General features: G+C 38.3%; 46 protein-coding genes and 2 pseudogenes. 28 read left to right on the top strand and 20 right to left on the bottom strand.

The window, feature by feature from the left end; genetic code table 11:
* Nucleotides 1-245: 245 nt before the first annotated feature.
* Together ACS604_RS18515 and ACS604_RS18510 are read right to left on the bottom strand one after the other, a co-directional pair.
* Nucleotides 246-797: a peptidylprolyl isomerase gene (locus tag ACS604_RS18515; RefSeq protein ID WP_174759402.1), complete on the bottom strand. Its 552-nt coding sequence runs from the start codon at nt 795-797 to the stop codon at nt 246-248.
* Between the two features lie 157 nt (nt 798-954).
* Complete coding sequence (locus ACS604_RS18510; RefSeq protein WP_174742188.1) at nt 955-2,025, bottom strand: alpha/beta hydrolase; 1,071 nt, start codon at nt 2,023-2,025, stop codon at nt 955-957.
* 212 nt (nt 2,026-2,237) lie between these two features.
* On the opposite strand from ACS604_RS18510, the gene ACS604_RS18505 reads away from it, so the two are divergent.
* A complete protein-coding gene (locus ACS604_RS18505; protein ID WP_474772557.1) occupies nt 2,238-2,606 on the top strand; it encodes a hypothetical protein in 369 nt (122 codons plus the stop codon).
* Between the two features lie 166 nt (nt 2,607-2,772).
* Here ACS604_RS18505 and ACS604_RS18500 read toward each other — a convergent pair whose 3' ends face one another.
* Together ACS604_RS18500 and ACS604_RS18495 are read right to left on the bottom strand one after the other, a co-directional pair.
* Complete coding sequence (locus tag ACS604_RS18500) at nt 2,773-3,003, bottom strand: hypothetical protein (protein WP_000733015.1); 231 nt, start codon at nt 3,001-3,003, stop codon at nt 2,773-2,775.
* A 391-nt stretch (nt 3,004-3,394) separates the two neighbouring features.
* The gene (locus ACS604_RS18495; protein WP_474772553.1) at nt 3,395-4,261 is read right to left on the bottom strand and encodes an MBL fold metallo-hydrolase; all 867 of its coding nucleotides are present in this window, start codon (nt 4,259-4,261) and stop codon (nt 3,395-3,397) included.
* Between the two features lie 107 nt (nt 4,262-4,368).
* Here ACS604_RS18495 and ACS604_RS18490 point away from each other — a divergent pair, with 107 nt between their 5' ends.
* From ACS604_RS18490 to ACS604_RS18465, 6 genes and pseudogenes are all read left to right on the top strand, one after another.
* On the top strand, nt 4,369-5,262 hold the full coding sequence (locus ACS604_RS18490; protein ID WP_049838397.1) for a LysR family transcriptional regulator: 894 nt from the start codon (nt 4,369-4,371) through the stop codon (nt 5,260-5,262).
* A 162-nt stretch (nt 5,263-5,424) separates the two neighbouring features.
* A complete protein-coding gene (gene grpE / locus ACS604_RS18485; protein ID WP_004795539.1) occupies nt 5,425-5,979 on the top strand; it encodes a nucleotide exchange factor GrpE in 555 nt (184 codons plus the stop codon).
* Nucleotides 5,980-6,097: 118 nt separating this feature from the next.
* The gene (gene dnaK, locus ACS604_RS18480) at nt 6,098-8,038 is read left to right on the top strand and encodes a molecular chaperone DnaK (RefSeq protein WP_474772551.1); all 1,941 of its coding nucleotides are present in this window, start codon (nt 6,098-6,100) and stop codon (nt 8,036-8,038) included.
* Between the two features lie 330 nt (nt 8,039-8,368).
* Nucleotides 8,369-9,286, top strand: a complete 918-nt coding sequence (locus ACS604_RS18475; RefSeq protein ID WP_474772549.1) for a matrixin family metalloprotease — start codon at nt 8,369-8,371, stop codon at nt 9,284-9,286.
* 111 nt (nt 9,287-9,397) lie between these two features.
* Nucleotides 9,398-10,379, top strand: a pseudogene (locus ACS604_RS18470) (M57 family metalloprotease).
* A gap of 101 nt (nt 10,380-10,480) precedes the next feature.
* Nucleotides 10,481-10,855, top strand: a complete 375-nt coding sequence (locus tag ACS604_RS18465) for a hypothetical protein (protein ID WP_003656007.1) — start codon at nt 10,481-10,483, stop codon at nt 10,853-10,855.
* A gap of 62 nt (nt 10,856-10,917) precedes the next feature.
* Here ACS604_RS18465 and ACS604_RS18460 read toward each other — a convergent pair whose 3' ends face one another.
* From ACS604_RS18460 to ACS604_RS18445, 4 genes are all read right to left on the bottom strand, one after another.
* A complete protein-coding gene (locus ACS604_RS18460; protein WP_474772548.1) occupies nt 10,918-12,210 on the bottom strand; it encodes a lytic murein transglycosylase in 1,293 nt (430 codons plus the stop codon).
* 703 nt (nt 12,211-12,913) lie between these two features.
* Complete coding sequence (locus tag ACS604_RS18455; protein ID WP_004795549.1) at nt 12,914-14,035, bottom strand: 5-(carboxyamino)imidazole ribonucleotide synthase; 1,122 nt, start codon at nt 14,033-14,035, stop codon at nt 12,914-12,916.
* Nucleotides 14,036-14,044: 9 nt separating this feature from the next.
* Nucleotides 14,045-14,560: a 5-(carboxyamino)imidazole ribonucleotide mutase gene (gene purE, locus ACS604_RS18450; RefSeq protein WP_002115451.1), complete on the bottom strand. Its 516-nt coding sequence runs from the start codon at nt 14,558-14,560 to the stop codon at nt 14,045-14,047.
* A gap of 281 nt (nt 14,561-14,841) precedes the next feature.
* Complete coding sequence (locus tag ACS604_RS18445; protein ID WP_081399724.1) at nt 14,842-15,204, bottom strand: DMT family protein; 363 nt, start codon at nt 15,202-15,204, stop codon at nt 14,842-14,844.
* 241 nt (nt 15,205-15,445) lie between these two features.
* Here ACS604_RS18445 and mpl point away from each other — a divergent pair, with 241 nt between their 5' ends.
* On the top strand, nt 15,446-16,819 hold the full coding sequence (gene mpl, locus ACS604_RS18440) for a UDP-N-acetylmuramate:L-alanyl-gamma-D-glutamyl-meso-diaminopimelate ligase (RefSeq protein ID WP_474772545.1): 1,374 nt from the start codon (nt 15,446-15,448) through the stop codon (nt 16,817-16,819).
* Between the two features lie 66 nt (nt 16,820-16,885).
* On the opposite strand, the gene ACS604_RS18435 is transcribed toward mpl, so the two are convergent.
* Nucleotides 16,886-18,136, bottom strand: a complete 1,251-nt coding sequence (locus tag ACS604_RS18435; RefSeq protein WP_474772544.1) for a low temperature requirement protein A — start codon at nt 18,134-18,136, stop codon at nt 16,886-16,888.
* Nucleotides 18,137-18,271: 135 nt separating this feature from the next.
* On the opposite strand from ACS604_RS18435, the gene ACS604_RS18430 reads away from it, so the two are divergent.
* The 8 genes from ACS604_RS18430 (at nt 18,272) to ACS604_RS18395 (ending at nt 25,772) form a co-directional block, all read left to right on the top strand.
* Nucleotides 18,272-18,868, top strand: a complete 597-nt coding sequence (locus ACS604_RS18430; protein ID WP_004795554.1) for a phosphatase PAP2 family protein — start codon at nt 18,272-18,274, stop codon at nt 18,866-18,868.
* A 317-nt stretch (nt 18,869-19,185) separates the two neighbouring features.
* Nucleotides 19,186-20,142: a TerC family protein gene (locus tag ACS604_RS18425; RefSeq protein ID WP_151964692.1), complete on the top strand. Its 957-nt coding sequence runs from the start codon at nt 19,186-19,188 to the stop codon at nt 20,140-20,142.
* Between the two features lie 188 nt (nt 20,143-20,330).
* Complete coding sequence (locus tag ACS604_RS18420; protein WP_174740883.1) at nt 20,331-20,696, top strand: hypothetical protein; 366 nt, start codon at nt 20,331-20,333, stop codon at nt 20,694-20,696.
* Between the two features lie 21 nt (nt 20,697-20,717).
* Complete coding sequence (locus ACS604_RS18415; protein ID WP_474772542.1) at nt 20,718-21,878, top strand: glutathionylspermidine synthase family protein; 1,161 nt, start codon at nt 20,718-20,720, stop codon at nt 21,876-21,878.
* A 290-nt stretch (nt 21,879-22,168) separates the two neighbouring features.
* Nucleotides 22,169-23,224 (top strand): Rieske 2Fe-2S domain-containing protein, encoded by a 1,056-nt coding sequence (locus ACS604_RS18410; RefSeq protein WP_474772541.1) that lies wholly within the window; start codon nt 22,169-22,171, stop codon nt 23,222-23,224.
* Between the two features lie 56 nt (nt 23,225-23,280).
* A complete protein-coding gene (guaD, locus tag ACS604_RS18405) occupies nt 23,281-24,603 on the top strand; it encodes a guanine deaminase (RefSeq protein ID WP_474772540.1) in 1,323 nt (440 codons plus the stop codon).
* A 216-nt stretch (nt 24,604-24,819) separates the two neighbouring features.
* Complete coding sequence (gene hpt, locus ACS604_RS18400) at nt 24,820-25,347, top strand: hypoxanthine phosphoribosyltransferase (protein ID WP_004795560.1); 528 nt, start codon at nt 24,820-24,822, stop codon at nt 25,345-25,347.
* A gap of 173 nt (nt 25,348-25,520) precedes the next feature.
* Nucleotides 25,521-25,772, top strand: coding sequence for a GlsB/YeaQ/YmgE family stress response membrane protein (locus tag ACS604_RS18395; RefSeq protein ID WP_000269732.1), 252 nt, complete (start codon nt 25,521-25,523; stop codon nt 25,770-25,772).
* A gap of 50 nt (nt 25,773-25,822) precedes the next feature.
* Here the strand turns inward: ACS604_RS18395 and ACS604_RS18390 are convergent, their stop codons facing one another.
* Both ACS604_RS18390 and dmeF read right to left on the bottom strand, forming a co-directional pair.
* Nucleotides 25,823-26,521, bottom strand: coding sequence for a DsbC family protein (locus ACS604_RS18390; RefSeq protein ID WP_474772538.1), 699 nt, complete (start codon nt 26,519-26,521; stop codon nt 25,823-25,825).
* Nucleotides 26,522-26,616: 95 nt separating this feature from the next.
* Nucleotides 26,617-27,585, bottom strand: coding sequence for a CDF family Co(II)/Ni(II) efflux transporter DmeF (gene dmeF / locus ACS604_RS18385; protein ID WP_474772536.1), 969 nt, complete (start codon nt 27,583-27,585; stop codon nt 26,617-26,619).
* A gap of 57 nt (nt 27,586-27,642) precedes the next feature.
* Between dmeF and ACS604_RS18380 the strand changes: the two genes are divergently transcribed.
* The gene (locus tag ACS604_RS18380) at nt 27,643-27,906 is read left to right on the top strand and encodes a metal/formaldehyde-sensitive transcriptional repressor (protein ID WP_004795563.1); all 264 of its coding nucleotides are present in this window, start codon (nt 27,643-27,645) and stop codon (nt 27,904-27,906) included.
* Nucleotides 27,907-27,955: 49 nt separating this feature from the next.
* Here ACS604_RS18380 and mnmE read toward each other — a convergent pair whose 3' ends face one another.
* The 5 genes from mnmE to rpmH form a co-directional block, all read right to left on the bottom strand.
* On the bottom strand, nt 27,956-29,311 hold the full coding sequence (mnmE, locus tag ACS604_RS18375; protein WP_224973355.1) for a tRNA uridine-5-carboxymethylaminomethyl(34) synthesis GTPase MnmE: 1,356 nt from the start codon (nt 29,309-29,311) through the stop codon (nt 27,956-27,958).
* Nucleotides 29,312-29,401: 90 nt separating this feature from the next.
* Entirely contained in the window at nt 29,402-31,162 is a 1,761-nt protein-coding gene (gene yidC / locus ACS604_RS18370; RefSeq protein WP_004795565.1) for a membrane protein insertase YidC, read from the bottom strand.
* 5 nt (nt 31,163-31,167) lie between these two features.
* Nucleotides 31,168-31,488 carry a membrane protein insertion efficiency factor YidD gene (gene yidD / locus ACS604_RS18365; RefSeq protein WP_003656027.1) on the bottom strand — a complete coding sequence of 107 codons (321 nt, stop codon included), beginning with the start codon at nt 31,486-31,488 and terminating at the stop codon, nt 31,168-31,170.
* 10 nt (nt 31,489-31,498) lie between these two features.
* Nucleotides 31,499-31,891 carry a ribonuclease P protein component gene (gene rnpA, locus ACS604_RS18360; protein ID WP_004795567.1) on the bottom strand — a complete coding sequence of 131 codons (393 nt, stop codon included), beginning with the start codon at nt 31,889-31,891 and terminating at the stop codon, nt 31,499-31,501.
* A gap of 29 nt (nt 31,892-31,920) precedes the next feature.
* Nucleotides 31,921-32,055 (bottom strand): 50S ribosomal protein L34, encoded by a 135-nt coding sequence (gene rpmH / locus ACS604_RS18355; protein WP_000831329.1) that lies wholly within the window; start codon nt 32,053-32,055, stop codon nt 31,921-31,923.
* A 681-nt stretch (nt 32,056-32,736) separates the two neighbouring features.
* Between rpmH and dnaA the strand changes: the two genes are divergently transcribed.
* The 6 genes from dnaA to ACS604_RS18325 all read left to right on the top strand — a co-directional run bounded on the left by dnaA (nt 32,737) and on the right by ACS604_RS18325 (nt 40,488).
* Nucleotides 32,737-34,143 carry a chromosomal replication initiator protein DnaA gene (dnaA, locus tag ACS604_RS18350; protein ID WP_005308372.1) on the top strand — a complete coding sequence of 469 codons (1,407 nt, stop codon included), beginning with the start codon at nt 32,737-32,739 and terminating at the stop codon, nt 34,141-34,143.
* A gap of 97 nt (nt 34,144-34,240) precedes the next feature.
* A complete protein-coding gene (gene dnaN, locus ACS604_RS18345) occupies nt 34,241-35,389 on the top strand; it encodes a DNA polymerase III subunit beta (RefSeq protein ID WP_005308370.1) in 1,149 nt (382 codons plus the stop codon).
* Between the two features lie 14 nt (nt 35,390-35,403).
* Nucleotides 35,404-36,486, top strand: coding sequence for a DNA replication/repair protein RecF (recF, locus tag ACS604_RS18340; RefSeq protein ID WP_474772525.1), 1,083 nt, complete (start codon nt 35,404-35,406; stop codon nt 36,484-36,486).
* A 52-nt stretch (nt 36,487-36,538) separates the two neighbouring features.
* The gene (gyrB, locus tag ACS604_RS18335) at nt 36,539-39,007 is read left to right on the top strand and encodes a DNA topoisomerase (ATP-hydrolyzing) subunit B (RefSeq protein WP_004795574.1); all 2,469 of its coding nucleotides are present in this window, start codon (nt 36,539-36,541) and stop codon (nt 39,005-39,007) included.
* 37 nt (nt 39,008-39,044) lie between these two features.
* A complete protein-coding gene (gene cybC / locus ACS604_RS18330; RefSeq protein WP_474772523.1) occupies nt 39,045-39,437 on the top strand; it encodes a cytochrome b562 in 393 nt (130 codons plus the stop codon).
* A 124-nt stretch (nt 39,438-39,561) separates the two neighbouring features.
* On the top strand, nt 39,562-40,488 hold the full coding sequence (locus tag ACS604_RS18325; RefSeq protein ID WP_144735806.1) for a TolB-like translocation protein: 927 nt from the start codon (nt 39,562-39,564) through the stop codon (nt 40,486-40,488).
* A 50-nt stretch (nt 40,489-40,538) separates the two neighbouring features.
* Here ACS604_RS18325 and ACS604_RS18320 read toward each other — a convergent pair whose 3' ends face one another.
* Entirely contained in the window at nt 40,539-42,467 is a 1,929-nt protein-coding gene (locus ACS604_RS18320) for an ATP-binding cassette domain-containing protein (RefSeq protein WP_474772521.1), read from the bottom strand.
* Between the two features lie 253 nt (nt 42,468-42,720).
* On the opposite strand from ACS604_RS18320, the gene ACS604_RS18315 reads away from it, so the two are divergent.
* From ACS604_RS18315 to erpA, 4 genes are all read left to right on the top strand, one after another.
* Nucleotides 42,721-43,725: a putative solute-binding protein gene (locus tag ACS604_RS18315; protein WP_174730980.1), complete on the top strand. Its 1,005-nt coding sequence runs from the start codon at nt 42,721-42,723 to the stop codon at nt 43,723-43,725.
* Nucleotides 43,726-43,980: 255 nt separating this feature from the next.
* A complete protein-coding gene (locus ACS604_RS18310; RefSeq protein ID WP_003656045.1) occupies nt 43,981-44,988 on the top strand; it encodes a putative solute-binding protein in 1,008 nt (335 codons plus the stop codon).
* A gap of 352 nt (nt 44,989-45,340) precedes the next feature.
* Nucleotides 45,341-46,345: a putative solute-binding protein gene (locus tag ACS604_RS18305; RefSeq protein ID WP_474772519.1), complete on the top strand. Its 1,005-nt coding sequence runs from the start codon at nt 45,341-45,343 to the stop codon at nt 46,343-46,345.
* Nucleotides 46,346-46,469: 124 nt separating this feature from the next.
* On the top strand, nt 46,470-46,805 hold the full coding sequence (erpA, locus tag ACS604_RS18300) for an iron-sulfur cluster insertion protein ErpA (RefSeq protein ID WP_003656048.1): 336 nt from the start codon (nt 46,470-46,472) through the stop codon (nt 46,803-46,805).
* 60 nt (nt 46,806-46,865) lie between these two features.
* Here the strand turns inward: erpA and ACS604_RS18295 are convergent, their stop codons facing one another.
* Nucleotides 46,866-47,708 carry an alpha/beta fold hydrolase gene (locus tag ACS604_RS18295; RefSeq protein WP_474772517.1) on the bottom strand — a complete coding sequence of 281 codons (843 nt, stop codon included), beginning with the start codon at nt 47,706-47,708 and terminating at the stop codon, nt 46,866-46,868.
* 123 nt (nt 47,709-47,831) lie between these two features.
* Nucleotides 47,832-48,959, bottom strand: coding sequence for an anhydro-N-acetylmuramic acid kinase (locus ACS604_RS18290; RefSeq protein WP_004795587.1), 1,128 nt, complete (start codon nt 48,957-48,959; stop codon nt 47,832-47,834).
* Between the two features lie 61 nt (nt 48,960-49,020).
* Here ACS604_RS18290 and tyrS point away from each other — a divergent pair, with 61 nt between their 5' ends.
* Nucleotides 49,021-50,253 (top strand): tyrosine--tRNA ligase, encoded by a 1,233-nt coding sequence (gene tyrS, locus ACS604_RS18285; RefSeq protein WP_013196511.1) that lies wholly within the window; start codon nt 49,021-49,023, stop codon nt 50,251-50,253.
* 95 nt (nt 50,254-50,348) lie between these two features.
* Here the strand turns inward: tyrS and ACS604_RS18280 are convergent.
* A pseudogene (locus tag ACS604_RS18280) lies at nt 50,349-50,626 on the bottom strand (hypothetical protein); the annotation flags it as partial.

Raw genomic sequence — 50,626 nt, 5'->3', positions numbered from 1 at the left:
TTTTCTGCTCTTCGTCAGAGACAGAATTCAACGCAATACTAAGTTTCCATCTTAACCCTGTAAGCTAAGATATTCTCGTGTATCGCGTCGGGATGAGTGCATTATAGGGAAAAAAAACTGGTACGCAAGCACTTTTCTAAATATATGTGTTTGACCGACTCTTTTTTACCCAACTAAAAATCAAAAAAGCCAAAATAATTAACTAAGCAACTGATAACAAACAATAAATATTAAATTATTTATTTTCATTCTTTTTTGATTTTCACTTCTAGTATCTTAATAGGTTGTTTAGGAACGTTCTGATGCATGCCATCATTGGTTGTAGGTACCTTTACAATACGGTCAACCACATCCATTCCTTTAATTACTTTTCCGAAAACCGCATAACCTGCGTTACCAGCTGAGCGATTTAGAAAACTGTTATCTGCGACATTAATAAAGAATTGACTAGTAGCAGAGTCCGGATTTGCAGTACGAGCCATTGCTAAAGTTCCGCGGGTGTTAGCAATTCCATTTCCAGCTTCGTTTTTGATTGGTGCTCGGGTTGTCTTTTCCTGCATATTTGCAGTAAGTCCACCACCCTGCGCCATGAAGCCAGGTATTACGCGATGGAAGATCGTATCTTTATAAAAGTTCGACTTTATATAGGTTTTAAAATTCTTTACGCTGATTGGGGCTTTCTCGTCATAAAGTTGTATTTCTATATTGCCTAAATTTGTTTGCATTTCAACTAAAGTGTCAGCCCAAACTGAATGACTGCTTAGACCTAAGCAACATAGCATTAATAATTTTTTCATATTTTCCTACAATAAAATGCAAAATTTAGTAAAGGTTAAATTTAATCGTCTATATAAAAGAATTCTAGTGAGTATTTATTGTCTTTTATTTAAGGCCTAATATTTTGGATGTGTATATGTGTCCATGTTCCACGTGAAACATGGACCAAACTTTTATTTAGCTATTTTTATCCCAAAATTTTCTAAAGTTTTTACTGAACTCAATGGTGTAACGTTTGGCTTTTTTTGAAATAGGCGTCAAATTTATAAAACCATGAGTTTGATCTGAATATTCTTCATAATGCATTTTGACACCATTTTGACGTAGCTTATAACTATAGATTTTTGCCTCGTCATGTAATACATCATGCCCAGCAGTAATCACAAAAGCTGGTGGGTTCTTTTTCAAGTTGCCATAGGTTGGAGAAATAATAGGATCATCTAGTTCTACGTTATGCTGCGTTGCATAATATTGAGTGACATAATTAATATCGCTATCCGTCAAAACCAACCCTTCGTTATAAGCATAAAAAGAAGGATGTCGGCTCTTAAAATCAACTGTAGGGTAAATAAGAAGTTGTGCCTGAGGAGCATAAGGTTTATTTACTGATCTTTGAGCCACGACTGTACTGATGTTTCCACCTGCACTATCCCCCGCTACCGCAATTCGACCTTTTAATATTTTTAACTGTCTACGATTTTGATATACCCAAGCTAAAGCATCTTCACAAGATTGAATTAAATGCCGAGGAGAAACCTCAGGTGCGAGAGGGTAATCGATACTGAGTACTTGTACTTTTGCATACCTTGCCAATATACGACAAACCTCATCATGAGTATCTAAACCACCAACAACAAATCCTCCTCCATGATAGAAAACAATAAGAGGTAATTTTTTATTCGGTGCTGGATGATAGTGTCTTGCGAAAACAGTTCCGCTTTGGAGAGGTAAACGAATATCTTCCACTAAGTCAATCTCTGTTGACTTGTGGCGTATAGCCAGCATTTGCGTATCGAACTGCCTTCTAGATTCAATTGGATCTGAACCAATAAAACCAATACGACCCTGTTTAATTTGTACAGCCATCATACATTTAGTAAATGAGTCGAGATCTGGATATTGGTAAGAATATCCAAGAATTTTAGCAAGTGATTCTTGAGCTAATCGAGGTAACTTATCAAGAGCTCGAGCAGCAGGCCCTTGGCCCTTATCTAGCAATGTTTGAATTTTTTGATTAAATGCTGTCATGCCTATCTCCATGAATTCCTCTTATCCTTCATATTTTCTACAGAATTCTGTTGTTATTTGACTATATTCGCATACAACTCATGTAATCAAGATACAAAGGTAAAACCCAAATTACGCTAATCTGATTTCAAGCAAATGTCATTAACAAATCTGTCACTTAAAACAGGACTTTTTTGCCAATTATTGTTAACAGACAAAAAAGAGGTACGATTATGTCAACAAAACTAGTTGTTACTTTATTAGCAACCAGTCTTTTAACTGTAGGCTGCGTGGCTTATACGGATGACCCTTCTTATCGTGGTGGTTATGGTTACCATGATCATGATAGTAATCGCTATGATCGCAATGATGGACGTCGATATAACGATTGGGAACGAAGACGCTGGGAAGAACGTCAAAGAATATATGAACAACAACGAAGAGTTGCTCGCGAACAGGATCGAAATCGTCATGAATGGGATAAAAGACGCCATGACGAGGATAAGAAACGCTGGGATGACGATAAAAAACGCCACGAGTGGGATAAAAAACGGGTAGAAGATCGTGATCATAATCATCGGGATTATCGTCATGATGACTAAATTCATTACTATATAAAAAGCCCCAATAAGCTACGTCTTTTGGGGCTTTTTTGAGAATTCTAAATTCTCTTAATTATAGAGTAATGAGTAGCAGCTCACTTCATACATAAATCGGCATCTTAAATATATGACTCTATAATCTTTTAACTATTCTTATCACTAAGAATTACTGAGCTGTTGCAGAACCTGAAACAGAACCAGAAGCACCAGCATCAACTTGACCTGGTTGTGCTTGGCCAGAAACGCCCGCATCAACACCTACACCAGCTTGCACGCCAGATGGGCTAGCACTTGTTTGAGCAGAACCTGATGCGTTTAAACCCGCTTCAGATGCGCAACCAACAGCTGTAAAAGCAACACCAGCAAGTACTACAGAGATAAGACCTAATTTTTTCATAATCGCTTTCCTTTCATTACGACAAACACTTAAATGCGAAGATCATCTTCGCGCTGCCTATAATTCACAATTTTTTTTTCTGGCGTGCGTATCATTGGTTGTCTTTTGTAGTAATAGAAGTACAAATTGTGCAATTTTTTATTAAATTCACTTCCCTACTCTTAGCTCTATCTTTTATATAAAGGTAGCAACTTAAGCTTTTGTTTAATTTTATCAATTTTTAATTTTTATCTGAGCCTTTTGCTCTACTCAAAAAAATTCTCTTTATAGAAACACTATATAAGGTGCGTAGAATGTTACAGAGGTTTTTTGCTTAAAAATTCCCGTTTCTATTAAAAAAGCCGGGTTTGAACCACGGCTTCTCTAAAAATTTACGATATTTCGATTCAAATTACGGCCACTGCATCTCGCCTTTTACAACTTTTGCACCCAGCTCTAGGCTATCCACACTTTTTAATGTTGGATATTGTTTTTGCATGAGTTGACTCAGCTCACTCGCATTTTTACTTACTTTAACGGCTTTCTCATAGCTCTTGAGATAGTTGATCGAAAAGTTAACTGCATCCAAACCTTGTGGAGCTCCCTCAACCATATGGGCAGGAACAACTGTCTGAGGTTGGAGTGCTTTAATATTTTCTAGCGTTTGAATTACTTCATTGCGGTCTTTAACTTTTGGTGTATCTGCCATCCATAAATGAATGCCTGAAGAGACAGGAATACCACCTACTACTGCTTTTGAAGAAGGAATCCATAAATAAGTAAGTTCTTTCTTACCTTTAATCTCGATGGACTCATTCTCTAGCTTTAAATTTTTAGCAGTATAAGCTTGAGGCACAATAATTTGGCTAGGCGCATTTGCACCCATTTGTGGACCCCAATACTTCACTTTGAGCGCTTGAGTATCTTGAATATGTTTAACAGTTTCTGGCGTTGCGATGATTTGTACATTTGGGAAATATTGTTTAAATACATCTAAGCCAAAGTAATAATCTGGATCGCCATAGCTTACGAAAATTGTTTTTAGGGTTTTACCGCTATCGATAATGTCGGCAGCAATACGTAATGCTTCAGATTTTGAGAATTGGGCATTAACCAATAGAACTTCTTTATCGCCTTCAATTAAAGTAGACGTCACGCCAAAATGTTCAGGTTTAGCCAGAAAACTTTGGATTTTTAGATCTTGTGCAAAGGCGGAGGAAGCCATTGTCAAAGCTGTAGCAGTTGCTAGGGCTGAAGCAGTTAATTTAAAAAATTTCATTATGTATTCTCCAATTTCATGAGAAATACTTTAAATTGCAATTCCTGTAAGGTAAATGCACTAAATTAAGATAAACTGTTGCATATATTGTAATAATGATGATGCATATGGACACATTAAAAGCCATACAAGTCTTTGTTTCTATTGCTCAGCATGGCAATTTAACCAAAGCCGCAGAACACCTGAATTATTCCCGTGCGATGGTTTCTCGTTATCTTGAGCATCTTGAACACACCTTCTCAACTCGACTATTTCAAAGAAATACACGAAAAATATCACTTACGCCAGCAGGTGAAAAAGCCCTCCTCTACTGCGAAAATATTTTACAACAACAGCAACTTTTACAAGAGCTAGCCGCACCCGAACAACATAATGGTACGATTCGTTTTACCTGTGGTTTATTTTTATTTCAATTAGGGGTTGGGGAATGTATTCGCCAATTTAAACAGCAACATCCGCATATTCAATTTGATGTATATCTGACTGAAAATACAATGGACTTAATTGATGCACAGGTCGATTTAGCCTTACGTATAACGCAAAAAGTTGCAGATGGTTTAATTGCACGACCAGTTTGTCAAATCGAGTCTGTTTTCTGTGCTCATCCTGATTATTTAAAGCAGCACAGCCCCCTCTCCCATCCAAGGCAACTTATTCAACATGAATGTTTAGCTCACCACAGCCAACATCAATTTTGGACACTTTTTGATGAAGAGCAGCAACCGCAGAATTACCCTTTAAACGTGACCTTTAAAAGTAATGATGTAAATGCTGTTTATGATATGTGTTTACATGCCCAAGGTGTGGCAATGTTGCCTTCACTATTAGTTAAAAAAGATTTAAAAGAAAAAAGATTAGTCCCTTTATTTAAAAACTTTTCTGCTCCGGAATTAAGTCTGTCAGTGGTATATGCATCGAGACAACATTTACCCAAAATAACGCAGGAATTTATTGCTTTTATGATCGAAAATTTAGATTTTTACTTAAAACCGCAAAATTAAAAGTTTTAAATTGCCATGTACGCTTGAATTTTTAGGCAATGCCCATACTTCATCCCTATTAATGAATTACAGCATATGCATGGCAGTTCAGGTTTTACCCAGTAAATGCTGATGCCAAAAGGACTGTACATGTTTAAAAACCCATTTAAACGGAGATCATCAATGGCTAATGAGCAAAACGAGCAAGCTCAAGACATTCAACACGAGCAAGCAGAGCAATCTAATGAGCAAACTCAGGCTGAAGGTGTAGAGCAAGCAAACGACGTTACCGTTGAATCTTTACAAGCGCAAATCACCAAATTAGAAGAAAGCCTAAAACTTGAAAAAGCACGTACAGCAAATGCTGTTTACGAAGCACAAAAAAGTGTAGAGCGTATTCAACGTGAGTCTGATAAGCATAAAGAAACTGTGCTTGAAAAATTTGCCAAAGAATTACTTGATTCTGTAGACAATCTAGAGCGTGCAATTCAAGCAGCGGGTGATGAAGAAACACCAGTACTTGAAGGTATCAAATTAACCTTAAAGTCACTGTTAACTGCGCTTGAGAAATTTGGCGTTGTAGAAGCTGATACTAAAAATGGTTTCAATGCAGATTTACATCAAGCAGTAGGTATTGATCCTAACGCTAAAGCAAATGAAATCGGTACTGTTTTACAAAAAGGCTATACGTTAAATGGCCGCTTATTGCGCCCTGCTATGGTTATGGTTGGTCAATAAGTAAATTTTTGAGAGTTTTTAGATTTTTTTTAGCTAAAACGCTTGAAAAAAATAGATTCACTCTCATATCGGATAACAAGCAAAAACATTGCAAAAGAATTTTTGAGGAAAAAGTCACATGGCAAAAATTATTGGTATTGACTTAGGTACTACCAACTCATGCGTTGCTGTACTTGAAGGCGATAAAGTAAAAGTAATCGAAAACGCTGAAGGCGCACGTACAACTCCATCGATCATCGCTTATAAAGATGGCGAGATCTTAGTAGGTCAAAGTGCTAAGCGTCAGGCAGTAACTAACCCGAAAAATACATTATTCGCTATTAAGCGTTTAATTGGTCGTCGTTATGAAGATCAAGCGGTACAAAAAGATATCGGTCTTGTACCTTACAAAATCATCAAAGCTGACAATGGCGACGCTTGGGTTGAAGTAAACGACAAAAAATTAGCACCTCAACAGATCTCTGCTGAAATCTTGAAAAAGATGAAAAAAACTGCAGAAGACTATTTAGGTGAAACAGTTACAGAGGCGGTTATTACTGTTCCTGCTTACTTTAACGATGCTCAACGTCAAGCAACTAAAGATGCGGGTAAAATCGCTGGCTTAGACGTTAAACGTATCATTAACGAACCAACTGCTGCTGCACTTGCGTTCGGTATGGACAAAAAAGAAGGCGACCGTAAAGTTGCAGTTTACGACTTAGGTGGTGGTACTTTTGACGTATCAATCATTGAAATCGCAGACCTTGATGGCGACCAACAAATCGAAGTGTTATCAACAAACGGTGATACTTTCCTTGGTGGTGAAGACTTTGATAACGCGTTAATTGAATTCTTGGTTGAAGAATTTAAGAAAGAACAAAGTGTGAACTTGAAAAATGATCCACTTGCGTTACAACGTTTGAAAGAAGCTGCTGAAAAAGCAAAAATTGAGCTTTCTTCATCAAATGCAACTGAAATCAACCTTCCATATATCACTGCCGATGCAACTGGTCCTAAACACTTAGTGATCAACGTAACTCGTGCAAAACTTGAAGGTTTAGTTGCTGATTTAGTTGCTCGTACAATTGAGCCTTGCCGTATCGCGCTTAAAGATGCTGGTCTTTCGACTTCTGACATCTCTGACGTAATCTTGGTTGGTGGTCAGTCTCGTATGCCACTTGTACAACAAAAAGTACAAGAATTCTTTGGTAAAGAGCCACGTAAAGACGTGAACCCTGACGAAGCAGTTGCAATCGGTGCTGCGATTCAAGGTGCAGTATTGTCTGGTGACAAAACTGACGTTCTTTTATTAGACGTAACACCATTAACTTTAGGTATTGAAACAATGGGTGGTGTATTAACACCAATCATTGAGAAAAACACGACGATTCCTGCGAAGAAATCACAAGTGTTCTCTACTGCTGCTGACAACCAGCCTGCTGTAGACATTTCTGTTTACCAAGGTGAACGTAAGATGGCTCAACAAAACAAATTGTTGGGTAACTTCCAATTAGGTGACATTCCGCCTGCTCCACGCGGTGTGCCACAAATTGAAGTATCTTTCGACATCAATGCTGATGGTATCTTGAAAGTATCTGCTAAAGATAAGAGTACTGGTAAAGAGCAATCGATCCAGATTAAAGCAAACTCAGGTTTGTCTGATGCTGAAATCGAAGCAATGATTAAAGATGCTGAAGCAAATGCTGAAGAAGACCGTAAGTTTGAAGAACTTGCAAAAGCTCGTAACGAAGCAGATGCATTAATTTCAAGCTCGAACAAAGCAGTTAAAGATCTTGGTGACAAAGTTACTGAAGATGAAAAAACAGCTGTAAGCACTGCCGTTTCTGAACTTGAAGCAGCAACAAAAGAAAATGATGTTGAAGATATCAAAGCTAAAACTGAAGCTTTACAAAACATCTTGATGCCTATCACTCAACGTGCTTATGAACAAGCACAGCAAACTGGTGGTGCAGAAGGCTTTGATCCAAATGCATTCCAAGGTGGCGATGCAGGTCAACAAAAAGCTGATGATGGTGTTGTAGACGCAGAGTTTACTGAAGTTAAAGATGACAAAAAATAATTTGTTTCTTTAATAAAAAACCGCGCTTAGGCGCGGTTTTTTATTGGTTACAAAAAATAACAATAAGTTTTTTCATATATTTTTAAATTATTTAATGTCAAAAAAGTCAACTATAAAAACTAATGTATTCATTATAAAAAAGATTTTCTAAACTAAAATACATTGTTACTTATTACATTAATTATTCCATTATTGCCAAGTCTAAAAACATCTTATTAAATTTTTCTACCAAGATCACAAAGCTCTTCCACTCTCCTGTACTTTTTATCATTTTGACGAATTAAATTAAGTAGCTAACAATAAGATTTTATTTATATTTTTTATTTTGCCATGAAAAAAATTCTATGGTGGGGATTGAGCTTATGTGTAGGCATAGGCTTTCAAACGACGAGCTTTGCTCAAAATAATCTAGCAATGGGTTCCTCTAATCAACCTTTAAAGTATCGAATTGCTTTTATTGATCCACGGTTTCAATTAACTCGAGAAAAATTTATTGAGGTTAGCCAACAAGCTGCTGAAATCTGGCACAAAGAAACAGGAAAAACCTATTTTATCTATGATTCAGAAGCTCAGTTGGCAATTAACTTAATTTATGATGATCATCAACTGATGAAAAGCGAGCAACAGGAAAATTTGAATGCACTTTTGCAAAAGCAGGAAGTATGGCGTCTTAAAAATGAAGAAATTATTTTAAATAAACAAGAGATTGATCAGCTATCATCTGATTTAAACAAAAGAAAGATCAGCCTGAAAGCTGAGTTTGAGCAGTATCAACAAGACGTAATACGCTTTAACCAAGGAGAACATCGATACTATCGTGCCGATGAGCTAAAAAAGCAGCAAAACCAACTACAGCAAAAATCTGGAAATCTACAAAAAGAATCAAATATTTTAAATTATAAAATTCAATTACTTAATCTAAAAATTAGGGAACTCAATGAAGAGCAAAGTGATTTAAGCTCTTTAAAAACACAATTCAAACTAGAGCAAAAAGCCAGTATTCAACCCTTCCATAAAGGCTTATTCAGCCAAAACCAAATTCAAATTTACGGTTACGCTTCTTTAAATGATTTACGTTTAACCCTTGCTCATGAGTTTGGTCATGCATTAGGACTAAAACATACTACTGATCCTAAATCATTAATGTATCCACGGTTAAAAGAGCAAGATATTCATAATTTCAAATTAACAGATTCAGATTTAGAGCTATTAGGCTCAATTTATAGTTTAATTAAGGAAAATCATTAAAGTTAACTAATTAAAAAAACTACATAAAACCAATTTTACTGAATTTTTTCTACAAAATAGTTTGGCATTTGGTAAAAAACTATGAGACTAAAGTCTCATTTATTTATCTAAATCGTACGTTTTTTGATTGATTTTTCACTTTATATTCTTATAATACGTTTTTTTTAAAATCTCCCACCTTTTTATTATGCGTTTAACATCATTGTTATTAGGCGTAGCCTTTGCTTTTTCTAATTTTCAGGCTAATGCTAATCTTGCTACTCCAGCTCACACTCAAATTCAGCAAAAAGCAGGTCAACATTTGACTTACAAAATTGCTGATATTGATCCCCGTTTTGGTTTAAGCCAAGACCAATTAATTCAAATTAGCCAACAAGCTGCAGATATTTGGAAACAAGGCACTGGTCAGGATTATTTTACTTATGATCCAAATGCAAAGTTAGAAATTCGTTTAGTTTACGATAATAGTCAGAGTCGTTCTGAACAGCGTCAAAAAATTGCTGCTCAGTTTCAGCAAGAACAGCAACGTGTAATTGATGAGCAGCAACAAATTAAGCAATTGAAACAAACTCTTGGTCAAACTCAATCTGACCTTGAAAATAAGAAGCAGATTTTGAATGGCAAATTGAAAAATCTTGACGAGCAAATGATGCAGCTTAACCAAGGCAAATTAGCACCTGAATACAGTGCTAAATCTTTGGCTAAAACCCAGAAAGATTTGCAAAAACAAACTGTTGCTTTAAAGAAAGAAATTGCTGCTTATAATGAGCAAGCTAAAGATTTAAATGTCAAAGTCGCTCACTTTAATCAGATTAACAATGAGTTTAACAATTCATTAACCCAATTTAAGCAAAATGCCCAAGCTGATGTCTTTAAAAAAGGTATCTACAATGGCAAACAAATTGTGATTTATGAGTTTAAGTCTATTGATGATTTACGCTTAACGATTGCTCATGAGTTAGGACATGCGCTTGGTTTAAAACATAGCGATCAACCAGATGCATTAATGTACTCAGTACGTAAAGATGGTGACAGAAAAGTCACTGGTCTTACAGATGCTGATCGTGATCTATTAAGTGCTTTACCTCAATAATTAAGGACTTGATATAAAATGATGTATCTATTTCTAGGTAGATACATCGAAATTCATATCAAAGTCATGTTATTGTGGTCATAAGAGCTAACTAAAATAGAATGGAGATCAAGATGAGTTACTATCATATCCTGATTGAAGTAAATGATCATATCAGCACAATTGAACAAACCCGTGATATTGAACTGTTTGATATTATTGAAATTAAACCATACCTCCATTCTATTCTAATTCCCTTTTTCAATGAGCATGAAATCGAGCTTGAAGATGAAAATATCGAATATAAAGATATTCTACATCTTGAAGTGAAACAGACCCTGTTACCGATTGAACATTTAATTGAAGAAGAACAAAAGCAATTACCAAGTGATACAGATGTGACGATCACTGCGTATGAAATCTTTAATGATCGAGATTTAAGCCAAGATGTCACTTCAGTTATTTTTGATATTTTGGAAGCGGTCAAATTAGATTAGTAATATTATATAAGTACGTATAAAAAAGGTCTGCATGTGCAGACCTTTTTATTATTTTCAGTTTATTGCATCATTTTTTGGGCTTGTTCTTGGCGAAATGCGCGTAAGATTTGTTGCCCTGCCCGTCCTGTTGGATTTAAACCTAAACGAGTTTGCTCTTGACGAATAGCCACACGGGTTTTATCCCCAATAAGACCATCAACCGCACCAATATCGTAACCACGATTAATCAAAAACTGTTGGATTTCACGACGTTCCGCGCGTGAAGTTCCTGGATCATCAGTTGGCCAAGATGTTGCAAAAGGACGAGCACCTTTTAAACGATCAGATAGATGGGCAATTGCAAGACCATAACTTTCCGCAGCATTATAACTGTAGATAGCATCAAAATTCTTAAATACTAAAAATACTGGACCATTTACACCTGCCGGTGCCATTAAACCTGCCGAAGTACTGCCAGATAACGCTCCTTGGACAAGTGGAGAACCGTCAATTCGAGTTACTCCTCGTGCACTCCAGCTACTTAATGCTTTCTTTGAGCGTCGCCCTTCTCCATCAATTGACATACCTTGAGGAATTTTGACTTCAAAACCCCATGGCATTCCTGTTTGCCAACCAGCTTTATTTAAGAAATTAGCCGTTGATGCCAATGCATCTGCAGTACTTGATACTAAATCACGACGACCATCTCCATCAAAATCAACAGCTAAACGCTCATAGGTCGATGGCATAAATTGTGTATGACCAAATGCTCCAGCCCATGAACCTTTCAGTTGATCTTCGGTTAAGTCACCGCGCTGTAAAATACGCATGGTGGCAAAAAATTCAGTACGGAAATAACTTTGTCGACGACCTTCACAACTTAAAGTTCCAAGCGCTTGTAATAAAGGATATTTTCCAGAAATATCACCAAAATTACTTTCTACCCCCCACACTGCCACGATTGTTTCTGGTGGCACACCGTAAGTTTGAGAAGCACGATTTAAAACATCGCGATATTGCGCTAGTTTTTGTTTTCCAAGCTCCACACGCTCTTCATCAACTAAGCCAGAAAGATAATCCCAAATTGGTGTCGAAAATTCTGGTTGATAGTTTAATTTATCAATAACTGAATAATCTGGAGTTAAGTTTTGAGTATAACGGTCATAAGTTGTTCCCGAGACTCCCGCAGCAATTGCTTGAGAACGTAAATTTGCCAAACAACTTTGGAAATTATTATTAGGCGTATAATCTTCGCTAGTTACTACTGGAACAGTAGCATTGCTAGATATTGTAGAACCATTAATTACGAGCTCTGCTTGAGCCTGAGTCATTGCTAAAAATACAGAGCCAACAATACAAGAAAAACGTCGCATATTATCCCAGTTTCAATTTTTGAATTTAAATTTTTAAGTACCATACCATTATGAGTCTAAAATTTCAGAGAGAAAACGTAAATTTGAATTCATAATCTCTTCTTTAAATTCATTTCCAGTGTTTTAAATTCAAATTTCCCACTTTATTTTGAATTTAAAACTTCCCCTCATTTGCATCACCAGTTTTAAATTCAAAACAATAGCGCATAGTTTAAATTCAAAAGTCTTACTTTAAATTTAAACTATAACACAGGCGTTTCTGTGGATAAACTTATCCACAATCGAGCAAAAACAGCACTATTTATTGATTCCTTTCTATATTTCATTATTCTTGATGACACGAAAAATCCAATCAACCAAACAATCTATATTTTTAAATTCAAAAATCACGCAATAATTTAAATTCAAACTTACCGCGTTATTTTAAATTTAAAACACTTCAGCAAATACCACTAGTTTTGAATTCAAAAAACATGAGCTCTATCATCAGCTACAAATCAAACTCTCTTGTGGATAACTAACTTTAAATTCGAAACAATCAAGCTGCACTTTTTAAATTTAAAAAATACCATCAATATTTAAATTCAAAAATTCCTATAAAAAGTTATTCACAAACAAGAAATTACTCAGGATTTATTATTTTTTAAATTTAAAAGATAAAAAAAGCGATCCGAAGATCGCTTTTTTTAGAATTAGAAATGCTTTAGAGGGTCATATCTGCTGTTAAAGCGAGTGGTTCTGGCAAAATTTCTGCTAATTGACGGCATAAATTCGTCAATTCATTACTATCCACAGGCATTAAAGTGATATGGCCTAACTTACGGCCAGCACGTTCAGACTTATTATAAAGGTGCAAATGAGCGCCATTTAGTGCCAAAACATCTTCAGTTTTAGGATGTTGACCAATAATATTGATCATAACCGTTGGGCGAACAACGTCTGTTGAACCCAATGGTAGTCCTGCAACAGCTCGAATATGGTTTTCAAACTGAGAACAAACAGCGCCTTCAATTGACCAGTGACCTGAGTTATGCACACGCGGTGCCATCTCATTTGCACATAAGCCTTGTTCTGTCACAAATAGCTCTAGAGTTAACACACCTACATAGTTGAGATGATTCAACAAACGAGTAATGTAGTCTTGAGCCACAGGTTGCAAGGCTTCGCTATTCGGTGCTGGAACAATTGAATGCGATAAAATGCCATTATGATGGTGATTTTCAGCCAGTGGCCAAGTTTTTACTTCACCATTTTGGCCGCGCACCGCAATAATTGAAACTTCACGAGAGAATTTAACAAAGCTTTCGGCAACTAGACTTTTTGCAGGCCCAAGTTCAGCCCAAGCAGTATCAATCTGGTCTTCTGAACGAAGTACAAACTGACCTTTACCGTCATATCCGCCAGTTGCAGTCTTAAGTACAATCGGCAAACCAAGCTCAGCAACAGCCTTTTTCAAGCTTTCTAGACTATCTACAGCACGATACGGCGCAACAGGAATAGTAAGCTCATCAAACAACGCTTTTTCTGACAAACGATTTTGCGCAGTTGCTAAAGCAACACGAGGAGGGTGCAATGCTTTGGTTTGTGTTAAAACATCCACATCTTCAACAGGCGTATTTTCAAACTCAAGACTAAAAACATCAGCACTTTCAATAAACTGCTTTAAGCCTTGCTCATCTTGGCTAGAAAAGACTTGACCTAAAACACCTGCAGGACAATCTGTATTTGCTTCAAAAAAAGTACACTGAATATTTAATGGTAACGCTGCTTGAGCCATCATTCGGCCCAGTTGCCCACCACCAAAAATACCGATAGTTTTATCCATCTCAGCCTCTTACACCTGACCCGGAATATTTTTGCTTGCAACTTTATCAGTTTGCGCAGCGCGGAAATCAGCAACATTTTTTGCGATTTCAGGACGAGTTAAACCTAAGATTTGTGCCGCCATGATTGCAGCATTCGTCGCACCAGCTGGACCAATTGCTAAAGTACCCACTGCAATACCAGCTGGCATTTGTACGATTGAAAGCAAAGAATCTACGCCATTTAAAATTGATGATTTAACTGGCACACCCAAAACTGGTAAATCAGTTTTTGCGGCACACATTCCAGGTAAATGCGCTGCACCACCTGCACCAGCAATAATCACTTGAATACCACGATCACGCGCAGTTTCTGCATATTCAAATAAACGATCTGGAGTACGATGAGCAGATACCACTTCCGCTTCAAATGGGACACCAAGCTGTTTAAGCATATTGGCTGTGTTTTCGAGAGTTGCCCAATCAGATTGAGAACCCATAATAATTCCAACGAGAGGTTGAGCGTCTTGTGCTGCGGCCGCATTCATTGCTAATGTTCCAGAGACAAAAGTAAAAGAAGATAAATCTCGACGAGAGCCAAGTTTTAAATGGTTCGGAAGCCCATTATTATAGACTGATTTTTCATCTCACGAAAATTTAACTGACCAGCTCTGCGAATATTTTTATTCCCATAAAAAAATTGTCATGGTTTAACGGTGACACTTTCTCAAATTTTATTCATATTATTTAAACATCCTGTAAGATCATTAAAGATCTGGAAGAGTAAGAGCTTGTATTAAATAATTGATTCTCTACAAGCTACTACAACTTATTGGCTTCTAAATACGAAATAAACACAACCAAATAGACATAACATCGCCCATAAATAATCGAGTTTAAATGGCTGTTTAAATAAGAAAATCATAAATGGTACAAACACAACCAGCGTGACCACTTCCTGAGTGATCTTCATTTCGCCGAGTAACCAACCTTGTGCACTCAATATTCGAGTAGCGGGAATCATAAAACTGTATTCAAGTAAGGCAATAATCCAACCGAATAGGATTGCTTGCCAAATGGGAGCATGGTGTAAAAATTTGAGATGCCCGTACCATGCGAGCGTCATAAAGCAATTAGAGATAATTAAGAAAGCAAAAGCTAAAACCGTTGGGCTCAAAGGCACATCCTTCATCATCACGATGATTTAAGAATTAATATGGATCAAAAACATTATAAAAGATAAAACTGTAATTCAGCTTAAATCGAAAAAATAAAGATGTGCTTTTCTCAGGGCCTCAAACACATAGAACAACAACGATTTTTGACTATCTTTTCGAGTTTAGCCTTGCTATCGTTGCTGGCAAATTTATCAATAATGCACACACAGTCATTCATACGAATATTGTGTACAAAAGCAGTGGAGAAGGCGAGCAATGCATCTGCATATCTTGGGTATTTGTGGCACTTTTATGGGCTCTTTAGCACTTTTAGCTCGTGATTTAGGACATAAGGTAACCGGTTCCGATTCAAACGTTTACCCACCAATGTCTACCCAGTTAGAAAACGCAGGCATTACCCTCATGCAAGGCTACGATCGTAGTCATTTACAGCCTCACCCAGATTTAGTCATTGTCGGAAATGCAATGAAACGTGGTATTGATGCCGTGGAATATATGCTTAACGAAGGCTTGCCTTATATTTCCGGTCCACAGTTCCTTGCCGATCATGTTTTACAAGGTAAACATGTGCTTGGTGTGGCAGGAACTCATGGTAAAACCACGACTACTACCATGCTAGCTTGGGTACTTGATCAGGCTGGTTTAAATCCAGGCTTTTTAATTGGTGGTGTTCCACTTGGTTTTAGTGAAAGCGCTCGTTTAGGTGGCGGCAAATACTTCTGCGTTGAAGCCGATGAATATGACTCTGCTTTCTTTGATAAACGTTCTAAGTTTGTTCACTATCACCCAAAAACGGCGATTTTAAACAATCTTGAATTCGACCATGCTGATATTTTTGATGATTTAGCAGCAATTCAAAAGCAGTTCCATCATCTTGTTCGTACCATTCCAAGTGAAGGCCGCATTATTGCGCCAATTACTGAAACTCATATTGATGAAGTGCTGGAAATGGGTTGCTGGACACCAGTGATTCGTACAAGTTTAGAAGCGAATGAAAAAGCTGCTTTATCTGCCGAACTCATTTCAATTGATGGTAGTCATTTTAAAGTACTTGAAAATGGCAATGTGGTTGGCGAAGTGAAGTGGACCATGACAGGGCAACATAGCGTAGCGAATGCTTTGGCAACGATTGCAGCTGCTCAGCATGTAGGTGTTGCGCTTGAACAAGCTTGTGAAGCTTTATCTAACTTTGGCGGTGTAAAACGTCGTATGGAGTTACTCGGTACAGTCAATGGTATTGAGGTTTATGATGACTTTGCTCATCACCCAACTGCAATTGACACCACTTTAGATGGCGCACGTAAACGCTTAGGTGAACGCCGTTTATGGGCCATTATTGAACCACGTTCAAATACAATGCGTATGGGCAGTCATAAAGATGGCTTAGCACATTCAGCACGCTTAGCAGATGAAGTCATCTGGTATCAGCCAGAAGGTTTAGATTGGGATTTACAGCCCGTGATTGAAGCTGCTTCTAACCATGCTCAAGTGAGCCGCTCTCTTGATGAAATTATTGAGCGTATTGTCAATGAAGCAGGTGAGGGCGATGCTGTTGTGATTATGTCTAACGGTGGCTTTGGTGGCTTACATCAAAAACTCATGAGCGCATTAAAAGCGAAAGCTGCTTAACTTTCGCTTTAGATGATTCAATAAAAAACGGGTTTCAAATTGAAACCCGTTTTTTATTTTTCTGTTTTAAACCTTTTCTGGTTCTATATTATCCAAAAATTTATTAGAAACGATTAAACGTAAACTATAGACAACGCCCATCGCAAAAACGCTATATCCCACGTTATTACAAATAAACGGAATACATAAAATAATCAGGGCTGTGATCGGGTAAAACCATTTCGTGATTCCAGATAAACATTGGAACTCGTAAAGTATCCAAATACAGGTGGTATAGAGCACCACACTAAACGCAACGACTATTCCCATATATAAATCAGAAATATGCGCATGATGGGTTGTGACATCCACAGCGGCTGCAAGTGCTGCACCCACCGCAGCAATACTGACAAAAACAAAATAATGACCGTATCCCCAAACAAAAGGGCGTACACCTTTAACATGATGATGTTGTTCACTACGGTCAAAATAAGCCCACCACATTGCGAACATCAGCACTAATCCACCGATCATTAAGAAAACGGCTGGAATATTCATTGACTGAGCGGCTAAGGCATCACGTATGGCATTAAAACTACCGATAATCGACTCACCCAACACAATAATTGTGAGTAGGGCATAGCGCTCTACAATATGATGAGGGTGCCACGGCGTTGGAGAATATTTCTCTGCATAGATGGGAATAAATAGCTCCATCACTACTAAAAATAAAAAAACGGGGATAGAAAGTATGTGCGCGAAATTAGCAACTAACCAACCTACCTGAACTAATACAATGCCTATTGCATAGCGATAAGCCGTAATTCGTCGTTCAGGGTCATGTTTTGCGGCTCTCAGCCACTGGGTAACCAGCGCTAAGCGCATAATCACATAGCCGACAATAATGATGTCAAAGTCCTGACTATGGAATACATCAGGAATACCTGCGGCCATCACTAATGACCCCACAATCTGAACAAAGGTAAGGCATCGATACAATGCATCATCATTATCGTAAGCTGAGGCGAACCACGAAAAATTCATCCATGCCCACCACAACGCAAAAAATACCATCAGGTAGCTTGGTAATGCATGCCAGAGGTGATTTTCAATAATCGCGTGATGTAATTGCTGACCTGCTGTTGCAATCGCGACTACAAAAATTAAATCGAACAATAATTCGAGGGGAGTTGCTGCTCTATGCGGCTGTTTTGGATCTCTTGGAGATAGGGGCCTCAAACTTAATTTTTTCTGTTTTTCTTGAGTAGTCATAAAATAACGTTCTCGAATAAAGTGCCAACACGTTAACACTTTAATATTAACGCCCAGAACACGCATTAAAAAATATCTAGACTTGCTGTTTAATCTTTACTCACAAACAAACTATATTTCATTTTTGTGACAATTCTTTATCAAGACAATAGGCTTAATTCTTTATCATAGCCCACGTTTTTGTTCTTTTTTGGAATATGAATGTCTTTAGAAACACTCAACCTTAGCTTATTCCATGTTATTAATGGGGCTCAGGATGCGAGTCAATTTATCATTCGTCTTGCTATCTTTTTTGCTAATGATCTCCTCTATATTCTTTTATTCATCCTTACATTTTTATGGTTCTATGGTGATCAAGATTTAAAAAATAGAGTCATTAAGTCTGTCTTTTTAACCTGCATATCCCTTTTAGTAGGTTACGTTATCTCTCTGTTTTACCATCACTCCAGACCGTTTGTCATGGGTGTTGGCACCACGTTTATTGAGCATGCGCCAACTGCATCTTTTCCAAGTAATCATATGCTGATTTTCAGTACCATTGCTCTGTCTTATTTGTTTGCTCAGCGCAAAATGATTGGAATCATTCTTTTATTCTTATCATTTGTAGTAGCGTGGTCACGTGTTTATTTAGGTGTGCATTTCCCTTTAGACATGTTGGGTGCTTTTATTGTCGCACTACTGGTCAATGTAGCGGGTTATTACTTCTGGAATATTTATGGTACGCCTTTAACGGCATTCTTTATTCACCTATACCAAATTATATGTAAACCGCTTTTAGACCGTGGTTTGATTAAATAACCTAGAGATTTTTTTGCATTAAAACCACGACATTAAGTTCAGTTGCGTAATACAAAAAAATCTGCCATTCTATGTGAACTTGGATATGTTTTATCCAATACAGAATTTAGTTTGACAAGGGGAGTAGCCTCCTCCAAACATAACAGCAATGTTATGTGTCAGATATCGTCAATACACTTTTATTAAAAAGTCGGTATCTGAGCATCGTGAAATTCATGATGTAGGCAAGACCTTGATCATGTTGATACAGATGTTTAATTCATCTGGCAACTGGTCGAGGTTTTTTTATGCCCAATTGCCGGATGTGAGGAGGATTTATGGAAACAATCGGCAATCTATGGCTGTACATAGCATTCTTTGGCATTGTCATTGTCATGCTTTTAGTGGACTTTTTAGGCTTTAAGCAAAAGCAAGGTCAGGATGTCTCAATTAAGCAAGCTGCTTACTGGAGCGTGGCGTGGGTAAGCGTCGCGGTTTTATTTGGTGGTGGTTTATGGTTGTATCTACAGCAAACGGCTGGTGTGACCCTAGCAAACCAAAAAACCATGGAATACTTTGCAGGTTACCTACTTGAAAAGTCCCTCGCAATTGACAACGTTTTCGTCTGGTTAATGATTTTCGCAGCTTTTGCTATACCAGCTGCGCTGCAACGTAAAATTTTACTCTATGGCGTATTAGGCGCAATTGTACTGCGTACCCTCTTTATTTTTATTGGTGCATGGTTCGTTCAAGAGTTCTCTTGGGTGCTTTATATCTTTGGTGCGTTCTTGGTATATACAGGTTTCAAATTCTTAAAAGGCCAAGAAGAAGAAACCAATATTGAAGATATCAAAGCTCTAAAATGGTTACGTAACCATATGCGTATTACACCACAGCTTGAAGGTGACAAATTCTTTGTACGTCAAAATGGTTTATTGTGGGCAACGCCGTTATTTTTAGTATTGATTTTGGTTGAAGCTTCAGATGTGATTTTCGCAGTAGATTCTATTCCTGCTATTTTCGCGGTAACGAGCGATCCGTTTATTGTTTTAACAGCAAACTTAATGGCAATTTTAGGTTTACGTGCAATGTTCTTCTTACTTGCTGGCGCTGCAACTAAATTGCATTATTTGCCATATGGCTTAGGCATCATCTTACTGTTCATTGGTGCAAAAATGTTGTTGCTTGATGTATTCCACATGCCAATCTGGATCTCGTTAAGCTTTATCGTAATAGTGTTAGCAATTACGGCTTACCTTTCTTTACGACATAACAAAAAGCAATTGCAGTCTTAATTCATCACAACAAGGCATCTACATGTGAGATGCCTTGTCATCTAAATCTTCAAAAGAGACTGTACTTTAAAAAAACAGATTAATATCATATGCCAACCTAAAATTTATCTTTCCTAATCAGAAACATAATAGATAACAGCTATTCGGTATTTTATGCCGAACATACTTATTAAAATGTGTGGAGTCTCATGCGTTCTAAAAAAATTAATCTCGTCGTCGTTCCGCTATTACTCACAGCATGTAGCCATAATGATGGTCCCTTAGTACAAGACGTATATAACAACCAATATGACTGTGCTCGCGACTGGAATACCCAAACTTGTAAAGAAGAAAATAGCTCCAGTGGACATGGTTCTAGCTATACTGGTAGCCGCTATTTAGGTCCTGCGTATTATCGAAATAATCGGGAAGTTTCTTATCATGGCAATACCTTACATCCTTACAGTAATTTGAGTGTAGGTCGACCAGTTATTTCAAGCACAGCGAAAAGTTCGTCTTTTTCATCCCCAATTCGTGGTGGTTTTGGCCGTAGCGGTTTTTCTTTCGGCGGCTAAGTCTTTAGGCATTCACTTAATATGAAAAGAAAAATATTTACTCCACGACCAGACTGGCAAGTGGAGCATCAAAATATTGGTTTCGATTATTTTAATTTACCTTCTCTCGATGGCTCAATTTACTGGTCTGAAGGGGTTGCTTATGAGTTTACCCTTAAGCAGATTGAACAACTTGAAGATGCAGCAAATGAACTGCATCAGATGTGTTTATCGGTAGTAGGAGATCTCATTCAACGCGGGGACTATCCAGCTTATTTTCAAATTCCAGAAACAGCCATAAGCCATATTGAACATTCGTGGAAACAAAATGCACCCATGCTCTATGGTCGCTTTGATTTCGCTTACGATGGGCGAAATATCAAAATGCTGGAATATAACGCGGACACACCGACTGGCTTACTCGAAGCTTCTGTCGCGCAGTGGCTATGGATAGAACAGGTCTCAGCCATTGCAAATCGAGATCAATTTAATAGCATTCATGAAGATCTGATTAAACGCTGGAAAACAATTTTACCGCGTGGTAGCCATGTACATTTTGCTGCCTGTCAGGAAGCCGGAAGGGAGGACTGGGGTAATTTAGAATACTTGATGGATACGGCTTATCAAGCTCATCTACAAGTTTCCGAGCTTTCTATGGAAAACATAGGCTGGAAGGGACAAGATTTTGTCGATCTTCATAATCGCCCCATTCAAAACATATTTAAGCTCTATCCATGGGAATGGATTTGGGAGGAAGCATTTTCTCAATATATCCACCCACAAACACAGTGGATTGAACCCTGCTGGAAAATGTTACTTTCAAATAAAGCGATTTTGGTTGAGCTTTGGAAGCGTTATCCTAACCATCCATTGTTGGTCGAAACCCATACGTATGACCCGCAACAAGCTTTGTCTGGCAAATGGGTGAAAAAGCCGATTTTGGCAAGGGAAGGGGCCAATATTCGAGTTTTACAAGATGGTCATGACCAAGGCGCAGCTTCTGGTAGCTTTTATTTTGATGACTATGACAAATACGGTTATATCGTACAGAAATGGGTAGATACCCCATTATTTTCAGGGCAACTACCTACACTCGGTTTATGGATGGTTGGACATCAATGCGCAGGCCTGTCTATCCGTGAAGATTGTTATGACATTATCGGTAATGATGCTCACTTTGCAGCACATTATTTTGTCGAGTAAAAACGCATAGAGATTTATAAAAAAGCACTTTTAAAGTGCTTTTTTATTATGCTTGGTCCGCAATCAAACAGTGCATTTTAGATATATAACAAATAATGAATATTTATTTTTAAAGCTAAATTAGAACAAAAATTCAAAAATATAATAATTTAATCTTATGAATTTTAAAAACTTTATTTCATTTTAAAAATTAAAAAGTGATATTGGCAAGCTCTTTGCATCTCCTAAAAAGAAAAAAGCCTAGATTTTAAGGGCTCGCGAGAGCCCTGATTTTTTTAAGGAGTGATGCCATGAATGCGATTCCAACTTTAACGCCCCTTGCCATGCCATGTAACAGCAGTTTTGATGCAAAAGATTGGGAAATTTTATCTACTCACTGGTATCCGGTTGCGCGTATTCAAGATGTCTCTACTACACCACAAAGAGTGACGTTATTAGATGTCAATATGGCCCTATATAAAACAGAAAGTGGCGAAATTCACTTAGTTCGAGACATTTGCCCACATCGTGGTGTTCCTTTAACCAAAGGGTGGGTAGACGGTGAAGAAATTGTGTGTCCTTATCATGGTCTACGCTATAACACCGAAGGCAAATGTATTCAAATACCAGCTCAACCCGAGTTAACCAAAATTTCTGATCGTTTTTCTCTAACGAAATTTCCGGTTGTGCAAAGATACGGCCTCATTTGGACCAGTATTCATGGTCGTGATCTTACTCAAGCCAATATTCCTGTATTAGATACTTGGGACCACGCAGAGCATCAATCAATTTTACCGCCTTTCGTCGATATTGATGGTTCTAGCGGACGTCAACTTGAAGGGTTTATCGATGTCGCTCATTTTGCATGGGTACATCACAATGCCTTTGCCAGTCGCGATAATCCCGTTGTACCCAAATATCATACTGAGCGCACCAGCTACGGCTTAAAAACGGTCTATATCAGCAATGTCAGTAACTATCCACACGAGCTAAAACATCTCGAACCAGAAGGTTTTTTATGGAAGCGTATCTTTGATGTCTATCCACCTTTTTCAGCTGTGCTTACGGTCGATTTCCCAGAAGGTGGGGTCTTAAAAATCTTAAATGCCTGCTGTCCTATCTCAAGCAATAAAACCCGTTTATTTGTTCCACTCACCCGTAACTTTGACCAAACAGGGGATCTAGAAAAAGTATATGCCTTTAATGCCCAAATTTTTGCTGAAGACCAAGATATGGTCGAATCACAAAAGCCAGAAGACCTTCCGCTTGATTTAATGATGGAAGCACATTTTGAAGCAGACCGTTCATCAACGACTTATCGACGGATTTTGGCAGAATGGGGACTAAGTAAACGTTATACCGTTTAAATCTTGGCTAAGTGGGGTACAATCAATCGAAAAAAGTGAAAATATAAAGGCTTTCCATGTCATTGATCGCAAATACCACCGTTGTGCGTGGTCGTTTTTTAGATATTCAACAAACTGTCTCTGAGCCAACTGATATTCCAAATCAAGTGCGTTATTTAGAAGATGGTGTATTGATTAGTGAACATGGAAAAATCAAATGGTTTGGTGCATGGGAAGAAGCTCAACAGCATCTTCCTACTGGAGTTGAGGTTCAACATTATCCAGAACAATTGATTGTACCCGGCTTTATTGATACCCATATTCACTTCCCGCAAACCGAAATGGTTGGAGCATACGGCGAACAACTTTTAAGCTGGCTCAATACTTATACTTTCCCAACTGAAATCCAGTTTCAGGATAAAGCATATGCAAGTGAAATTGCTCAGTTCTTTGTTCAAGAGCTACTGAAACACGGTACAACCACGGCCCTCGTTTTCTGTACGGTTCATCCTGAGTCTGTTGATGCCTTATTTGAAGCCGCAGAGCGCGTTCAGATGCGTTTAATCGCTGGTAAGGTACTCATGGACCGTAATGCACCTGAAGCGCTTTGTGACACACCAGAAACGGCTTACAGTGACACCAAGGCACTCATTGAAAAATGGCATGGTAAGGGCCGCGCTCTGTATGCGATTACACCACGTTTCGCACCAACGTCTACACCCGAACAATTAGAAAGAGCAGGGCAGTTAAAACAAGAGTTTTCGGATGTTTATGTCCATACTCATTTAAGCGAAAACAAAGATGAAATTGCTTGGGTGAAATCTTTATTTCCAGAACAAGCGGGCTATTTAGATGTTTATCAACATTATGGCCTAACTGGTAAACGTTCTGTTTTTGCTCATTGTGTTCACTTAGAAGATGAAGAATGGCAATGCATGCATGATACGCAGTCTGCTATCGCATTTTGTCCAACCTCAAACCTGTTCTTGGGAAGTGGTTTATTCCCATTGAAAAAAACTTGGGAAAAACAAGTGAAAGTAGGTTTAGGTACAGATATCGGCGCTGGTACATCGTTTAGTTTGCTGCAAACTGTTAACGAGGCTTATAAGGTCCAACAGTTACAGGGTGATAAACTTTCAGCTTATGAAGCGCTCTATCACGCGACGCTAGGCGGAGCAAAAGCGCTTGATTTGCAAGATCAGTTAGGCAATTTCAACGTCGGTAAAGAAGCAGACTTTGTGGTACTCAACCTTAAGCCAACTGCACTACAGCAACTTCGTCAGTCTAAATCCAAATCTGTTGAAGATTCGTTGTTTGCATTATTCACTTTAGGTGATGACCGTAATATTGAGGCGACTTATATTTATGGAAACCGTGCTTATCAAAAAGAAACAGCCTAATAAAAATCGGGCCGTTAAGTTTTTGTTATTATTTGGAATATGTGCTGTTGTGTTAAAACGTGATCGCCATAATCTGCAAAATGATAAAATTTCAAAGCCATCAAAGGGTGCATGAAACATCATTTTGCTTTAAAATTTTACCATTAACTCAGATTTTAGAGGTGTTGCAGGTCAACACCTTTTTTATTTTTCTTTTATATCTTGTAGGAATCTGACATGACTGTTGCAATGAGCATCATGATTTCAACCGAAGAAATTCAAGCAAAAGTCAAAGAGCTCGGCGAGCAAATTAACGCTCACTATGCAAATAGCGACAAAGAGTTAGTCCTGATTGGGCTACTGCGTGGTTCTGTTATTTTCATGGCAGACTTGTGCCGAACGATTACCAAACCGCATGAACTCGACTTTATGACAGTCTCTAGCTACGGCGGCGGTACGACTTCAAGTCGAGATGTTAAAATCTTAAAAGATCTTGATGGTGAAATTCGCGGTAAAGATGTACTGGTCGTTGAAGATATTATCGACTCAGGTAATACCTTAAGCAAAGTTATGGAAATGCTGCAAACTCGCGAACCAAATTCGATTCAATTGTGTACGTTAGTGAGTAAACCATCTCGCCGTGAAATTGATCTCGAAGTGAAATTTTTAGGTTTTGAAGTTGAAGACAAGTTTATTGTGGGTTATGGATTAGACTACGATCAAAAATATCGCCACTTACCATTTATTGGCGAAATTGGTTTATAAATTTCAAAAAAAATAGCACCGCGAGGTGCTATTTTTTTATATAAAACTTTAGCTTCGAACAAAAAAGACACAAAAAGTCGCAATCTGCTACAGACAAAATAGATGACTCTGCCGCACGATAGAATATGAAGCAAAATCATTAACTTCATCAAAAAAACAACTGGAGAACAAATATGTGGTCACTCATTGTCGCTATTGTAGTTGGTTTCTTTGCTGGCTTAATCGCTCGTGCCTTACATCCAGGGGATGATAAAGCAGGTTTCATCGTAACTACCCTAATTGGTATTGCAGGTTCACTTCTCGCCACTTATGGTGGACGTTTACTTGGCCTTTATGGAGAAAATTCAGCTGCGGGCTTTATCGCATCTGTAATTGGTGCAGTCATTATTCTCTTTATTTACAATTTAATTGCACGAAAAAGTTAATGACTTTTAGGCAATAAAAAAGCACCTGATGGTGCTTTTTTTAATTCATTTTATAGACCTAATTCTTTCCAAACGGCTTGAATTTCTTCGGCAGATCGAGCGCCTACCAGTTTAAATCCATTTGCAAAAATTAAGGTAGGAGTACCATTAAAACCTAGTTTCTTTCCAAGCTCTAAGTTACGGTCAATTGGATTAGCACAGCTTGCCACTGTTGGTTTAACACCTTGTTGAATCAGTTTTTTCCATGAATAGGATTGATTTGGCGCACACCACACCTGTCTAGAAACAACGATAGACTGAGGCTTTAGAGGATAAATGAAAGTGTAAATGGTCACATCTTTCAGCTTATCGAGTTCAGGTTCAAGCTGCTTGCAATAAGGGCAGTTTGGATCAGAAAATACGGCTAAAACATGCTGTCCATTACCTTTAACCGTTTTAATCGCATCTTTTAAAGGTAATTGTTTCCAATCAATTGAGTTCTGTCCTAACACCAGATCTTTGGTCAAATTCTTCTGATCTTTTAATCGAATCATAGAACCAACAAGCATATGCTGACCATCTTCACCAATATAAATAATTTGCTGATCGAGATTAGCGCTATATAGCCCTGGCATTTCGGTTTTCTGAATATTGCTAATTTTCAAATTAGGATATTGTTTTTTAATATTTTCCCTAACAGTATCGACATTAGCGAAACTTAAACTCGCCGTTAAGCTAAATAACGCCAATATTCCTAATTTTTTAAGCATAAAACCAACTCATAGGTAGGAGAGGAGATCATTTTAATCAGTTCAGCTTTAGAAAACAGAACTGATTACCGAGTTATAACCAAACTGCCACTTATTTATGCCAATGTTTCACGTGGAACATAAGCAGGTTTTAGAATATTAATTTCTACCGATATATGCACAATTTCATCATGAATTGATAAAGCCTGACGAATCTGATCTGCGGTTAAAGAAATATCATCAGTTTCGAGCGCTAAAATACAAGAAAATTTGCCTTTTGCGACTTTCCAGACATGAATATCCGTAATTTCAATATTTTTAGGAAATTCAGCAATTACTTCACGGATCTCTTCAACTACCGGATGATCCATTTCAGCATCTAAAAGGGTTTTTCCTGTCTCTTTCATTAATCCAAGAGACCATTTTGCAACCAAAATAGCACCTAAAATTCCTAAAAGTGCATCTAAAAAATCCCATCCAAAATATTTACCAGCACAAAGCGCAATAATTGCAAAAACGGAGGTCACAGCATCTGCAACTACATGTAAAAAAGCGGCTTTTTGGTTTAAATCATGATGGTGATGCCCATGTTCATGATGGTGATGGTGATGGTGATGGTGATGGTGATGGTGCCCATCATCGTGAAGTAACCATGCGCAAATCAAGTTAATGACCAAACCTAAAATTGCAATAGGAATTGCTTCATTATAAAAAATCTCAACTGGATTAAATAAACGTTGTATCGACTGAAAAGCCATAAAAATGGCAACAACCATCAGCAAAATTGCACTGCTATAACCCGCTAAAATCTCGATTTTCCAAGTTCCAAAACTAAACCGATGATCTTTGGAATAATGACGAGCTGCACGATAAGCAAAATAGGCTAAACCGAGTGCCAACATATGTGAACTCATATGCCAACCATCAGCCAGAAGCGCCATCGAATTGAAAAACCATCCACCGAATATTTCTAACACCATCATAGATGCCGTTAAAATCGTTGCAATCAAAATACGTTTTTGTGCAAGTGGATTGCCTTCATCAAACTGATGTTGATGATGACGTGATACACTATAATCCTGCATAAAATTTAAACCCAATATACTCCCTACCAGTATATTGAATTATACAAGAGAACACAGATGAGTCACATTGGTCAGGATAAAAAAATAGTTAATCGTGTAAAACGACTAAAAGGGCAAATTAATAGTATTGAGCATGCCGTTGAACAACCTGATATTTCATGCATAGAAATACTGCAACAAGTTGCTGCCATTAAAGGTGCGATAAACGGTTTGATGAGTGAATTGATGGAACAACACTTACATCACCATGTGCTCAAAGAAGCACAAGTTGATCAGAATGAGTTAGATGAGTTTTTAAAGGTTCTAAAAAGATACGGTTAACGAGGTGACTGAATGACACAGCCATGTGCATCATTCAGAGTTTTTTTAATTATTTTCCAATACAAAACGAACCAAAGATTTTGCCTAATAGGTCATCAGCGCTAAAGTCACCAGTAATTTCACCTAAAGCATTTTGAGCAAGGCGTAATGATTCAGCAACGAGTTCACCTGCGTTAAACACAACAAGTTGCTCATGTGCTTCTGAAAGATAGAGCTGTGTGCGCTTCATTGCGTCTAAATGACGTGTTCTTGCAATAAAGGTGTCTTCCTCAGGGTGGAAGCCTGCATGCGCTGTAATCGCATCTACGAGGCCTTGTACGCCCATCTCTTGTTTTGCTGAAACTGTAATATGACGGAACCCTTGATGGTCAGTTATTTCAGCTAATTGACCAGTTAAATCGCATTTATTGCCAATTAACATTAAGCGACGCGGTTCAATGTGTTCAGCAAAATATTCTTGAGCAAGTTTTAATGGGTCATCGCCTTGATTTAAATCATAAACCAGCAATAACAAATCAGCTTGTTCAATTTCTTTAATTGCTCTACGAATCCCTTCTTTTTCAACAATGTCACCTGTTTCACGTAGGCCAGCTGTATCTGTTAAAGTAATTGGTAGGCCATTTAAGCTAATTTTTTCATGTAAAACATCGCGAGTTGTACCAGCAATATCGGTCACAATTGCGCGTTCAACGCCAGCTAGCGCATTTAACAAGCTCGACTTACCTGCATTTGGTTTACCCGCAATAACGACTTGTAAACCTTCACGTAGTAATTGACCTTGTCGTGCAGATGTTTGAACGGCATGTACTGACTGCTGAACATCTTCAAGTAAAGCTAAAATCTTACCGTCTGCTAAGAAATCGATTTCTTCTTCAGGAAAATCAATTGCAGCTTCAACATGTAAGCGTAAATGAATCAGTTTTTCTAAAACGGTATTAATTTTTGTTGAAAACGCGCCTTGTAAAGAGCGAACAGCAGAACGTGCTGCAGCTTGTGAAGTCGCATCAATCAAGTCGGCAATCGCTTCTGCTTGTACCAAGTCCATTTTGCCATTTTCAAAAGCGCGCATGGAGAATTCACCAGCTTTTGCAGCAATTGCACCCAGCTCAAATAGACGTCCCAGCAAGGCATTTTGGATGACTGGACCACCGTGACCTTGTAGCTCTACAACATCTTCACCTGTAAACGAGTGGGGATTGGGAAAGCATAGAACAATCCCTTCATCCATAATGCTGCCATCAGCATCATAAAACTTACGAAAACCTGCCATACGTGCTTCAGGCAAGTTTTTCTGTGTCAGGTTTTGAGCAATCTCATAAGCTTTAGGTCCCGATAGGCGAATCACGCCCACACCACCACGCCCTGGTGGCGTTGCAATTGCGGCAATCGTGGTTTGACTTTGCATATTATTCACCTAAAAACCTAAAATCCAGCCAAAGAAAAATCCGCCTAAGATTACCATCTTAAGCGGATTTATTCAGCAAAAGTTCAGCGATTAAGAAGCTGATTCAGTCTTATTTATACGACTTTTTTCAACGCTCTTATTAATAAACGACTGCTGTAAAATAGTAATACTGTTGTTCACAATCCAGTACAGCACGAGACCTGCTGGGAAGAACAACATAAATACCGTGAACATAATCGGCATAATGCGGAACACTTTTGCCTGCATAGGATCAGCGGGTTGCGGGTTCAACATTTGCTGCGCAAACATCGTAGCACCCATGATCAACGGCAATATGAACCAAGGATCCATTGCTGACAAATCTTGAATCCAGCCTAACCACGGTGCATGACGTAATTCCACACTTTCCATGAGTACCCAATACAAGGCAAGGAAAATTGGCATTTGTAGCAACAATGGTAAACAACCTGAAAGTGGATTCACTTGTTCACGTTTGTATAAAGCCATCATTTCTTGCGAGAAGCGCATACGGTCTTCACCGAACTCTTCCTTCATGCGTTGCATTTCTGGTGCAATCACACGCATTTTCGCCATAGAACGATAACTTTTTGAAGATAAAGGCCACAAAATCATCTTCACCATCACGGTAAGTAAGATGATTGACCATCCCCAGTTGCCCACAATGCTATGGAAGAATTGAAGACCTAAGAACAATAACTTGGCAATCGGCCATAACCAGCCATAATCAACAGTCTGATTCAAGCCAACCGCTAAATCTTTTAATTCAGATTGTACTTTCGGACCTGAATAAAGTTTTGCGTCCACTTCCATTGAAGTGCCTGCCGGAACATTAATCACTGGTGAGGTAAAACCAATGATATTCATATGATCCGCAGATTGACGAGATTCAAGTTTAGCTACATAAGGCTGACCATTTGCTTGAGTCAGTTTAAGATTCCCAGGAATCCAAGCACTTACAAAATAATGCTGAACAATCGCAACCCATCCACCTTTCGCTTCAGTATTTACTTTTTCTTCTGAGAAATTAGCAAACTTAAGCTTATTGTAGTGTGAATCAGGTGTTCCCCAAGCTCCACCTAAGAAAGTTCCTAGAGTGAAAATACCTTGAGAAGATTTACCAGGATCATCAGAGTTATCACGCTTTAATTGTCCAAACATCTGACCTTGCCAGCTTTGTTGGCTACGGTTAATCACTTGATGTCTTACAACAATTGGATATTGCCCTTGGGTAAAGGTGAAAGTTTTAATAATTTCAACGCCTTCAGGTGTTTTAAATACCATCGGAACGTTTAAAACTTTTTCAGATTGACCCTTTTGATCCTGTACACCCTTAGCATCAGCCAAAGTATATGATGTTTTTTCAACCGCATATAATGGACGACCACCACGACTGCTATCTGGTCCATTCAAACCAATTAAGCCAGATTGAGCAACATATGTACGCTTGGCATCATTTTCAAGCATAACAAATGGCTGATCGCTGTCTTTGCTTTTGTCGTGTGAGAGTAATTCAATACGAACAATATCACCACCTTTTGGATTGATCCAAATATGGTAAAGGTCAGTTTGTACTGAAATAAGCTGTTGATTCACAGGTGCAGTTGCATCTGTGGTTTGTGACTGCGCAATATTTGCTTGTGGCACATCGGAAGCCACTGTTGCATTTTTAGCATTTGGCAAATCAGCAGATACTTCATGTGAACTTACAGCCGCCGCTTGTTTTTGCGGTGCAGTTGCAGCATTTCCATAATCTTTTTGCCAAGCCAAAATGAGCAAATATGCGGTGACAAACATGGCCCCGAGAATTGCAAACCTGGCCCATTGTTGCATATCTATTACCCCAAATGGTTAGAGAGATTTTGCTTCAGTAAACGATCACGAAAGGGTACAGCAACATGATGCGTTTGAGAATCTATTTGATGAAACGAAATAAAACGAATTGCTTTTGGCGGTACCGGATCATATCCAGATCCACCCCACGGATGACAACGACAAATTCGTTTAGAAGATAACCAAACGCCTTTGATTGCACCATGAGTTTGCAATGCTTCTATCGCATATTGGGAACAGGTCGGGATATAACGACAACGGGGTCCAAGAAGCGGACTAATCGCAATTTGATACAGTCGAATCAACCAACGTAGAAAACGAACCATTGGCTATCTCTTAATTCTGCGAGGTTGTGCCAACTTTAGAATGTTTTTTTGCTAAACGTTGTAATTTTTGCCAAGCAAAATCTAATTGTTGATATAGCTCAGCATTCGTAATCGCTTCTATACCGACTTTCGGCATTACCACAATATCTATATCTGATCCAAAATTCGGCTGATGTAGACGAAAGCTCTCACGAGCAAGACGTTTTATTCGATTTCTTTCATGCGCACGGCGCACTTTTTTCTTAGCAACAACAATACCCAAACGGCTATTAGGCTGTTCGGTTAATTTTGCAAGAAATAAAAAATGGGGTTGATGCACTTTAAAAAGCGCACCATCGAATACACTTTTATAATCTGCAGCACAGCGTATTCGCACATCTGTGCTAAAATTGTAAAGTGTCATCACACCCAAGTCTGGTCAGCGTAACAGTATTAAACAGTTAAGCTATGACGACCTTTTGCACGACGACGAGCTAATACTTGACGACCAGCTTTAGTTGCCATACGAGCACGGAAACCATGAACGCGTTTACGCTTTAATTCAGATGGCTGGAAAGTACGTTTCATATCGAAACTCCCAAAAATGATCTTTCTATAAAGGTCCGCGATTTTATTGTGCAATGTTTACGCTGTCAATGAAAAACCAAGAAAGTTTTGTATTTAACCCAAATTTTTAATCTCTCTACTTCTTTTTATGATTGTCATAATTCAGTGCAATATATAGTTTTTAAAGTTATACACAAAGTAATTGTCTATTTTTATTAGAACTTTTATTATATACACACCTTATATACATATTTATCAACAAAACAAGATATCATCTTGGCTTTGATTTGCTGCATTTGAATTTAAATTCATATTCTGTAGTTATCCACAAAAGATCACACCCCTATTAAATAAATTCAAATTTTAAAATTTATATTTATTCTTATTAGGAGTGGTTTTTTCTGTGGATTTCGTACTTTTAAATTTAAAAAACATGTATTTGGGTTGTTGATAACTCTGTTTTTATTATATTTATGGATTGTGGATAAGTTTGTGTGATAATTTATCCACAGGTTGTGCAAAAAGTTATACACAAGTGGTTTTGAATTTAAATTTACTCACAAGAGTTTTCTTTTTAGACAAAATCGCTCGAATTCGTCATGACAGATGTGGATAACTTGGTTAGAATGGCGACCCCTTCTCATATGGAAGGGTGAATCTTTAGATTGTTTGAATTTAAAAACGCAAAAATAGGGGATACACATGCTTTGGACAGACTGCTTAACTCGCTTGCGACAAGAGCTCTCTGATAACGTCTTTGCGATGTGGATTCGCCCATTAGTTGCTGAAGAAGTAGAAGGGATACTACGTCTCTATGCTCCTAACCCTTATTGGACGCGTTACATTCAAGAGAATCATTTAGAATTAATTTCTATATTGGCTGAGCAGTTGTCAGAAGGACGTGTACGTCAGGTTGAGATCTTAGTTGATTCTCGTCCTGGGAGTATTTTGTCATCGAGCGAACAACCAGCAACCACTACCGCTGCTTTGCAAACTGCACCACCACAAAGTATTAAAGTAAAAAAAGAGCCTGAGTCTGTTTCTAGCCCACATGCGAATAGTGTCGTCAATCCGAAAACATCAAAAAAGAAACTACTGAATCCTCAGTTTACTTTTTCTTTATTTGTTGAAGGCCGTTCGAACCAGATGGCTGCTGAAACATGTAGAAAAGTATTAACTCAATTAGGTGCCTCACAACATAACCCTTTGTTTTTATACGGTCCTACAGGATTAGGTAAGACACACTTAATGCAAGCAGTTGGTAATGCTTTATTACAAGCCAAACCAAATGCTCGTGTGATGTATATGACTTCTGAGAGTTTTGTTCAGGATTTTGTGAGTTCTTTACAAAAAGGCAAAGTAGAAGAGTTTAAGAAAAACTGTCGTTCTTTAGATTTATTATTGGTCGATGATATTCATCTCTTAGCAGGTAAAGAGGCGAGTCTAGTTGAGTTCTTCTATACATTTAATGCCTTACTTGATGAATCTAAACAAATTATTTTAACTTCAGACCGTTATCCAAAAGAGTTAACAGAGTTAGATCCGCGTTTAGTTTCTCGTTTTTCTTGGGGGCTTTCAGTAGGCGTTGAACCACCAGATATTGAAACTCGTATCGAAATTTTATTAAAGAAAGCCGAAAATAGTGGCGTTGATTTACCTCGAAATTGTGCATTATTTATTGCACAACAAGTGGTTGCTAACGTACGTGAACTTGAAGGGGCACTTAATAAAGTCGTTGCAATTTCTCGTTTTAAAGGTGCGCCAATCGATCTTGATGTTGTGCGTGAGTCTTTAAAAGATGTGTTGGCTATCCGTGCACGAACGATTAGTGTAGAAAATATTCAGCGCGTGGTAAGTGAATATTTCCGTATTCCATTAAAAGAATTAGTAGGGCCCAAACGTACGCGAATTTATGCTCGACCACGTCAGTTAGCAATGGGACTTGCTCGTGAATTGACCGGTGATAGTTTTCCAGAAATTGGAATGGCTTTTGGTGGACGCGACCACAGTACTGTGATGCATGCTTGTGAAAAAGTAACCAGTCTGCGCGGAGAAGATCCAATTTTTGACGAAGATTATAAAAATCTACTGCGTCTACTTCAGAGTTAATGAAATAATAAGACATTGTTGCAAAGTCTACGTAAGTGCAGCATAGTACACAGCTAAAAAATGAAATATTTGCTCCAAGTTGCTAGAGGAATGAATCGTGCGTTTGAAAATCGCTAAAGAAAGTTTACTCAATGTTTTATCGCATGTTGTCGGTGCGGTAGAACGTCGTCATACATTGAATATTCTTTCAAACGTCAAAATTCAGACTAATGCTCAGGCGCTCACCATTACTGGTTCCGATCTAGAGGTCGAATTGGTTGCGAGCACTGTTTTAACAGAAGGGGCATGCCTTGAAGCAGGGGAAACTACAGTCCCTGCCCGTAAATTAATGGAAATTTGTAAATCATTGCCTACAGCTGCATTAATTGATTTACAAATTACTGAAGATCAAAGATGTATCTTAAAATCTGGTAATAGCCGTTTCGTATTAGGAACTTTACCAGCAGAAGATTATCCATTATTGACGACTGAAAATAGTCAAGGTACTCAAGTACAGGTAACTCAACGTGAGTTAAAGCGTTTATTTGAAAAAACTGCTTTTGCGATGGCTGTACAAGATGTACGTTTCTATTTAACAGGTACTTTATTGGAAATTGATGAAAATCAATTACGTGCAGTAACAACAGATGGACACCGTTTAGCACTTTGTGAAATTACGGCTTCTTCTACATCATCTCAATTGGTTCAGGCCATTGTACCTCGTAAAGCTGTTGGTGAATTACAGCGCTTATTGAGTATTGAAGATGAGCAATTAACATTGTTGATTGGTCGTGAGTTGTTAAATGTAACCATCAATACGCCAAGTCGTGACAAAGAGCAGGGTGATATTACTGTTCGTTTTACAACAAAATTGATTGATGGAAAATTCCCTGATTATCGTCGTGTAATTCCACGTGGTGGCGATAAACATGTATTAATTAGCCATGATGTATTTAAGCAATCATTACAACGTGTTGCAATTTTGAGTAATGAGAAATTGCGTGGTGTTTTCTTGAATTTTAATCAAGATTCTTTACAGCTTCGTGCGAATAACCCTGAGCAAGATGAGGCGATTGAAGATTTAGCTATCCAATATCAAAACGTACCGCTTGAAATGTCATTTAATGCGCAATATTTACTTGAAGTATTGGGTGTACTTGATGGCGATGATGTAAACATGAGTATGAGTGAAGCGAATCAGTCTGTTTTGGTTCAAGATCCAGCACATACTGATCAAACTTATGTAGTTATGCCGATGCGTGTATAATCTGGCTATCTAATATGCATCTTACGCGCTTAAACATTGAACGTGTGCGTAATTTAAAAACGGTTGCACTCCACGGGTTGCAACCGTTTAATATATTTTATGGTGCTAATGGTTCAGGGAAAACCTCCATTCTGGAAGCAATTCATTTGCTTGCAACTGGGCGATCGTTCCGCACTCATATTCCTAAAAATTATATTCAGTATGCTGCCGAAGATGCGATTGTCTTTGCACAGTCTAGTACTGAAAAAATTGGCATGCAAAAGTTAGCATCTGGTGAGCAGTTGATGAAGGTCAATGGCGATACCGTAGCTACTCAAGGACAACTTGCTAAATTACTTCCTTTGCAGCATCTTGATCCACAAAGTACCGACATTATTGACCATGGTGCAAAACCACGACGCCAACTTTTAGATTGGCTGATGTTCCACGTGGAACCTGAGTTTTATTTTGCGTGGCAATACTATTCGCGTGCATTAAAACAGCGAAATACGTTACTTAAAACCCGAAGAAATTTGTCGTTGGCTGATTTAGAGCCTTGGAACAAAATGTTGAGTGATTATGGTGAAATTTTGCACTCTCAGCGCTTGGGTATTGTGGAACAATGGAATGTGTTTTTTCAAAATGATTTGAGCCAATTACTCCCTGATCTTGAAATTGAACTGGAATACATTCCAGGTTTTCATACAGAGCAGGGGCTCATGCAAGACCTGCTAAATCAACACCAAAAAGATATCGAAAGACGGTATACCGAATATGGTCCACATCGCGCAGATTTGCGTTTAAAAACCCCGTTTGGACACGCTGATGTGGTTTTATCAAGAGGTCAGAAAAAACTGCTGATTATTGCTTTAAAACTGTCACAAATTGCAATGTTACATGCGAGTAATAAGGAAACTGTGGTATTATTAGATGATCTGACAGCAGAATTAGACTTAACCGCACAACAACGTTTAATTGAACGATTAAGCCAACTTGGTAGCCAGGTTTTTATGACAACTTTAGATCATGCATCGGTAAAAAAACACTTACATGATCTGTCTATTTCATATCAATTATTCAATGTTGAATCCGGTCAAGTTAGTCTTGCTTCACCATAATTTTTTGATGTTAACCATCTTTGAATAAACCTATATTTGCTAGGGAGAAACCATGAGTTCAGAGTCTCAATCAGCCTCTCAAACAGAACAAACCAATGAAAAGGCTTATGATTCCTCTAGTATTAAAGTATTACGTGGATTAGATGCAGTTCGTAAACGTCCGGGTATGTATATTGGGGATACAGACGACGGTACCGGTTTACACCATATGGTATTCGAGGTAGTCGATAACGCGATCGATGAAGCTTTAGCTGGGCATTGTGATGAAATTATCGTCACTATTCATGAAGATGAGTCCGTAAGCGTTTCTGATAATGGCCGTGGTATTCCAACCGATATTCACCCCGAAGAAGGTGTTTCTGCAGCGGAAGTAATTCTTACCATTCTGCACGCAGGTGGTAAGTTTGATGACAACAGCTATAAAGTTTCTGGTGGTTTGCACGGCGTAGGTGTTTCTGTAGTAAACGCACTTTCGCGTAAATTACATTTAATGATTTCTCGCGCTGGTCAAGTGCATGAGCAAGAATATCAACACGGTGATCCACAATATCCATTACGTGTGATTGGTGAAACAGATAAAAGCGGTACAACAGTACGTTTTTGGCCAAGTGCAGAAACTTTTAGCCAAACTATCTTTAACGTAGAAATTTTAGCGCGTCGTTTACGTGAGCTTTCATTCTTAAATGCGGGCGTGCGTATTGTTTTACGTGATGAACGAATTAACCTTGAACATGTGTATGACTACGAAGGTGGCTTATCTGAGTTCGTAAAATACATTAACGAAGGTAAAACTCATCTGAATGAGATTTTCCATTTCACTGCGGATACAGATAACGGCATTGTTGTAGAAGTAGCCTTACAGTGGAACGAAAGTTATCAAGAAAACGTTCGTTGTTTTACCAATAATATTCCTCAAAAAGATGGTGGTACGCATTTAGCAGGTTTCCGTGCAGCGTTGACACGTGGTCTTAACCAATATCTTGAAAATGAAAATATTATCAAGAAAGAAAAAGTCAATGTAACTGGTGACGATGCGCGTGAAGGTTTAACTGCTATTATTTCGGTAAAAGTACCTGATCCGAAATTCTCATCTCAAACCAAAGAAAAACTGGTATCGAGTGAAGTAAAACCAGCAGTTGAGCAAGCAATGAACAAAGAGTTCTCTGCTTACTTACTTGAAAACCCGCAAGCTGCAAAATCGATTGCAGGTAAAATTATTGATGCTGCGCGTGCGCGTGATGCTGCGCGTAAAGCACGTGAAATGACGCGTCGTAAAAGCGCACTTGATATCGCTGGTTTACCAGGTAAATTGGCAGATTGTCAGGAAAAAGATCCAGCACTTTCTGAACTATATCTTGTCGAGGGTGACTCTGCAGGTGGTAGTGCCAAGCAAGGCCGTAACCGTAAAATGCAGGCTATTTTGCCGTTGAAAGGTAAAATCCTGAACGTTGAACGTGCGCGCTTTGACAAAATGATTTCTAGTCAGGAAGTCGGTACTTTAATTACTGCGCTTGGCTGTGGTATTGGTCGTGAAGAATATAATCCTGATAAGCTACGCTATCATAAAATCATTATCATGACCGATGCCGACGTTGATGGTTCGCACATTCGTACCTTGTTATTAACGTTCTTCTTCCGTCAAATGCCAGAATTGGTTGAGCGTGGGCATATTTATATTGCACAGCCACCTTTGTATAAATTGAAAAAAGGTAAGCAGGAACAATACATCAAAGATAATGATGCATTGGAAACTTATTTAATTTCAAATGCGATTGATGAGCTATCTTTGCATACCAATGCTGAAGCACCTGCTATTACAGGTGAAGCACTTGCAAAAGTCATTCAAGACTATCAAGTTTCACAAAAGAGCTTACAGCGCTTAACTTTACGTTATCCAGCTAGCTTATTGGATGCTTTACTTGAAGTAGAAGCGTTCAAGAGCGATCAAAATCATGATCAGGCTTATGTACAACAATGGGCTGATCAAGTAAAAGCTATCATTACAAGATTACAGCCAAGTTTACGCCCAGAAATTACACTAGAGTCATTTGAGCGTGAAAATGCTCAAGGTGAAAAATCTGCGCATTATTGGCCGCGTATTACGGTATATGTTCATAACTTGCCACATGCATATTTGCTTGATGCAGCTTTATTGAATTCAGCTGAGTATGCACGTTTGCTGAAAAACTCGAAGAGCTGGTTCAGTTTGCTTGAAGATGGTGCTTATTTACAAAAAGGTGATCGCCGTATTCAAGTGGCTAACTTCCATCAGGTTTGGCAGCATATTTTGCAAGATTCGCGCCGCGGTATGATGATTCAGCGCTATAAAGGTCTTGGTGAGATGAACGCTGAACAGCTTTGGGAAACGACAATGGATCCTGAAAACCGTAATATGTTGCAGGTAACTATTGATGATGCGATTGAAGCAGATCGTATGTTCTCTTGCTTGATGGGTGATGATGTGGAACCACGTCGTGCATTCATTGAAGAAAATGCTTTAAATGCGGATATTGATGCTTAATTGATAACTCTATTCTAAATCAGTCTAGGGAGAGAAGATGATGGGTCAGAAAATATTAGCTAGTCTGTTAATCTCATGTGTGTTTTTAGGAAGCTCTACTGTTTCGGCGGCAGACCTAGAAACGAATATGAAAACTTTAGCTAAGAGTACTAAAGCATTTGCTGAAGCAAAAGATACTGCTAATGCGAAACAACAGCTTGTTGTAATGCGTGAAGCAGCTGTTTCTTCTAAGCAATATTTACCACATAAACTCGAAGGTTTACCTTTAGGAAATGTACAGGTAAAAGAGTACCAAGCTGGTTTAGATCAGCTTGTTGCCGAGATTGATAAAGTAACTGCTTTGGTTGAGCAAGGACAATTAGATCAAGCCAAAAATGAAGCAATCAATTTAGTCAAAATTCGAAATGAAAATCATAAAAAATTTAGATAATTCTTTTTATGATGATTAAAGAAAAGGCTTTGTTTAATTAAAAACAAAGCCTTTTTTTATAAGAAATGAACTTTTAAACTGCCATTTAGATGGTAGTTTCCATTTATATCAAGAGAATATAATTTTGAAAAAAACACAAAAACTCTTATGCATTGGGATCATGTTTTTTAATTGCTTATTTCAACTACATGCTGCTACAGCCCCAACCTTTTATGGAAAATTAGTATTTCATCGTTATAGTGATTATGACGCATGGGACAGTAAGCTTTATCTTTATAACTTCACAACGCAGCAGACTACATTACTGGGCACAAATTGGAAAATTGACCATATGATGAATGGTCATTTTTCCCCAGATGGAAAATGGTTAACTTTTATGGGGGTTAACTCTGGGCAGCATTATGGCGATGCATGGGATGTGTATGCTTGGAAAGTGGGTAGTAGTGAGTTACCCATTAACTTAACTCAGGGAAATAACAAACGCGATGAAGATCCAAAATTCATAGATAACCAGCGTATTATTTTCAAACAAAATGGCGATTTAAAAATCGTTAAAATGATGGATCGTACGATAACTTCTGTCACTCAAAATGGTTGGGACATAGAAGAATCGATGCCTTATCCGATGGTAAATACTACCCAAATCTTATATGCAAAAGGTGCTGGAAATAATTCTCGAATTTTCAGTATTGATCAGTCGGGTGCCTATGATACACAGCTAACCAATATCGCTTCATACTATCCAATATGGTGGCAAGGAAGTCGCTTCTTATATGTACGCTGGTACAGTCCAACAAATGCTCATGATCAGATCTATCTCTATGACATGGCTAATAAACAAACCACACGTTTGCCATTTAACAGCATTAATTATGATACTTCTGATCCAGCGCCTTTAGATCAGCGTTACATGGTGGTGTCACTTGCAGGGCAAACAGGTAGTCGAGGCGGTTATGATCTATATATCGCAGATAGCCAATCAAGCAATGTTTGGCCTTTACCTGTAAATAGCAATTTAAATGAATTAGGGGCTTTTTATACCCCTTATTAATTAATAAAAAAGCCGATTAAGAAATCGGCTTTTTTATTTTAGAAAACAGATTAATCAAAAGAAGCGTCCATTTCTTCTAACTCCATCATGAGTTCTAAAAGCTGCTCTTCGTGTTGCTCAAGTTTAGCCTTCAGCTCAGTCTGTTCATTCATAAGTTTGAGTAAATCGTCTTTACGTGCAGCCTCATATATAGATGTGTCTGCTAGAGATTCTTCAATTTTGGCAAGCTGCGGTTGAAGCTTCTCAATTTGAGACTCAACTTTTTCAATGTTTTTACGAATAGGTCGAGTCTGTTCACGACGGCGAGCTGCTTCTTTACGCTGTGCTTCTTTATCGACTTTAGCTGGGGCAGCAGTGGTAGAGGATGAATTATTCTGCGCCACAGCAGTTTGAGCATTAATGAGTTGCTGACGTGCTTCACGTAGCCATTTTGCATAATCCTGTAAATCACCTTCGAATTCGGTACATTTACCGCCGTGTACCAAAAGAAGCTCGTCACAAACACTTGCAATAAGTTGACGTTCGTGGGAAACCAATACGACAGCACCTTCAAAGTCTTGTAATGCCATGCTTAGTGCATGACGCATATCTAGATCTAAATGGTTCGTCGGTTCATCGAGAATTAAAACGTTTGGACGCTGCCATACAATGAGTGCGAGGGCTAAACGAGCGCGCTCTCCACCAGAAAAGGTTTCACATGGCGTATCCATGCGTTCACCACTAAAGCCAAAACTACCTAAGAAAGAACGTAGGGTGGCTTCACTAATTTTTTTATCTGCTATACGAGCAAGCTGTAACATTGGAGTAGCATGGCCATCTAAAGCATCCATTTGGTGCTGCGCAAAGTAACCAATGTTAAGCAGTTCGGAAGCTTTACGTTCACCCGCTAAGAGAGGTAAATCACCAACCAAGCTCTTAATCAATGTTGACTTACCTGCGCCGTTCATACCAAGTAAACCAATACGTGAGGTTGGTGTAATTTGTAATCTGATTTTTTCGGCTATTTGTTTATCTCCATAACCAATACTGGCATTGTCTAAAGTCAGCAAAGGAGAACTCATTTTGGTGGGTTCACGGAAACTAAACGTAAACGGCGTATCTACATGAGCGGGTGCAAGTTGCTGCATGCGCTCAAGTTGTTTAATACGACTCTGCGCCTGACGAGCTTTAGTCGCTTTTGCTTTAAAACGGTCAATAAACTTTTGTAGATGAGCACGTGTTTCTTCTTGTTTCTCAAAAGCTTGTTGTTGTTGGGCAAGACGTTCACTACGCGTAGTTTCAAATGTAGAGTAGTTTCCGGTGTAAAGCGTGAGTTCTTGATTTTCAATATGAAGAATATGATCTGTAATCGCATCTAAAAAGTCACGGTCATGCGAAATGAGGATGAGTGTACCTTCATAGGCTTTAAGCCAATCTTCTAACCACAGAATTGCATCCAAGTCTAAATGGTTGGTTGGTTCGTCTAGTAATAATAAATCTGAACGACTCATAAGGGTACGCGCTAAATTTAAGCGCATACGCCATCCACCTGAGAAACTCTCAACATTCAAACGTAATTGATTTTCTAGAAACCCAAGACCAGCCATGAGTTGGGCTGCTTTAGATGGTGCTGAATAACCATGAATTTCATCAAAGCGGCCATGCAATTTAGCCAATTCAAAATCAGTCAGTTGATCTGGTTGAGCAAGCTTATTTTGAATATCCCAAAATTCTTCATCACCTGAAAGAACAAAATCAATTGCAGGCATATCTAAGGCTTTTATTTCTTGAGCCATATGCGCTACGGTCCAGCCTGTAGGACGAGTAAGTGAACCTTCATCGGCACCTAAACTTCCAAGTAATGCAGCAAATAATGTCGACTTACCTGCACCATTTACCCCAGTTAGACCAATCTTCCAACCTGGGTGTAATTGCATAGACGCTTTTTGAAATAGAACACGTCCACCGCGGCGTAAAGAAACTTGGTCAAATTGAATCATCTTATTGTATCGAGGTGAGTTAGGGATGCTGTATTTTAAAGAGAACTGCCGATGAAAACAAAACTTTCCGGATTTTAGTGAGCGGCTGTTAATAATTACATATATCAAGACATTCTAAATTTCGCTATTCATCCGAAATTATCAAAATATTGAATAAGATAGAACACATTTAAAAAAATATGGCTAAAATAAAAACAGTTTAAAATTTGGTTGATTAATGAGCTACTAATAAAACTAGACTAAGGAAAGTCAAATGAAAAAAAGATTGGGGATAATTGGCGCAGTATTTTGCTGTGCTATGGGAACAGCACATGCTGGACAAAATGTGTGTGTGTTTGATTTATTAGGAAAGTCAGGTGAATCCTATAAACTGATGGAAGAATGGGCGCTTGCAGCTAAAGAGTGGCAAGCAGATATCACTTTAATTCCATTTCAAGATGAAGCTTTGGTTGACCGTAGGTTGCGTGAAGGCAAGTGTGATGCCGCTTATATGACTTCCATGCGGGCGAGAAATTACAATAAATTTGCAGGTTCGATTGATGCAATTGGTGGAGTAACCAGTAATGCTATTGCGCAAAAAGCTATTAGCTACGTTTTAGATAAACGCAATAAACATCGTATGGTAACTGCACAAAATGGAGCCAATTACGAAGTCGTCGGGATTGTTCAGATTGGATTGGCTTATTTATTTGTAAGAGATAAAAACCTGAATTCAATTGAAAAAGTACGCGGTACTAAATTTGCTATTTTGCAATATGACGCAGCACAGAAGATTATGGTGGAAAGTGTAGGTGCCCAGCCTATTCCATCAGAAATTACCGATTTTGTGAAAAAGTTTAATAGTGGACAAGTCGATGCAATTGCTGCACCAGCTTATGCTTATAAACCTTTAGAGATTGGTAAAGGGGTAGGAGGGAAAGGGGCAATGTTTACTTTCCCTGTGGTTAACGTTACGGGAGATTTAGTTGCTCGAAGTGATAAGTTCCCTACAGATTTCGGTATAAAGTCACGTGCTTGGTTTCTACAGCAATTACCTCAGAACTTTGCCATGATAAAACGGCTAGAAGTGGGCGTACCATCAAAAATTAAAATGAATTTTTCAGCTGAAGACAAAATTAAATATCAAAAAATTTTACGTGAAGGTCGCCTCAGCTTAACAAAGCAGGGGGTATACGATGCAACAATGATGAGTGTGCTGAAGCGTGCTCGTTGTACGGTTGAAAGAACTAATTTTGAATGTACCCTTAATGGGGAATAGTTTATTTTTTAAACACAAAAACGCTACATATATTTCAAAGCTGAATATGGGTATGAAAATTGTGAATATAAAAAGTAACTTACGGAAACTTAGTGATTTTTACCACTAATAAATAATTTAAATTGAACAAACAATGGTTCAATAAGATAAAAATATTTGAGTAAAAGCTCTATTTTTTTCTAAAAAACATGATTAATATCTGTCTTTGAAAGGAAACTTCAAACAAAAAATCTGTTCCGTGGAAGGATGAAGAAAATGAAAAAAATCGTACTTGCTATGGCTGCCGCTTCTGTTGTTGGTTTTTCTGCTTCAGCGCAAGCAGCGAGTACCGTATGTGTATTCGACCTCTTAGGAAAAGCAGGCGACTCATATAAAATGATGGAAGAATGGGCTCTAGCTGCAAAAGGCTGGGGTACTGAAATTAACTTAGTTCCTCGTCAGGACGAGGCTGTTGCTGATAATGATTTTAAAGCCGGCAAATGTGATGCTGTAGCAATGACAGCAATGCGTGCACGCCAATATAACAAATTCGCAGGATCTATCGACTCACTCGGTGGTGTTCCAAATAACCAAATCGCTCAACGTGCAATTACTTATGTATTAGATGCACGTAATGCAGCAAAAATGACCACTAATATGGGTGGTAAAAAATATGAAGTTGCTGGTATTTCTCCGCTAGGTTCAGCATTCATTTTCGTACGTGACAAAAACATCAACTCTGTTGAAAAAGCTGCGGGTAAAAAATTCGCCGTACTGGGCTATGACGATGCACAAAAAATTATGGTGCAACGTGTAGGTGCTCAAGCGGTTCTTTCTGATATTTCAAACTTTGCCGCTAAATTTAACAATGGTCAGGTAGATATGGTAGGTGCACCTGCTTATGCTTACAAACCATTAGAGTTAAATAAAGGTTTAGGTGCAAACGGTGTAATGTGGAACTTCCCTGTATTACACGTTACAGCAGATCTAGTATTACGTTCTGATAAATTCCCAGCTGGTTTTGGTCAAAAATCTCGTGACTGGTTCGTTAAACAGTTGCCTAAGAACTTTGCAATGATCAACCGTTTAGAAGCGCAAATTCCTGGCAAATACAAAATGAACTTAAGTGCAGAAGATAAACTTAAGTATCAAAAAATGTTGCGTGATGGCCGTATGGACTTAACTAAACGCGGTGTTTACGATGCAGGAATGATGTCTGTATTGAAAAAAGCACGTTGTTCTGTAGACAAGGCTAACTTTGAATGTTCAATGCCTGGTGAATAATTCTAATTTCTCTCAGAAAGCCTAGACTGAGTTCTAGGCTTTTTGTTTTATATGTGCTGTCAATTCTGCCATTGTGGTTAGTTAGAAAGACGTTAAGCTAAATTTAGATAAAAACTTCATAAGGAAACATGAAGGTATAAAAATGGATCAAGGACTTGAGTGATTAAAATAATTGCTAATAGATAGGTCAATCGCCATCTATTTTTCATGAAAATAAAATCATAAAAGCAAATAGGGTCTATACAAATATTCCATCATGATTTTTATATGAGGCCTATCCGATTCATACCATTTTGGTGTGAAATTTCTTGGTATCGAAAAACAAAAACTCCACAAGGAAAGGAAAAAGAATATGCAATTTTCCAAAATGCTATTACTTGCGATGGGACTTACCACAGTTTCTTTTGCAGCTCAGGCTAAACAAACAGTATGTGTTTTTGACTTCGTTGGTAAAAATGGCGATGTCTATGCGCTGATGAAGGATTATCAACTTGCCGCGAAAAACTGGGGAGCTGATATCGAACTTAAAGTAAACCAAAATGAAGCCGTGATTGCTGAAGATTTTAAAGCAGGCAAATGTGATGGTATTAGTGTGTCAGGGATGCGTGGTCGTCAATTTAACACATTTACTGGGTCACTAGATGCAATTGGGGCCATTCCTGACCTCAAGCTTGCTGTAAAAATCATGCAAGGTTTAGCGAGTCCGACTTTTAGTAAATATATGGTTAATGGTCGCTATGAGGTTGTAGGTGTTATTCCGGTTGGTGATGCGTATCTTTTAGTAAATGACCGCAGCATCAATACAGTAGCGAAAGCCGCAGGTAAAAAAATTGCTGTTCTTGACTATGATGAAGCTCAAAAAATTATGGTTCAGCAGGTAGGCGCGCAGGCAGTTAGTGCTGACGTCACAAATTTCGGTGCTAAATTTAATAACCATCAAGTTGATATTATTGGTGCGCCAGCAGCAGCCTTTAAACCTTTGGAACTACAAAAAGGTTTAGGAACAAAAGGGGCGATTGTGAACTATCCGATTTTGCAGGTGACAGGAAATATTATTATCCGTCCTGATAAGTTCCCAGCTGGTTTTGGTCAGAAATCTAGAGAGTGGGTTTCAGGTCAGCTACCACGTGCCTTTACCATCTTGGGTAAAATGAAAGCTGATATTCCTCAAAAATACTGGATGGATGTTCCTGCTGCCGATAAACCCGGTTACCAAAAGCTGATGCGTGAGTCACGAATTAGCCTTACACAACGTGGTGTGTACGATAAACGTATGATGAAACTTCTTTGGCAATTCCGTTGTAAACAAGATGCTAAAAACTTCGAATGTGGTTTACAAGACGAGAATTACAAATAATCTTGATAAAAATACTCAAGATTCGCTTTAAACTTCGAAGACAGACCCTATATTGATTATGCTATACTCAATATAGGGTCTTTTTTATTTTGAAAGGCACAGCAAAATCCGAGGAACAATCATCATGAATGCCCAAGCTCTAGTTTTGACAGATAATGCTGCCAATAAGGTACGCCAACTCCGTGATAGTGAAGGGAATGACGATCTCATGTTACGTGTTTATGTAACAGGAGGCGGGTGTTCAGGGTTTTCGTATGGCTTCAATTTTGCTGAAAGCGTAAATGAAGATGATGCAGAATTCGTAAATGGCGATGTAAAAATGCTTGTTGACTCGCTCAGCTATCAATATTTAATTGGCTCAGTGGTTGACTATGTAGAAGGCCTTGAAGGGTCACGTTTTATTATCCAAAACCCGAATGCGACAACAACATGTGGTTGTGGTTCTTCGTTCTCGATTTAAAAAGAATTTTAAAATAAAAAAACCTCTCTATTTTGAGAGGTTTTTTTATTGGTCAAATCATTATTTTTCACTGATAGATTCTAAAAAGTATTGCACTAGTTCAGGTGCATTCTGATATGGAATCCAATGTGATGCATCCATAAAAACTGCCTCATAACTATTTTTAAAATAATGTGAGTTTAGCTCGGCACTTTTTTCTGTAACTGCAATATCATGTTTGCCCCAAATAAAAAGAGTAGGGACATCTATGGCTTTAAACGGATTTTGAGGCTTGTCCCAAAAAAAACCACGATACCAATTCAACGCCGTAGTTAATCTATTTTCTTCTATAAACTCAGCCTCGAATATTGCAATTTGCTCTTCGGTCATGCCTGATGACTTAAGAAACTTACGGCCCAATTTTGGTATCTTTTTAAATAAAAGTTCGGGCAGAACTGGTAGCTGAAAAATTGCAAAATAATAAGATTTAAAAATTTGTCTGCTGCTTAAACAAGCTTTTAAAAAAGCAGCTTGATGGGGTACAGAAACTAAAGTGAGATGCTGAATATATTGTGGATACTTCATCGCAACGCCCGAGGCAATTGCCGAGCCCCAGTCATGCCCAATTAAATAAACTGGCTGGCCAAGCTGCTCAATTAAACTTGCCACATCTTCTACAAGTTCACTCAGTGAATATTGAAATCGGCTTTGAGGTCTAGCATTTAAACTATAACCACGTTGATGAATCGCAAGTGTTCTAAATTGATGCGGATGCAATAATTCAGAGGTTTGCTCCCAACTATGAGCAGTTTCTGGAAAACCATGCAATAAAACAACGAGTGGACCATCTATAGGGCCTGAATCAATTACATCGAATGTCCAAGCCCCACGTGTGTATTGAGAAATACGTTTGGTCAGATCCATACAAACATGCCTTAAATTATTTTTGTTGGCATTTATCATGAGTTTTTATACTCATTTAAATAACAGCATTTCGGGTCATTAAATGTGTTATGAGGTCGAATCTGATCAATTAATAAGTAGTTTTTATACAACTGTGATTGTACCTAGAATTCTGAAATCCGAAGCACCTGTTACCGCGGGCAAATTACCACTTAAACCATTTACAAAACGCATTGCTAACCATGCAAATGCGGTAGCCTCAACCCAAGTAGGGGAGAGCCCTAAAACATCTGTAGGTTGAACAGACCAATTGTGCTTACGAAGACGCCAGCGTAATTGTTCTAATAAATAAGAGTTATAAGCACCACCACCACATACATATACTTCACCTGTTTCCATCTCAGAACGATAAATCGCTTTTTGAATGGCACGCACAGTAAGCTTTAATAAGGTGGCTTGGATGTTTTCAGGTGTATCTTCTAACTCATCGTAAGTTAAATCATTTCGCCAATCGATTAACTGATCATCTAACCAGTCAATATTAAAGTCTTCACGTCCTGTGCTTTTAGGTGGTTCTTTAGAAAAATATTCATGGGCGTGAAGGCGGTCGAGTAAAGAGCGAATAGGATGACCATAGGCAGCCCAGTCACCATTTTCATCATATGGATGACCTGTATGGCGATGACACCAAGCATCCATCAAAATATTTGCAGGACCTGTATCAAAACCAAATACGCCGTCAGCATTATTGGCAGGCAACATACTCACATTGGCAATACCACCCAAATTCAAAATCACACGATGAATACTTGGATGTTGAAATAGTGCTTGATGGAAAGCTGGAACCAATGGTGCGCCTTGACCGCCTGCTGCCATATCTCTACGACGGAAATCTGAAACAACCGGAATCTGAGTGATTTCAGTAATGATATTGGGATCACCAATTTGTAAAGTAAAACCATGTTCTGGACGATGACGAATGGTTTGTCCATGCGATCCAATCGCTTTAATTTGACTACGATCTAACTGGTTTTTTTCAATGAGAGTATTAATGCCATGACCAATCATTTTGGCTAAAGCAACATCAGCTTTACCCATGCGGTCAATTTCATTGTCATCAGGCAAAGTCAACGCCATAAGCTCATCACGTAACTCGGGTTCAAATGGAACTGTAAGAGTGGCATGAAGCTGTAGTGGCTCAAATGAAGCCGCAACAATATCCACACCATCCATACTAGTGCCAGTCATTACGCCGATATAGATTGCGCTCATATGCAACTTCCCCTGCAAGACGCTGAAAAAATGTTAGTATATCGCACAAATTGAATAACTGATGTGTTTAGGTTTTGTGATGTCAAATTTCTTGCCCGCCGAAGAACAGCTTGCCCTCATCCAACGAGGCACGCACGAAATTATTTCAGAAGAAGATTTACTGAAAAAGCTCAAAGAGAATCGTCCTCTTAAAATTAAAGCTGGTTTCGACCCTACAGCACCAGATTTACATTTAGGACATACGGTTCTTATTAATAAATTAAAAACTTTCCAAGATTTGGGTCATGAAGTTACCTTCTTAATTGGTGACTATACAGCGATGATCGGTGACCCAACTGGTAAAAGTGCAACTCGTCCGCCGTTGTCACGTGAACAAGTGGAAGCCAACGCTAAAACTTATCAAGAACAAGTTTTCAAAATATTAGACCCGAATAAAACAAAAGTACGTTTTAACTCAGAATGGTTTAATCAAAAATCTGCTGCTGACCTTATTCAGCTAGCAAGTCAGCAAACCGTATCCCGCATGTTAGAGCGTGATGACTTTACAAAGCGTTATAGCAACCATCAGCCGATTGCAATTCATGAGTTTTTATATCCTCTAGTTCAAGGTTATGACTCAATTGCGCTTGAAGCTGACGTTGAGTTAGGCGGTACAGACCAGACCTTTAACTTACTCATGGGTCGTACATTACAAAGCCGTTATGGCCAAGAATCCCAAGTGTGTATCACTGTGCCGATTCTAGAAGGTTTAGATGGCGTAAATAAAATGTCTAAATCTTTAGGTAACTATATTGGTGTATTTGATACACCAGGGGCAATGTACCAAAAAGTTTTATCAATGCCAGACTCTTTAATTGAACGCTATTTCGATTTATTAAGTTTTAAATCTCTAGATGAGATCAAAGCTTTATTAGAAGAAATTGCTGCTGGTCGTAATCCACAAGAAGTAAAGCGTATTCTTGCACTTGAGCTAGTTGAGCGCTTCCATGATGCAGAAGCTGCCGCTAATGCACATAAAAGTGCTGGCAACCTTATTACAGAAGGTGAAGTACCAGAAGACACCCCAGAGGTGACTATTTCGCGTGGTGAGTTTGGTGGAGAAATCTTTATTGCCACGATTCTACGTGTAGCTGGATTAAATCCGAATGCTGCAGCTGCAAAAGATGCAGTAGCTCGTGGTGCAGTAAAAGTTGACTGGAATGCTGTTGATGCTGGTTTCTCTGTAAAAGAAAACGGTACTTTCATTATTCAGTCAGGTAAAAAAGCAATTGCACGTGTAACGTTCACTGACTAAGAATATTCTGTAGTGATAAAAAGCAGGAGTAATCCTGCTTTTTTTATTTAAGAATCAAAAAACAATTCAACGTTCCACGTGGAACAATTTATAGATCAGTAATAATGAAAAGTAATCAAAGTAAATAACAAGATAGAGCGAAATATAGCTTGAGAGTAGAGCATTTGCTCTAATATTCCCTTGGAATCGAAAATGCTATATATGCCTATAACAACTATAAGAAAGAAGACATCAAAAATCTGAGATGAACTGTATTTTTCTAAAATAAAATTAATAAAAGTGGTGAAAATGCCTAAAAAAAAGCCATATATATCACTTTTTTCGCAAAATAGTAGAAAAAAACGGCACTCAATAGAAAAAGGCTGAAATACCC

Source organism: Acinetobacter sp. Li1LvA2 (assembly GCF_056156705.1).
The sequence above is the reverse complement of the archived record's forward strand: the minus strand, read 5'-3'. Positions and strand labels throughout refer to the sequence as shown.

Excerpts from the sequence above, each read along its gene's own strand:
- ACS604_RS18515 (WP_174759402.1), bottom strand. The coding sequence starts at position 797 with ATGAAAAAATTATTAATGCTATGTTGCTTAGGTCTAAGCAGTCATTCA.
- ACS604_RS18510 (WP_174742188.1), bottom strand. The coding sequence starts at position 2,025 with ATGACAGCATTTAATCAAAAAATTCAAACATTGCTAGATAAGGGCCAA.
- ACS604_RS18505 (WP_474772557.1), top strand. The coding sequence starts at position 2,238 with ATGTCAACAAAACTAGTTGTTACTTTATTAGCAACCAGTCTTTTAACT.
- ACS604_RS18500 (WP_000733015.1), bottom strand. The coding sequence starts at position 3,003 with ATGAAAAAATTAGGTCTTATCTCTGTAGTACTTGCTGGTGTTGCTTTT.
- ACS604_RS18495 (WP_474772553.1), bottom strand. The coding sequence starts at position 4,261 with ATGAAATTTTTTAAATTAACTGCTTCAGCCCTAGCAACTGCTACAGCT.
- ACS604_RS18490 (WP_049838397.1), top strand. The coding sequence starts at position 4,369 with ATGGACACATTAAAAGCCATACAAGTCTTTGTTTCTATTGCTCAGCAT.
- grpE (WP_004795539.1), top strand. The coding sequence starts at position 5,425 with ATGGCTAATGAGCAAAACGAGCAAGCTCAAGACATTCAACACGAGCAA.
- dnaK (WP_474772551.1), top strand. The coding sequence starts at position 6,098 with ATGGCAAAAATTATTGGTATTGACTTAGGTACTACCAACTCATGCGTT.
- ACS604_RS18475 (WP_474772549.1), top strand. The coding sequence starts at position 8,369 with ATGAAAAAAATTCTATGGTGGGGATTGAGCTTATGTGTAGGCATAGGC.
- ACS604_RS18465 (WP_003656007.1), top strand. The coding sequence starts at position 10,481 with ATGGAGATCAAGATGAGTTACTATCATATCCTGATTGAAGTAAATGAT.
- ACS604_RS18460 (WP_474772548.1), bottom strand. The coding sequence starts at position 12,210 with ATGCGACGTTTTTCTTGTATTGTTGGCTCTGTATTTTTAGCAATGACT.
- ACS604_RS18455 (WP_004795549.1), bottom strand. The coding sequence starts at position 14,035 with ATGGATAAAACTATCGGTATTTTTGGTGGTGGGCAACTGGGCCGAATG.
- purE (WP_002115451.1), bottom strand. The coding sequence starts at position 14,560 with ATGAATGCGGCCGCAGCACAAGACGCTCAACCTCTCGTTGGAATTATT.
- ACS604_RS18445 (WP_081399724.1), bottom strand. The coding sequence starts at position 15,204 with ATGAAGGATGTGCCTTTGAGCCCAACGGTTTTAGCTTTTGCTTTCTTA.
- mpl (WP_474772545.1), top strand. The coding sequence starts at position 15,446 with ATGCATCTGCATATCTTGGGTATTTGTGGCACTTTTATGGGCTCTTTA.
- ACS604_RS18435 (WP_474772544.1), bottom strand. The coding sequence starts at position 18,136 with ATGCGTGTTCTGGGCGTTAATATTAAAGTGTTAACGTGTTGGCACTTT.
- ACS604_RS18430 (WP_004795554.1), top strand. The coding sequence starts at position 18,272 with ATGTCTTTAGAAACACTCAACCTTAGCTTATTCCATGTTATTAATGGG.
- ACS604_RS18425 (WP_151964692.1), top strand. The coding sequence starts at position 19,186 with ATGGAAACAATCGGCAATCTATGGCTGTACATAGCATTCTTTGGCATT.
- ACS604_RS18420 (WP_174740883.1), top strand. The coding sequence starts at position 20,331 with ATGCGTTCTAAAAAAATTAATCTCGTCGTCGTTCCGCTATTACTCACA.
- ACS604_RS18415 (WP_474772542.1), top strand. The coding sequence starts at position 20,718 with ATGAAAAGAAAAATATTTACTCCACGACCAGACTGGCAAGTGGAGCAT.
- ACS604_RS18410 (WP_474772541.1), top strand. The coding sequence starts at position 22,169 with ATGAATGCGATTCCAACTTTAACGCCCCTTGCCATGCCATGTAACAGC.
- guaD (WP_474772540.1), top strand. The coding sequence starts at position 23,281 with ATGTCATTGATCGCAAATACCACCGTTGTGCGTGGTCGTTTTTTAGAT.
- hpt (WP_004795560.1), top strand. The coding sequence starts at position 24,820 with ATGACTGTTGCAATGAGCATCATGATTTCAACCGAAGAAATTCAAGCA.
- ACS604_RS18395 (WP_000269732.1), top strand. The coding sequence starts at position 25,521 with ATGTGGTCACTCATTGTCGCTATTGTAGTTGGTTTCTTTGCTGGCTTA.
- ACS604_RS18390 (WP_474772538.1), bottom strand. The coding sequence starts at position 26,521 with ATGCTTAAAAAATTAGGAATATTGGCGTTATTTAGCTTAACGGCGAGT.
- dmeF (WP_474772536.1), bottom strand. The coding sequence starts at position 27,585 with ATGCAGGATTATAGTGTATCACGTCATCATCAACATCAGTTTGATGAA.
- ACS604_RS18380 (WP_004795563.1), top strand. The coding sequence starts at position 27,643 with ATGAGTCACATTGGTCAGGATAAAAAAATAGTTAATCGTGTAAAACGA.
- mnmE (WP_224973355.1), bottom strand. The coding sequence starts at position 29,311 with ATGCAAAGTCAAACCACGATTGCCGCAATTGCAACGCCACCAGGGCGT.
- yidC (WP_004795565.1), bottom strand. The coding sequence starts at position 31,162 with ATGCAACAATGGGCCAGGTTTGCAATTCTCGGGGCCATGTTTGTCACC.
- yidD (WP_003656027.1), bottom strand. The coding sequence starts at position 31,488 with ATGGTTCGTTTTCTACGTTGGTTGATTCGACTGTATCAAATTGCGATT.
- rnpA (WP_004795567.1), bottom strand. The coding sequence starts at position 31,891 with ATGACACTTTACAATTTTAGCACAGATGTGCGAATACGCTGTGCTGCA.
- rpmH (WP_000831329.1), bottom strand. The coding sequence starts at position 32,055 with ATGAAACGTACTTTCCAGCCATCTGAATTAAAGCGTAAACGCGTTCAT.
- dnaA (WP_005308372.1), top strand. The coding sequence starts at position 32,737 with ATGCTTTGGACAGACTGCTTAACTCGCTTGCGACAAGAGCTCTCTGAT.
- recF (WP_474772525.1), top strand. The coding sequence starts at position 35,404 with ATGCATCTTACGCGCTTAAACATTGAACGTGTGCGTAATTTAAAAACG.
- gyrB (WP_004795574.1), top strand. The coding sequence starts at position 36,539 with ATGAGTTCAGAGTCTCAATCAGCCTCTCAAACAGAACAAACCAATGAA.
- cybC (WP_474772523.1), top strand. The coding sequence starts at position 39,045 with ATGATGGGTCAGAAAATATTAGCTAGTCTGTTAATCTCATGTGTGTTT.
- ACS604_RS18320 (WP_474772521.1), bottom strand. The coding sequence starts at position 42,467 with ATGATTCAATTTGACCAAGTTTCTTTACGCCGCGGTGGACGTGTTCTA.
- ACS604_RS18315 (WP_174730980.1), top strand. The coding sequence starts at position 42,721 with ATGAAAAAAAGATTGGGGATAATTGGCGCAGTATTTTGCTGTGCTATG.
- ACS604_RS18310 (WP_003656045.1), top strand. The coding sequence starts at position 43,981 with ATGAAAAAAATCGTACTTGCTATGGCTGCCGCTTCTGTTGTTGGTTTT.
- ACS604_RS18305 (WP_474772519.1), top strand. The coding sequence starts at position 45,341 with ATGCAATTTTCCAAAATGCTATTACTTGCGATGGGACTTACCACAGTT.
- erpA (WP_003656048.1), top strand. The coding sequence starts at position 46,470 with ATGAATGCCCAAGCTCTAGTTTTGACAGATAATGCTGCCAATAAGGTA.
- ACS604_RS18295 (WP_474772517.1), bottom strand. The coding sequence starts at position 47,708 with ATGGATCTGACCAAACGTATTTCTCAATACACACGTGGGGCTTGGACA.
- ACS604_RS18290 (WP_004795587.1), bottom strand. The coding sequence starts at position 48,959 with ATGAGCGCAATCTATATCGGCGTAATGACTGGCACTAGTATGGATGGT.
- tyrS (WP_013196511.1), top strand. The coding sequence starts at position 49,021 with ATGTGTTTAGGTTTTGTGATGTCAAATTTCTTGCCCGCCGAAGAACAG.